Source organism: Mucilaginibacter sp. (genome assembly GCF_039921305.1).
Classification (GTDB): Bacteria; Bacteroidota; Bacteroidia; order Sphingobacteriales; family Sphingobacteriaceae; genus Mucilaginibacter.
Genome location: NZ_JBDSCA010000052.1, coordinates 230,687 through 285,950, shown reverse-complemented (window position 1 = coordinate 285,950; position 55,264 = coordinate 230,687). Strand labels below are relative to the sequence as shown.

64 protein-coding genes and 2 tRNA genes (2 of these 66 cut by a window edge) are annotated in these 55,264 nt (G+C 42.8%); 26 read left to right on the top strand and 40 right to left on the bottom strand.

What is annotated here, in order from left to right:
- The 7 genes from ABIN91_RS16500 to ABIN91_RS16470 form a co-directional block, all read left to right on the top strand.
- Window positions 1-522: the 3' portion of a hypothetical protein gene (locus tag ABIN91_RS16500; protein ID WP_348052330.1), read on the top strand. Its footprint begins 147 nt before the window's first position; the window shows 522 of its 669 coding nt (coding positions 148-669); its start codon lies off the left edge, out of view; the stop codon is at window positions 520-522.
- A complete protein-coding gene (locus ABIN91_RS16495; protein WP_348052329.1) occupies window positions 480-1,268 on the top strand; it encodes an ATP-binding protein in 789 nt (262 codons plus the stop codon). Before ABIN91_RS16500 ends, ABIN91_RS16495 begins: the two co-directional genes overlap by 43 nt.
- A 5-nt stretch (window positions 1,269-1,273) precedes the next feature.
- Complete coding sequence (locus tag ABIN91_RS16490; RefSeq protein ID WP_348052328.1) at window positions 1,274-1,927, top strand: response regulator transcription factor; 654 nt, start codon at window positions 1,274-1,276, stop codon at window positions 1,925-1,927.
- Between the two features lie 83 nt (window positions 1,928-2,010).
- Window positions 2,011-2,520 (top strand): hypothetical protein, encoded by a 510-nt coding sequence (locus tag ABIN91_RS16485; RefSeq protein ID WP_348052327.1) that lies wholly within the window; start codon window positions 2,011-2,013, stop codon window positions 2,518-2,520.
- 124 nt (window positions 2,521-2,644) lie between these two features.
- Window positions 2,645-3,922, top strand: a complete 1,278-nt coding sequence (locus ABIN91_RS16480; RefSeq protein ID WP_348052326.1) for a PQQ-dependent sugar dehydrogenase — start codon at window positions 2,645-2,647, stop codon at window positions 3,920-3,922.
- Window positions 3,923-3,942: 20 nt separating this feature from the next.
- Window positions 3,943-4,383 (top strand): cytochrome c, encoded by a 441-nt coding sequence (locus tag ABIN91_RS16475; protein ID WP_348052325.1) that lies wholly within the window; start codon window positions 3,943-3,945, stop codon window positions 4,381-4,383.
- A gap of 171 nt (window positions 4,384-4,554) precedes the next feature.
- A complete protein-coding gene (locus tag ABIN91_RS16470) occupies window positions 4,555-4,917 on the top strand; it encodes a hypothetical protein (RefSeq protein WP_348052324.1) in 363 nt (120 codons plus the stop codon).
- 49 nt (window positions 4,918-4,966) lie between these two features.
- On the opposite strand, the gene ABIN91_RS16465 is transcribed toward ABIN91_RS16470, so the two are convergent.
- The 7 genes from ABIN91_RS16465 to ABIN91_RS16435 form a co-directional block, all read right to left on the bottom strand.
- Window positions 4,967-5,188 (bottom strand): CDGSH iron-sulfur domain-containing protein, encoded by a 222-nt coding sequence (locus ABIN91_RS16465; protein ID WP_348052323.1) that lies wholly within the window; start codon window positions 5,186-5,188, stop codon window positions 4,967-4,969.
- Window positions 5,189-5,255: 67 nt separating this feature from the next.
- Entirely contained in the window at window positions 5,256-5,705 is a 450-nt protein-coding gene (locus tag ABIN91_RS16460) for a DUF983 domain-containing protein (RefSeq protein ID WP_348052322.1), read from the bottom strand.
- Window positions 5,683-6,585 carry an AraC family transcriptional regulator gene (locus ABIN91_RS16455; RefSeq protein WP_348052321.1) on the bottom strand — a complete coding sequence of 301 codons (903 nt, stop codon included), beginning with the start codon at window positions 6,583-6,585 and terminating at the stop codon, window positions 5,683-5,685. Before ABIN91_RS16455 ends, ABIN91_RS16460 begins: the two co-directional genes overlap by 23 nt.
- Before the next feature lie 121 nt (window positions 6,586-6,706).
- On the bottom strand, window positions 6,707-7,114 hold the full coding sequence (locus ABIN91_RS16450; protein ID WP_348052320.1) for a thioesterase family protein: 408 nt from the start codon (window positions 7,112-7,114) through the stop codon (window positions 6,707-6,709).
- Window positions 7,114-8,169 (bottom strand): endolytic transglycosylase MltG, encoded by a 1,056-nt coding sequence (gene mltG / locus ABIN91_RS16445; protein WP_348052319.1) that lies wholly within the window; start codon window positions 8,167-8,169, stop codon window positions 7,114-7,116. Before mltG ends, ABIN91_RS16450 begins: the two co-directional genes overlap by 1 nt.
- Before the next feature lie 123 nt (window positions 8,170-8,292).
- Window positions 8,293-8,592, bottom strand: a complete 300-nt coding sequence (locus ABIN91_RS16440) for a rhodanese-like domain-containing protein (protein ID WP_348052318.1) — start codon at window positions 8,590-8,592, stop codon at window positions 8,293-8,295.
- Window positions 8,592-9,362, bottom strand: a complete 771-nt coding sequence (locus ABIN91_RS16435; protein WP_348052317.1) for a PASTA domain-containing protein — start codon at window positions 9,360-9,362, stop codon at window positions 8,592-8,594. The genes ABIN91_RS16440 and ABIN91_RS16435 overlap by 1 nt, the downstream gene beginning before the upstream one ends.
- A gap of 245 nt (window positions 9,363-9,607) precedes the next feature.
- Here ABIN91_RS16435 and ABIN91_RS16430 point away from each other — a divergent pair, with 245 nt between their 5' ends.
- The 3 genes from ABIN91_RS16430 to ABIN91_RS16420 are packed head-to-tail and all read left to right on the top strand — an operon-like array spanning window position 9,608 to window position 12,351.
- The gene (locus tag ABIN91_RS16430) at window positions 9,608-10,591 is read left to right on the top strand and encodes a D-alanine--D-alanine ligase (RefSeq protein WP_348052316.1); all 984 of its coding nucleotides are present in this window, start codon (window positions 9,608-9,610) and stop codon (window positions 10,589-10,591) included.
- Window positions 10,592-10,600: 9 nt separating this feature from the next.
- A complete protein-coding gene (locus ABIN91_RS16425; protein WP_348052315.1) occupies window positions 10,601-11,236 on the top strand; it encodes an ABC transporter ATP-binding protein in 636 nt (211 codons plus the stop codon).
- Window positions 11,236-12,351 carry a hypothetical protein gene (locus tag ABIN91_RS16420; RefSeq protein ID WP_348052314.1) on the top strand — a complete coding sequence of 372 codons (1,116 nt, stop codon included), beginning with the start codon at window positions 11,236-11,238 and terminating at the stop codon, window positions 12,349-12,351. The genes ABIN91_RS16425 and ABIN91_RS16420 overlap by 1 nt, the downstream gene beginning before the upstream one ends.
- Here the strand turns inward: ABIN91_RS16420 and ABIN91_RS16415 are convergent.
- Genes ABIN91_RS16415 through ABIN91_RS16405 form a run of 3 tightly spaced genes read right to left on the bottom strand, consistent with a single transcriptional unit; the run spans window position 12,348 to window position 14,300 of the window.
- Window positions 12,348-13,127, bottom strand: a complete 780-nt coding sequence (locus ABIN91_RS16415; RefSeq protein WP_348052313.1) for a DUF817 domain-containing protein — start codon at window positions 13,125-13,127, stop codon at window positions 12,348-12,350. The two genes, ABIN91_RS16420 and ABIN91_RS16415, sit on opposite strands and share 4 nt — an antisense overlap.
- 46 nt (window positions 13,128-13,173) lie before the next feature.
- Entirely contained in the window at window positions 13,174-13,932 is a 759-nt protein-coding gene (locus ABIN91_RS16410) for an oxygenase MpaB family protein (RefSeq protein WP_348052312.1), read from the bottom strand.
- On the bottom strand, window positions 13,929-14,300 hold the full coding sequence (locus ABIN91_RS16405; RefSeq protein WP_348052311.1) for a DUF2809 domain-containing protein: 372 nt from the start codon (window positions 14,298-14,300) through the stop codon (window positions 13,929-13,931). Before ABIN91_RS16405 ends, ABIN91_RS16410 begins: the two co-directional genes overlap by 4 nt.
- Before the next feature lie 122 nt (window positions 14,301-14,422).
- Between ABIN91_RS16405 and ABIN91_RS16400 the strand changes: the two genes are divergently transcribed.
- The 3 genes from ABIN91_RS16400 to ABIN91_RS16390 all read left to right on the top strand — a co-directional run bounded on the left by ABIN91_RS16400 (window position 14,423) and on the right by ABIN91_RS16390 (window position 17,002).
- Window positions 14,423-14,893, top strand: coding sequence for a LuxR C-terminal-related transcriptional regulator (locus ABIN91_RS16400; RefSeq protein ID WP_348052310.1), 471 nt, complete (start codon window positions 14,423-14,425; stop codon window positions 14,891-14,893).
- Window positions 14,894-14,995: 102 nt separating this feature from the next.
- The gene (locus tag ABIN91_RS16395) at window positions 14,996-15,535 is read left to right on the top strand and encodes a DUF4199 domain-containing protein (RefSeq protein WP_348052309.1); all 540 of its coding nucleotides are present in this window, start codon (window positions 14,996-14,998) and stop codon (window positions 15,533-15,535) included.
- 123 nt (window positions 15,536-15,658) lie between these two features.
- The gene (locus tag ABIN91_RS16390; RefSeq protein ID WP_348052308.1) at window positions 15,659-17,002 is read left to right on the top strand and encodes a PhoH family protein; all 1,344 of its coding nucleotides are present in this window, start codon (window positions 15,659-15,661) and stop codon (window positions 17,000-17,002) included.
- Window positions 17,003-17,007: 5 nt separating this feature from the next.
- Here ABIN91_RS16390 and ABIN91_RS16385 read toward each other — a convergent pair whose 3' ends face one another.
- Entirely contained in the window at window positions 17,008-19,071 is a 2,064-nt protein-coding gene (locus ABIN91_RS16385) for a HAMP domain-containing sensor histidine kinase (RefSeq protein WP_348052307.1), read from the bottom strand.
- A gap of 168 nt (window positions 19,072-19,239) precedes the next feature.
- Window positions 19,240-20,277 carry a terminase small subunit gene (locus tag ABIN91_RS16380; protein WP_348052306.1) on the bottom strand — a complete coding sequence of 346 codons (1,038 nt, stop codon included), beginning with the start codon at window positions 20,275-20,277 and terminating at the stop codon, window positions 19,240-19,242.
- Window positions 20,278-20,647: 370 nt separating this feature from the next.
- Between ABIN91_RS16380 and ABIN91_RS16375 the strand changes: the two genes are divergently transcribed.
- Window positions 20,648-21,049 (top strand): hypothetical protein, encoded by a 402-nt coding sequence (locus ABIN91_RS16375; protein ID WP_348052305.1) that lies wholly within the window; start codon window positions 20,648-20,650, stop codon window positions 21,047-21,049.
- Between the two features lie 244 nt (window positions 21,050-21,293).
- On the opposite strand, the gene ABIN91_RS16370 is transcribed toward ABIN91_RS16375, so the two are convergent.
- Complete coding sequence (locus ABIN91_RS16370) at window positions 21,294-22,103, bottom strand: SDR family oxidoreductase (RefSeq protein ID WP_348052304.1); 810 nt, start codon at window positions 22,101-22,103, stop codon at window positions 21,294-21,296.
- A gap of 220 nt (window positions 22,104-22,323) precedes the next feature.
- Here ABIN91_RS16370 and ABIN91_RS16365 point away from each other — a divergent pair, with 220 nt between their 5' ends.
- The 4 genes from ABIN91_RS16365 to ABIN91_RS16350 all read left to right on the top strand — a co-directional run bounded on the left by ABIN91_RS16365 (window position 22,324) and on the right by ABIN91_RS16350 (window position 27,795).
- Window positions 22,324-25,269, top strand: a complete 2,946-nt coding sequence (locus ABIN91_RS16365; protein WP_348052303.1) for an FAD-linked oxidase C-terminal domain-containing protein — start codon at window positions 22,324-22,326, stop codon at window positions 25,267-25,269.
- A gap of 24 nt (window positions 25,270-25,293) precedes the next feature.
- Window positions 25,294-26,190, top strand: a complete 897-nt coding sequence (locus tag ABIN91_RS16360) for a pirin family protein (RefSeq protein WP_348052302.1) — start codon at window positions 25,294-25,296, stop codon at window positions 26,188-26,190.
- Between the two features lie 319 nt (window positions 26,191-26,509).
- Window positions 26,510-27,217, top strand: coding sequence for a DUF4397 domain-containing protein (locus tag ABIN91_RS16355; protein ID WP_348052301.1), 708 nt, complete (start codon window positions 26,510-26,512; stop codon window positions 27,215-27,217).
- A gap of 83 nt (window positions 27,218-27,300) precedes the next feature.
- Window positions 27,301-27,795, top strand: coding sequence for a hypothetical protein (locus tag ABIN91_RS16350; protein ID WP_348052300.1), 495 nt, complete (start codon window positions 27,301-27,303; stop codon window positions 27,793-27,795).
- Here the strand turns inward: ABIN91_RS16350 and ABIN91_RS16345 are convergent.
- Together ABIN91_RS16345 and ABIN91_RS16340 are read right to left on the bottom strand one after the other, a co-directional pair.
- Window positions 27,786-28,631 (bottom strand): transglutaminase family protein, encoded by an 846-nt coding sequence (locus ABIN91_RS16345; protein ID WP_348052299.1) that lies wholly within the window; start codon window positions 28,629-28,631, stop codon window positions 27,786-27,788. The genes ABIN91_RS16350 and ABIN91_RS16345 overlap by 10 nt on opposite strands.
- Window positions 28,628-29,380 (bottom strand): peptidase, encoded by a 753-nt coding sequence (locus ABIN91_RS16340; protein WP_348052298.1) that lies wholly within the window; start codon window positions 29,378-29,380, stop codon window positions 28,628-28,630. Before ABIN91_RS16340 ends, ABIN91_RS16345 begins: the two co-directional genes overlap by 4 nt.
- A gap of 129 nt (window positions 29,381-29,509) precedes the next feature.
- Between ABIN91_RS16340 and ABIN91_RS16335 the strand changes: the two genes are divergently transcribed.
- Together ABIN91_RS16335 and ABIN91_RS16330 are read left to right on the top strand one after the other, a co-directional pair.
- Window positions 29,510-30,460, top strand: coding sequence for a TPM domain-containing protein (locus ABIN91_RS16335; protein ID WP_348052297.1), 951 nt, complete (start codon window positions 29,510-29,512; stop codon window positions 30,458-30,460).
- Window positions 30,461-30,717: 257 nt separating this feature from the next.
- On the top strand, window positions 30,718-31,260 hold the full coding sequence (locus ABIN91_RS16330) for a YceI family protein (protein WP_348052296.1): 543 nt from the start codon (window positions 30,718-30,720) through the stop codon (window positions 31,258-31,260).
- Between the two features lie 75 nt (window positions 31,261-31,335).
- Here ABIN91_RS16330 and ABIN91_RS16325 read toward each other — a convergent pair whose 3' ends face one another.
- Window positions 31,336-31,875, bottom strand: a complete 540-nt coding sequence (locus tag ABIN91_RS16325) for a hypothetical protein (protein WP_348052295.1) — start codon at window positions 31,873-31,875, stop codon at window positions 31,336-31,338.
- A gap of 110 nt (window positions 31,876-31,985) precedes the next feature.
- A complete protein-coding gene (locus ABIN91_RS16320) occupies window positions 31,986-32,222 on the bottom strand; it encodes a hypothetical protein (RefSeq protein ID WP_348052294.1) in 237 nt (78 codons plus the stop codon).
- A gap of 365 nt (window positions 32,223-32,587) precedes the next feature.
- On the opposite strand from ABIN91_RS16320, the gene ABIN91_RS16315 reads away from it, so the two are divergent.
- The 3 genes from ABIN91_RS16315 (at window position 32,588) to ABIN91_RS16305 (ending at window position 33,965) form a co-directional block, all read left to right on the top strand.
- A tRNA-Gly gene (locus tag ABIN91_RS16315) sits at window positions 32,588-32,660 on the top strand.
- A 48-nt stretch (window positions 32,661-32,708) separates the two neighbouring features.
- Window positions 32,709-32,793: transfer RNA gene (locus tag ABIN91_RS16310), tRNA-Leu, on the top strand.
- Between the two features lie 605 nt (window positions 32,794-33,398).
- Complete coding sequence (locus tag ABIN91_RS16305; protein ID WP_348052293.1) at window positions 33,399-33,965, top strand: hypothetical protein; 567 nt, start codon at window positions 33,399-33,401, stop codon at window positions 33,963-33,965.
- A 154-nt stretch (window positions 33,966-34,119) separates the two neighbouring features.
- Here ABIN91_RS16305 and ABIN91_RS16300 read toward each other — a convergent pair whose 3' ends face one another.
- From ABIN91_RS16300 to ABIN91_RS16265, 8 genes are all read right to left on the bottom strand, one after another.
- Complete coding sequence (locus tag ABIN91_RS16300; protein ID WP_348052292.1) at window positions 34,120-34,701, bottom strand: dihydrofolate reductase family protein; 582 nt, start codon at window positions 34,699-34,701, stop codon at window positions 34,120-34,122.
- A 138-nt stretch (window positions 34,702-34,839) separates the two neighbouring features.
- Entirely contained in the window at window positions 34,840-35,934 is a 1,095-nt protein-coding gene (locus tag ABIN91_RS16295) for an MBL fold metallo-hydrolase (protein ID WP_348052291.1), read from the bottom strand.
- A gap of 164 nt (window positions 35,935-36,098) precedes the next feature.
- A complete protein-coding gene (locus ABIN91_RS16290) occupies window positions 36,099-36,635 on the bottom strand; it encodes a DUF1801 domain-containing protein (RefSeq protein ID WP_348052290.1) in 537 nt (178 codons plus the stop codon).
- A gap of 22 nt (window positions 36,636-36,657) precedes the next feature.
- A complete protein-coding gene (locus tag ABIN91_RS16285; RefSeq protein WP_348052289.1) occupies window positions 36,658-37,215 on the bottom strand; it encodes a DUF4256 domain-containing protein in 558 nt (185 codons plus the stop codon).
- A 9-nt stretch (window positions 37,216-37,224) separates the two neighbouring features.
- A complete protein-coding gene (locus tag ABIN91_RS16280) occupies window positions 37,225-37,608 on the bottom strand; it encodes a DoxX family protein (RefSeq protein ID WP_348052288.1) in 384 nt (127 codons plus the stop codon).
- A gap of 6 nt (window positions 37,609-37,614) precedes the next feature.
- Window positions 37,615-38,079, bottom strand: coding sequence for an SRPBCC domain-containing protein (locus ABIN91_RS16275; protein ID WP_348052287.1), 465 nt, complete (start codon window positions 38,077-38,079; stop codon window positions 37,615-37,617).
- 1 nt (window position 38,080) lies between these two features.
- Complete coding sequence (locus tag ABIN91_RS16270; protein ID WP_348052286.1) at window positions 38,081-38,407, bottom strand: metalloregulator ArsR/SmtB family transcription factor; 327 nt, start codon at window positions 38,405-38,407, stop codon at window positions 38,081-38,083.
- A 232-nt stretch (window positions 38,408-38,639) separates the two neighbouring features.
- On the bottom strand, window positions 38,640-39,665 hold the full coding sequence (locus ABIN91_RS16265; RefSeq protein ID WP_348052285.1) for an LD-carboxypeptidase: 1,026 nt from the start codon (window positions 39,663-39,665) through the stop codon (window positions 38,640-38,642).
- Between the two features lie 128 nt (window positions 39,666-39,793).
- On the opposite strand from ABIN91_RS16265, the gene ABIN91_RS16260 reads away from it, so the two are divergent.
- Window positions 39,794-40,225 (top strand): hypothetical protein, encoded by a 432-nt coding sequence (locus ABIN91_RS16260; RefSeq protein ID WP_348052284.1) that lies wholly within the window; start codon window positions 39,794-39,796, stop codon window positions 40,223-40,225.
- 19 nt (window positions 40,226-40,244) lie between these two features.
- On the opposite strand, the gene ABIN91_RS16255 is transcribed toward ABIN91_RS16260, so the two are convergent.
- Window positions 40,245-40,730: a regulatory protein RecX gene (locus tag ABIN91_RS16255; RefSeq protein ID WP_348052283.1), complete on the bottom strand. Its 486-nt coding sequence runs from the start codon at window positions 40,728-40,730 to the stop codon at window positions 40,245-40,247.
- A 42-nt stretch (window positions 40,731-40,772) separates the two neighbouring features.
- On the opposite strand from ABIN91_RS16255, the gene ABIN91_RS16250 reads away from it, so the two are divergent.
- Complete coding sequence (locus ABIN91_RS16250; protein ID WP_348052282.1) at window positions 40,773-43,256, top strand: bifunctional UDP-N-acetylmuramoyl-tripeptide:D-alanyl-D-alanine ligase/alanine racemase; 2,484 nt, start codon at window positions 40,773-40,775, stop codon at window positions 43,254-43,256.
- An 11-nt stretch (window positions 43,257-43,267) separates the two neighbouring features.
- A complete protein-coding gene (locus tag ABIN91_RS16245) occupies window positions 43,268-43,861 on the top strand; it encodes a DUF502 domain-containing protein (protein ID WP_348052281.1) in 594 nt (197 codons plus the stop codon).
- Between the two features lie 108 nt (window positions 43,862-43,969).
- Here the strand turns inward: ABIN91_RS16245 and ABIN91_RS16240 are convergent, their stop codons facing one another.
- From ABIN91_RS16240 to hisG, 14 genes are all read right to left on the bottom strand, one after another.
- Window positions 43,970-44,593: an ATP-binding protein gene (locus ABIN91_RS16240; RefSeq protein WP_348052280.1), complete on the bottom strand. Its 624-nt coding sequence runs from the start codon at window positions 44,591-44,593 to the stop codon at window positions 43,970-43,972.
- Window positions 44,594-44,617: 24 nt separating this feature from the next.
- On the bottom strand, window positions 44,618-45,061 hold the full coding sequence (locus ABIN91_RS16235; RefSeq protein WP_348052279.1) for a GNAT family N-acetyltransferase: 444 nt from the start codon (window positions 45,059-45,061) through the stop codon (window positions 44,618-44,620).
- A 38-nt stretch (window positions 45,062-45,099) separates the two neighbouring features.
- Window positions 45,100-45,585, bottom strand: coding sequence for a DUF4442 domain-containing protein (locus tag ABIN91_RS16230; RefSeq protein WP_348052278.1), 486 nt, complete (start codon window positions 45,583-45,585; stop codon window positions 45,100-45,102).
- 21 nt (window positions 45,586-45,606) lie between these two features.
- Complete coding sequence (locus ABIN91_RS16225; protein WP_348052277.1) at window positions 45,607-46,518, bottom strand: WD40 repeat domain-containing protein; 912 nt, start codon at window positions 46,516-46,518, stop codon at window positions 45,607-45,609.
- A 107-nt stretch (window positions 46,519-46,625) separates the two neighbouring features.
- Window positions 46,626-47,519 carry a class A beta-lactamase, subclass A2 gene (bla, locus tag ABIN91_RS16220; RefSeq protein WP_348052276.1) on the bottom strand — a complete coding sequence of 298 codons (894 nt, stop codon included), beginning with the start codon at window positions 47,517-47,519 and terminating at the stop codon, window positions 46,626-46,628.
- 32 nt (window positions 47,520-47,551) lie between these two features.
- Complete coding sequence (hisIE, locus tag ABIN91_RS16215; protein WP_348052275.1) at window positions 47,552-48,139, bottom strand: bifunctional phosphoribosyl-AMP cyclohydrolase/phosphoribosyl-ATP diphosphatase HisIE; 588 nt, start codon at window positions 48,137-48,139, stop codon at window positions 47,552-47,554.
- Between the two features lie 102 nt (window positions 48,140-48,241).
- Entirely contained in the window at window positions 48,242-49,081 is an 840-nt protein-coding gene (gene hisF / locus ABIN91_RS16210; RefSeq protein ID WP_348052274.1) for an imidazole glycerol phosphate synthase subunit HisF, read from the bottom strand.
- Between the two features lie 49 nt (window positions 49,082-49,130).
- Complete coding sequence (locus ABIN91_RS16205; protein WP_348052273.1) at window positions 49,131-49,880, bottom strand: 1-(5-phosphoribosyl)-5-[(5-phosphoribosylamino)methylideneamino] imidazole-4-carboxamide isomerase; 750 nt, start codon at window positions 49,878-49,880, stop codon at window positions 49,131-49,133.
- A gap of 9 nt (window positions 49,881-49,889) precedes the next feature.
- Window positions 49,890-50,480 (bottom strand): imidazole glycerol phosphate synthase subunit HisH, encoded by a 591-nt coding sequence (hisH, locus tag ABIN91_RS16200; protein ID WP_348052272.1) that lies wholly within the window; start codon window positions 50,478-50,480, stop codon window positions 49,890-49,892.
- Window positions 50,481-50,595: 115 nt separating this feature from the next.
- Window positions 50,596-51,744, bottom strand: coding sequence for a bifunctional histidinol-phosphatase/imidazoleglycerol-phosphate dehydratase HisB (gene hisB / locus ABIN91_RS16195; RefSeq protein WP_348052271.1), 1,149 nt, complete (start codon window positions 51,742-51,744; stop codon window positions 50,596-50,598).
- Between the two features lie 47 nt (window positions 51,745-51,791).
- Window positions 51,792-52,067, bottom strand: a complete 276-nt coding sequence (locus ABIN91_RS16190) for a hypothetical protein (RefSeq protein WP_348052270.1) — start codon at window positions 52,065-52,067, stop codon at window positions 51,792-51,794.
- Between the two features lies 1 nt (window position 52,068).
- Window positions 52,069-53,121, bottom strand: a complete 1,053-nt coding sequence (hisC, locus tag ABIN91_RS16185; RefSeq protein WP_348052269.1) for a histidinol-phosphate transaminase — start codon at window positions 53,119-53,121, stop codon at window positions 52,069-52,071.
- A 116-nt stretch (window positions 53,122-53,237) separates the two neighbouring features.
- Window positions 53,238-54,581 carry a histidinol dehydrogenase gene (hisD, locus tag ABIN91_RS16180; protein WP_348052268.1) on the bottom strand — a complete coding sequence of 448 codons (1,344 nt, stop codon included), beginning with the start codon at window positions 54,579-54,581 and terminating at the stop codon, window positions 53,238-53,240.
- A 74-nt stretch (window positions 54,582-54,655) separates the two neighbouring features.
- A protein-coding gene (gene hisG, locus ABIN91_RS16175) for an ATP phosphoribosyltransferase (protein ID WP_348052267.1) crosses the window boundary here: on the bottom strand, window positions 54,656-55,264 show its 3' portion. It continues 243 nt past the right edge of the window; 609 of the gene's 852 nt are visible here — the last part of the coding sequence; its start codon lies beyond the right edge, outside the window — the gene reads right to left on this strand; the stop codon is at window positions 54,656-54,658.

The following is a 55,264-nucleotide window of genomic DNA, read 5'->3' as shown; positions in this document are numbered from 1 at the left end:
TATATCCGTATTGATCTGCACCGGTCAAACTTTATGCTTTACAATGTTTTTTTGGTGGTTGAGTGTTTATTTGAAAGCTACTTTTTTTATCACCTGTATAAACTCTATTATAACAGGGCAAAGCTGTTAGGTGTTTGGCTGGTTCTGTTTTTGGTGATCTATTTTAGCGAGTTGTGCAGCAATCATTATGGTGGATATGTATTTATCAGTTCGTCGGTAGTATCGGTAGTGATGATATTGGCCAGCGTTTACTATTATTATTTGGTATTAAACGAAGATCAGTTTAGGCAGTTATCGGTTTACGCGCCCTTTTGGTGGGTAAGCGGTACACTTTGTTTTTATTTTGCCAGTACGGCCAGTAACATTTTTTTCAATTACCTCGTACACGATAAAAGCCACATCATGGGCCACTCGGTAAGGTACCTTGTATTTAATGTTCTAAATGTTATACTATATTTAAACTGGTCTTATTCATTTATATGCAGGTATCGTCAACGGATCTCATCTACCTTATCGGATTAACATCCATCGTATTCCTGATAGCTCCGGTTTCGCTTCTCATCTACATCAATTTATACAACCGGCGAAAGAAAAGGCATAAGGAAGAAAAGGAACTGTTACAAAAAAGCTTCGAAAACGAACTTTTGAAAAGCCAGATGGAAGTTCAGGAGCAAACCATGCAAAACATAGCCAGTAACCTGCACGATAATATTGGCCAGTTACTCAGCCTAACCATAGTTACCCTCAGCTCCATTAACCTTGACGAGCCATTGCGCGTGGCCGAAAAAGTAGAATCGGCAGAGCAATTAGCCAAACGCGCTATTAAAGAGCTGCGCCAGCTTTCGCGATTAATTTACGGGCAAGAGTTGATGCGTACCGGCCTGGCCAGTGCTGTAGCATTTGAGTTAGACTATCTGAAAGGCGCTGGCTTGCATACCATAAATTTTAATAGTAATTATGTCACAAAAGAGCAGCAATCTGATAACGAGATCATCCTGTTCCGTATTTTTCAGGAGATCTTAAATAATGTAGTACGGCATGCCTACGCCACTATTATTGATGTTAACATTGAACAAAGTGCGGAGCAGATAAGGCTTGGTATAAAAGATAACGGCAAAAGTTTTGATATAGACGAAATTTTAAAAGAACAACGTGGAATGGGGCTGTTCAATATTCGCAAAAGGGTAAGCCTTATAGGTGGCGATATTGATATCATTGCCATACCCGATGTTGGAACAGAATTTAATATTATTGTGCCCTACCAATAAACTAAATGGAAAATAAAGTAATAAGTATAGCAGTTGTTGACGATCATACCCTGTTCCGCCACGGAATAAGCAGTCTGTTATCGGAGTACAGCGACATTAAAATTGTTTTTGATGCCGCCAATGGCGTAGATATGCAAGAGAAAATAACCAAATACCCGTTGCCTCAGGTTATTTTGATGGATATAACTATGCCCTTAATGAATGGCTACGAAGCCACCCGTTGGGTAAAGCAAAACTATCCGGCAATAAAGGTATTGGCCCTAAGCATGTTTGAAGAAGATGAACCCATCATCAAAATGCTTAAAAGCGGGGCAGGGGGCTATATCCTCAAAGAGTCAAAAGCATCCGACCTGGTGCACGCCATTAAAACCGTTGCCGAGCATGATTTCTTTCTAAATAAATTAGTATCGGGCAAACTACTGCGCTCTGTACAAGATGATACTGTGGCCAAGCAACCCTCAACCGAGCTAACCGCCAACGAAACCCGCTTTTTAGAGTTTTGCTGCACCGAGTTAACTTATAAAGAAATAGCCGATAAAATGTGTCTTAGCCCACATACTATTGATAACTACCGCGAAGCGCTGTTCCAAAAATTCGATATCAAATCGCGGACGGGGTTGGTACTGTTCGCATTAAAAAATCATATCGCCAAGTTTTAATGGGTTGATTACGAGTGCTGTATTTGCATTTAAGGTGTAATTTTACTATTATTAGTGAATATTTACCTTAAACAATTATCGCTATGCCAAATCACTTATCCATCCTCGGAATTATTCATACCGCTATTAGTATACTGGCAATTTTTGCCGCACTTTATGCGCTGTTCAGATCTGGTAAAATCGACCCTGCCAAAAGCGGTAAATTGTATTTGTGGTTAACTATAGTTACCTGTTTAACCGGCTTGCCCATCATGAAAACCGGGCAGCCAACCCCTGGTCATTTTTTGGCTGTGATTATATTACTGATACTGCCTATGGCGGTATTCGCAAAGTCTATCAAGTTCTTCGGTAAAGCTGCCGATTATATCCAGATCGGCAGCATGTCATTCACTCTGCTGCTCTCCATGATCCCGGCAACGGTCGAAACCTTAACCAGGCTACCCATAAGCGCGCCCTTAGCGGCAGATGCCAATGCCAGTATTATAACAACCGTATTAGGTTTTTGGACGGGCCTTTTTGTAATAGGATTAGCGCAACAACTATTCAAACTCAAAGCCAGTAAAAAGGCAGAGGCAGCACAGGCTATCACCTAAGGTAACTTTTCTGTTTAAAATTAGTTACAAATACAGCACATAATAAAATTTAAATATCTTTAGCGTGTGCTAAAACAAGTATGCTCAATTGGCATTTATCTATAAGTAGCTATCTAACCAATACATGAAAAAGAATATTTTGAGATATATACTACCCGCGGCTTTACTTGCGGTAAGTATTTCGCTTTATGCCTTAAAGGCAGATACAGGTGTAACGGCTGATGCTGATAACGCCGGATTAAAACTACCAGCTGGTTTTGGCGCGTTAAAAGTTGCCGATTTGGGTGCGCAAGCCCGCCACATAGCTGTTACTCCGCAAGGTATTATTTATGTTAAACTAGCCCGCCCTAAAGATGGTAAGGGTATTTTAGTATTGAAAGAGGGTACCCAGGGCAAAGCCGAAGTTATAAGCAGCTTTGCCAATTATGGTGGTACAGGCATGTATATTAAAGATGGTTACATGTATGCATCATCAAACAAAGAGGTTTTTAGATATAAACTAAACGACAAAAACGAGGTTATCAACCCCAACGAACCCGAAAAGATCATTACCGGTTTGAAAATGGGGCGCGAACACGAAACAAAATCAATAGTGCTTGATAATGCTGGCAATATATATGTTAATGTTGGCGCTTACTCCAATTCCTGCCAGGAGAAAGATAGGCAATTGGGTTCAATGGGTATTAAAGGTTGCCCTATATTAGATTCTGCCGGTGGTATATGGCAGTTTAAAGCAAATAAATTAAACCAAACGTATAAAGATGGTGTCCGTTACACAACAGGCTTGCGTAACGTAGTAGGTTTGGATTGGAACCAGCAAAACAACCAGCTTTTTGTAATGCAACATGGTCGTGATCAGCTTCACGATATTTTCCCCGCCATGTACACTATTAAAGAATCATCGTTATTGCCGGCCGAATGTATGTACGCCTTAAAAAAAGGTGATAACGCGGGGTGGCCATATATGTATTATGACCAAATTCAGCATAAGAAAATAATGGCGCCCGAGTATGGCGGCGATGGGAAAAAGGAAGCCGTAGGTAACTTTATTGACCCGGCAGCAGCATACCCGGGGCACATGGCTCCAAACGCGCTGTTGTTTTATACGGGGAATATGTTTCCCGAGAAATATAGGAATGGCGCTTTTATCGCTTTCCATGGTTCATGGAACCGTGCTCCTGAGCCACAGGCGGGTTACTTTGTGGTATTCCAGCCGTTTAAAAATGGTAAGCCTTTTGGCGATTGGGAAGTATTTGCCGATAATTTTTCAGGTTCAGCTGCCAAAACCGCAGCCGGACGCGCAGATCACCGCCCATGTGGTTTAGCACAAGGTAGCGATGGCTCTTTGTACATATCCGATGATTCTAAAGGCTCTATTTACCGTATCGTTTATAAAAAATAAAATCACAACCTATAACCTCAATGAAACTTACTTTTATTACTGCCCTTGGCTTGTTTTTAATTAGCTCACTACAAACTTCAGCACAAACAAAAAAAACTGTCGCTAAAACACCGGCTAACTCGGCTTCGTCAATTGCTGCGGGTCAAAAAATATATCTTCAGTATTGCCTGAGCTGCCACATGATAGATGGCGGAGGCGTGCCCAATATGAACCCACCATTAATAAATACAAGCTATGTAAAAGGTGATAAAATAAAGCTTATCAAAATTGTATTGAATGGTTTTGCACAGAATGTAGATATCGATGGACAATCGTATTCAAATACCATGCCTGCTCAAACCGCGCTTACAGATCAGCAGGTTGCCGATGTTTTAACTTACGTGCGCAGCAGTTTTGGCAACAAATATAGCGCCGTTAAGCTTGCCGAAGTTAAGGCCGCAAAGGGTGGTAAGAAGAAATAAACGCTTTCGTCAGGCTTTCTGTTAATTAATTGTTACCTTTATTGCGTCCAATCGCGATAACAAAACTTTATCGGGCAAAACATTACCCCGTCCGGCAAATAGGCAATATCGAATTAAATCTTCCTTAACCGTTCTTCACGGCTTTGTAAGGTAATATCAAAACAGTAAAACATGGAAGAAAGAAAATATTTACAGACCTGGAAAAAATACGCGCCCGTAATTCGTTTACACCTTAAAAAGAGTAATAACGAAGAACAACAATTCTTGCTGAACAAAACTGATTTTGAATCGGCTGGTGACAGGGGGAAATCGGGCTATACGTTTAACATGCTGATTGAGAATGGTAAAGTAGTGAACAATATCAGCGGATCGGCAGTGGCCCGTGATCTGTTCGAAACCATTAAAACAGATGAATACATGAAGGACTTTTTGAAAGAAAAAAGTGTGAAGATAAATGTTGGTAAAGCATTTATGCTTACCATAAAAACCACTAAAATATCTTCGTACAAAGAAGCTGTGGCAGAAGAGGTTTAGTAAAACAAAAAAGTCCTGAATGGTCATCATTCAGGACTTTTTTGTTTTACTAAACCTTGCGCGGCGGTAAATCAAAAGCTTCGGCATTATGCTCAAAATGGCCCTTGTGTGATCCATCGCAAAATGGTTTGTTTGCCGATAATCCGCATCGGCATATAGAAACTACGGTACGGCCTTGTAAACCATAGGCGTTACCCTGCATATCTACAATTTCAAATTCGCCCTCTATTTTCACAGAGCCGTTATTATTAATGGTCAGTTTTGTGCTCATATTTTTTATTTGATGCGAATATAAGCAACAGATGTATTAGAATGATTTTAAACAAGCTTTAACGTACTTAATGCTCGTCAATATGTGGTTTAGCTTTCTCAGGATTAAAGTGTAATCCCTGTGTTAACCAATACAATAAAACCACGCGCGAATACCTGAAGTTAAATGGTGATAAAACCACCGATACACCTAATAAAATGCCAACATACAACCAGGGGTTGTTACTGCCGGTTAAAATATACGTAGCAACGGCCAGTGTAACCATTTGCGCCACATTCATGGCGTAGCTTACAAACATGGCTACATAAAAATAACCAGGTTCGCGCTCAAATTTAAGGTTGCAATGCGGGCAAAATTCGTTCATTTTTTGGCCTTTTAAGCCGTACATGCTGTTACCAAACATATTACCGGTACGGCAGCGCGGGCATTTGCAATGTATAGCGGCCTTAAACTCGCTCATTACTTTATACTCTTGGTTTTTTACTTCGAAATTGTTATTTATAGCTAACGTCGTCATGATGGGTGTTGTTTAAAGTGTTCTTTCTAAATTCTTCTGGAGTTTGGCCGGTATACTTCTTGAAAAACTTGGTGAAGTATGAGTTATCGGCAAAATTTAAATTATAGGCTATTTGTGTGATAGACAGGTCGAGGTTGATCAGCAAGCGTTTAGTTTCCAGTATCACCCGGTTACGTATCACCTCGCCAGCCGATGCGCCCAGCATATCTTTACAAATAGCATTGAGGTGGTTGGGTGTGATATATAATAATTCGGCATAATCTTTTGGGAGCTTCAAATTCGCAAAATTTTGCTCTATCAGTTTCTGAAAACCCCGCAGCAGGGTTTGGTTATAGTTAACGTTGCCTTTTGGCGAACTGTTAACGCTGATGCGGGATATCAAAATGAATATCTGTAACATTAAAGCCTTTACCATATCCAGCCCTAATCTCTCATTGGTTTCACTTTCGTGGATGATAGCTTCAAACAGATGTTTAACCTGTTGCTGTAAACCTTCGGGAATGTTGATCACCGCATGATCTGTAGTCCCATCAAAAAACTGGAAATCGTCTAAATAATCCGGCTTCAATAAAAACGATTGGAAAAACGGTACCGAAAAATTAATGATATAACCATCAACATGGCCCTCAAAGCTCCAGCTATGCGCCTGCCTCGGAACCATAAAGTAAATTTGGTATGGCCTTACCGGGAAGTTAGTAAAATCAACCGCGTGTGTTCCGCCACCTTCGGTAAATAATACCATGTGGTAAAACGTGTGCTTGTGCGGTAACGCCAGGTTTTTATGCGATTGTAAATACGGAGCAAACCTGCTGATCAGGATGTCATCCCGTTTAAACTCCGATATGGCACATATATCATATATTGGGAACTGCTCTTTCATTACACAACAAAGGTAATGCAGAATAATTTATCCCAATGGTATTATTAATGGTTACAATGGTGTTTTTTGTTGAATCGGTAAAAAATACCATTATGGCTGTCTGATGTGAGAGCGAATTATATCATCCGAAGAAGGGTTTCATCTTATCTAAAAAATAAGCGGGGGCAAGGCAGGGGCGTTTGGCTTCCATGTTGACGAATACCAGCAGGGTTTCGCCAACATTGATGAGTTCTTGCTTTTCGTTAAATAGCTCATATTTGAAATGAATTTTTACGCCGGGCATTTTTTCGATGGTGGTTTTGATGGTGATCTCTTCATCGTATAGCGCCGGTTTGATGTATTTGCAGTGCAGTTCTAACACGGGCATCATTATGCCAAATTCTTCCATGCCTTTGTAGGTTAGGCCAAGGGTGCGGAGCATTTCTACACGGGCTACTTCGTAAAACTCGGCATAGTTACCGTAATACATGTAGCCCATCTGGTCGGTTTCGCCGTAACGGACGCGCAGTTTATTGGTATTGGTGAACATTAGCGCTTGATATTCCTTTCGTCTAAAGCTTTACGGAATTTTTGGGCGTTTATCTGGTGTTGGGCCATGTTGTTGGCAAAGTTGTGGTAGCCAGAGAAATCTTCTTTGGCGCACATGTAGATGTAGTCGTTATGCTGATAGTTCAACACGGCATCAATGGCGTTGATGCTCGGCATCATAATAGGGCCCGGGGGTAAACCTGTTACACGATAAGTGTTATATGGCGATACGATGGCCAGTTGTTTGTTCAACACACGGTGGATGGTAAAATCGTTAGCGGCAAAGATCACGGTTGGGTCCGACTCTAATTTCATCCCTTTTTTTAAGCGGTTGAGGTATAAGCCTGCAATGGCCGGCATTTCACCATCGTGCAGGGCCTCGGCATCTACTATGGAGGCTAAGATAGATACTTTGGCAGGAGTGAGGTGTAGTACTTCGGCTTTTTGTTTGCGCTCTGGCGTCCAGAATTTTTTGTAGGCACCGTATAGCTGGGCCATTATTTTTTTAGGAGAAGCGTTCCAGTAAAACTCGTAGGTGTTGGGTATTACCATGGTATAAATATCATCGTTGGTAAAACCTAACTTTTGCTGATATCCGGCAGAATCCAGTAAACTGATAATGGACGTTGAATCGGCTTCGAGTTTTTTGGAGATATAACCTGCGAAGTTCTCTTTCATACGCAGGTTTTTCAATGCTATTTTAACCGGATCCTGGCGGCCGCTGATCAGCATATTGATCAAATCGCGGTTGCTCATTCCGTTTTTTAGTTTATAACGACCGGGTTTTACCTTGTTTACGTATTTTTTGTTGTGAGCGGCCCACATAAAGGTGGTAGAATCTTTTACGATGCCTTGCTCGCGGATGGTTTTGTACACATCCTGGAAGGTTGAACCTGTGCGGATATACAAATATTCCTGCTGGTCGGTAACGTTAGGGCCGTATAAGCGGAGGTAATAGAATATTCCTGTTGCGCCCAAGGCCAATATAATGATAACTATTAACGCTATTATAAATTTGCGGGTTATACCGCCTGATGCTTTCTTTTCAGTAGCCATTTTTTAAAATTAGAATCAAGATGCCAGAATCAAGAGCGAATATACATACAGAATCAAATTTTAATATCTTAGTTTGAGGCCGGATATCTTGATTTCTGCTTCTTGCATCTTAATTCGTTTTAACTAATATTTTAATTTTTGGAGGGCCGTTAAGCCGCCTTCCAGGTTTTTTACATTTTGATAACCGTTTTGCTGTAATATATGTTTGCCTGTTTTACTGCGCAGGCCTATTTTACAAATCACAATGATCTCGTCGTCTTTTTCCCAATCCAGATCATCCAATACCGATGGCAGCTTTCCTAAGGGGATGTTTTGGCCGCCGATGTTGTAGGTATGGTATTCCAGTTCGTCGCGCACATCCAGTATGTTGAGTGTTTCGCCCTGAGTTATGCGCTCATTAAGGTCTGCAGCGTTAATATCCATTAATTTTTTTGTGTAACCGTTAAATTAATGTGTGTACCAATACTCACCTTACTTAGCGAATCGCTCTTCATTGGGCTTTGTGATGTTACGGTAACCTTGGTGGTATCGGTAATAGTACCTTCGTAAGTGATATTGCCGAGAATAAGTCCCGAATTTTTGATTGCGAATTTAGCTTCGTCAAGCTCAAGGTTAACTACTTGTGGGATTTCAACTTCGTTCGCGCCGGCACCATCGCCTAAAACGAGATCTATTTTAGATCCTTTCGGAATCTTGCTTCCTACCTTTAAAACCTGACCAGCAAAACGTACTTCGAGTACACGATCGCGGGCGATATCCGGACGGTAAGTAGTATCGCCTACTTTTAAACCAAAATTTGATAGGTTGGCAACCGCGGTGCGATAATTATCCTGAGTCAGATCGGGCAATGAAACATCGGGAGCCTGGCGTTTTACAACGGTTAGGTATATGGTACGGTTCTCTTTTACGTTTGTACCCGCATCCGGATCCTGAAGGATAACGGTTCCGGGTTCTTTATCGAGCACATAAACGGAATCGATGTGCGGATCGTGAAAACCCTGGGCATCTAAAAGGGCGATGGCTTTATCGGCCTGCATGCCTTCCAAATTTGGAACGGGTACGCCCGAACCGTGGCGTGTATAGTATCCCAGGCTAAAAAAAGCGATCATCACCACTACGATAACTGTGGCAATCGCGGCGCCGAGATTGATGTAGAAGTTCCTGGTTTTTAAGTAATCAGTAAATTTACTCATCTATGTATATATCTTTCTGGAGGTATTTTTAATTTGATGATCAAACATAGGGGAAAATTTCCAAATTTGAGGACTTGAATGGTTTTTTTACCACACAGGGCACTGAGGTTTTCATAACGTTACACAGAGCCTTATAAATTTGAATCTCTGTGAAAACTCTGTGGTTAATTGGTCGGTATCGTTTATATTTGACCGCCTACTGATTTATATAATCAGTAAATTTAGTTTGCATTAAAGTATATACAATGAAAAACATTGCTCTTTTAGCCGGCGGTTACAGCGGCGAATACGAAGTATCTATTAAAAGCGCCAAGTACGTTGCCGCAAATTTAAAGGCTGATAAATATAAGGTGTATACCATTTTGGTAACCCGCGAACGTTGGTTTTACGTTACCGAAAGCAATGAAGAAATAAGCATTGACCGTAACGATTTTAGCCTGACTCTAAACGGCGGGAAGATCAAATTTGATTTCGCGTTTATTACTGTGCATGGTACGCCGGGCGAGGATGGTAAATTGCAGGGCTATTTTGATATGATCGGTATCCCGTACAATACCTGCGATGCTACAACATCGGCCATAACAATGAACAAGGCTTATACCAAGGCTATTGTGAACGGGGTTGATGGTTTGCACACGGCAAAATCAATGCAGTTGTTTCAGCACGATGGGCATGATGTGGCCAGTATCGCCGCAAGGCTAAAATTCCCGTTGTTTATTAAGCCAAATAATGGCGGCAGCAGTGTAGGCATGAGCAAGGTACATAATGTTGCCGGCTTGCCGCAGGCTTTGGAACGGGCTTTTCGTGAAGATCACCAGATATTGGTTGAAGAATTTATTAAGGGGCGTGAGTTTAGCGTAGGCATTGTGCGTTTGCATGGTGAATTAAAGGTTTTACCTGCGACAGAAATTTTGACCACCAAAGATTTTTTTGATTACGAAGCTAAGTATACCGATGGTGTGACTAAGGAGGTTACCCCGGCTGACTTGAGTCCGGAGCAATATAAAACCATTAATCGTATTGTTGCCGACGTTTACCTGCGCCTGAATTGCCATGGCATGACCCGCCTGGACTTTATTTTACAGGAGGAGACGGGTGATTTTTATTTTATAGAGATCAACACAACTCCGGGGCAAACGGCTAACAGTTTGATTCCGCAGCAAGTTAGGGCGGCTGGTATTGATATACAGGAGTTTTATGACGCGCTGGTTGTTGGAGGGATGCGTTAGTAAATACTTATGCTTCAATTTGTAAATTATAAAAAGGCCTATGGCGCTTATCCCGCCTTGCAGGTGCCCGATCTGAATCTTGAAAAAGGTATTTACTGGATAAAAGGCGTAAATGGTTCCGGCAAGAGTACCTTGCTAAAGTCCATCGCCGGGATATTGGCTTTTGATGGGGATATTGTTTTGGATGGCAACATCAGTATTAAAAAACAACCTGTTGGGTTTAGGAAGTTAGTGAACTTTGCCGAGGCTGAACCGCTTTTTCCGGAGTTTTTGACTGGGGCTGAAATGATCCGTCTGTTTGCTGATGCTAAGGACGCGCCGAAAGGGCAGGAGGCTAAATATATTGAAAGTATGGGTATCCAAACCTATATGGATAGGCCCATTGGCAGCTATTCGAGCGGGATGTTGAAGAAGCTATCGTTGGTGCTGGCCTTTTTGGGAAACCCGAAACTGATTTTGTTAGATGAACCTTTGATCACTATTGATACCGCGGCTTTAAAGATATTGTATAGCTGGATAAGTGAGCAAAGTCGTGAAAACGGGGTGAGCTTTATGCTATCATCGCACCAGCCGCTGGATGCGGATGAGTTGCCAAAATCAGAAACATTACTAGTTCAGGATCAGACATTAACGGCTGTTTCCTGATGCGATCTCCATTATCAAATATACTGCTTAAAATATTCTCCAACGCGTTTTACCGGGCACACGCGGGCATGCTATTATTCGCGGCCTTTGTGCTATTTGGGATGGTTGAGCCATCGCAATTGCTGGGTTACCACATAACTTTGATGTTGGCTTTTATTAGCACCCCTTTAATGATGCTGGCCGTGTTCGCGGTATGGCTGCTGTATACTTTTAAATGCTGGCATTTTGTGGCGGGACAGGTGTTTGCGCTGCACCAGCAGTTTTTGTTTTACAGCATCTCATCATACCAAAAAACGAAGCAGTTTGTAGCCTGGTTTATTTTGCAGGCGGCTATTGCTTTGCCGGTGCTGGCTTATGCCTTTATTGCCGTTGGCGTGGGGCTGAAGCATGGCTTTTATTTCGGTCCGCTGGTTATATTGGTTTATTGCGTTTTACTGGTGGCGATAAGCGCCTGGTTTTATATGCGGATGATTAACCAGTTGATAGACGGGAGTTCGCAATCTATCATACTAAAGCTAACTAAAAGTTGGAAGAAGCCGTATTTTAGCCTGTACATTTACTATGTGTTTGATAAGCTGAAGCTAAAATACGTGATCACCAAAGGAATCTCTTACCTCATTATTACCGGGGTGTTTTTAATGTTCGCCGATGTGAGCCATGATCTGCGGGTGGCGGGGATCGCTTTGCTGGCTATAGCGGTATCGCACTCGGTGCTGATATTTGATGAGCGGCAGTTTGAAGAAACCTTTTTGATCTTCTCCAGAACGTTGCCTTATTCGCGCTTGCAGTTATTTCTGTCGTTTTGGGGTGTTTATTTTGCTTTGCTCTTGCCCGAGGCTATTTGGTTATTCGTCCGGTTCTCGCCACTAATGGCTGGTGGATTATTGATCTTCGCGTTAAGCCTTATTTTGCTGTTTCATAGTTTACTTTACCGCTTTGGCCTGAATATGGAAAAGTACATGACCTGGGTTTTGGGTTTATTCATCGTACTATTTTGGGTGGTGATGTTCAGGCAGATATGGGCTTTAGTTTGTATGAATTTGATGGCGGCATATGGCGTGTTTTATTTGAACTATTATAAGAATTTACCTTACGTGCCTCCAGCGGAGGATTAAACCGTCTCGCGTTTATCTTTCAGCATTTTTAATTCGGCAACAATAATAAAACTCACAATTACCAAAAACGCCCACGAACTTAGCTTTTGAAAATTGACCAATTGCCAGGCTTTATGCTGGTAAGCATATTGCCATGCGCCTAAACGGGTGGCAATATTTTCGGCAAGCCAAATGAAGAAACCGATGAGCATGAAGGATAGTATGACCGGGATACGGTAAATGCTGTTTTGAATGCGGAACAACACATTTGCTTTGCGAAACAATAGCACAACGAAGATCCCGATAAGGTACCGCGCATCGTGTATAAAGTGATTGCTAAAAAAATTGATATAAATGCAGCCACCAACAACCCGTGCCCAAACATGGTTTGGCCAGTTGATGATGCTGAGATCTAACCTTCGCCAGGCCTGGCACATGTAGCTGGCTACACTGGCGTACATAAAACCACTGTACAGCGGCACACCGAAAAATTTGGTATGCGCGGCTTCGGGGTAACTCCATGAATGGAAATGAACTTTAAAAAGCTCCATAGCTAAGCCAAGCAAGTGAAAAACGCAAATAACAAACACCTCGTCGCGGGTTTCTATTTTGGTGAAATAGAGCGCTATTTGAATAATGATGCACATCAGGAGCATAAAATCATATCGCGGAAGCACACCAGTAAACAAATGCGATAGCGCCAATGATGCAAAAACCAATACCGGGAACAAACAGCAAAGGGCCTGCTGAATACCGAAAACAATCAAATGACGTACATATGTTTTGACTTTTGCCATATGATAACTTATACCATTACCAGCGTTTAAGTGTATATTTTGCATTTTAAACGATATCTAAATCCATGATCTGTAATTTGTATTGCTGGGGCAGGATGGCGTTTTTGAGCGTGCCCTGTAGCTTGATCAGTCGGCAGAGTTTGTAGATTGATATTATTGGTTTAAGCCATTGTACGTTGTTTAAGCCAAGCATTTGATTTACCTTTTGCGGTACCACCAGTACCTGGGCCTGTTTAAGCAAATTATAGCGCATAAAGCCGAGGTGCTTTTTGTATTGCCGGTACAGATCGGCGGTGAAGTGGCTGTTGATCATGTTATCGCGCAGGTGTTGCTGGCGCATTTGTTGCCAATGGTGGTAGGTTGCAGGTAATCCCGTAAGGTGCATGCGGTAACCTACTTTGTAGAATACATCAAATACTTCCTGCTTTTCATCGGCGGTAAGCTCGCGTTCTAAAACTTCGTATGATCTTATTGAATAATCTATGAGCATGAAAAGCACATCGCGATAAGCCCAGTCTGGTATTTGAGCACCTCTGCTTTGTTCTACGCCTTTATGGATTGCGGTTATGCGATCTATGGCCTGTATGGCTTCGTCGTATTCCGAAAAGATAATTTGCCGCGCATAAGCTACGGTTGAGAACAGACGGCCCAATGGATCAGCCGGGAGTTTACCGGTGTAGTAAAGCCAATCTACAGCCTTATTGAGTGCGAACTCAGCCGATGCTCCGGCGAAGATGAAAAGGATGGTGTCGCCATTGCCCCATATTTGGCGGACTATTGAATGGGGTGCTACAAAGTGTTTCATAATGCGGGTTGGGTTGTTGGGTTTAACATTTCTACGGCCAATACAATGAGCATACCGAGTGTGTAGCAAAGCATATCTACCCAGGTAAAATAGCTGCCTAAAAGGACGTGTGCCAGTCGCGATTGTCGCATACCGAGATGATCGACGAGGTGAAAGTATTGGCTTATCTCGATCAGGTAACAGAATAGCAGTACGTAAATGGCCGTTTTGAGTACCGGGGTATTGATGAAGCTTTTAACGGTACAATAAACCAGTATAGCCGCCAACAGATCGCCAATGTAAGGGCGAATAATAGTATCGTGAACGTAAGTTGCTATGTATACTTCGATGAGGAAGATGGCAATAGCCGCGTATCTGTATTTGTTCATATTAAAAGTACTTTGAGTTACAAAGTAATGGATTTATAATTGGATTTGCAAGAGGGGGTGAATGATGTATTGATAAACCCGGGTGTATTTGCTATGTTTATGATACTGAATGACAATTTTATATGACGTTTAATTATCTGTCGAAGCATAGGTCGGTACTTATTTATGGGGCTTCGCTGGCTGCTTTGTTGTTTTTGATGAAGTGGCTGGAATGGCATTTTATTATTGTGAATTATGCTTTTGAACTTTACGCGGGTTTTATAGCTGTTATTTTTACCGGATTAGGTATTTGGCTTGCGCTAAAACTGAGCAAACCCAAAACCACGATTGTGACGGTAGAAAAGGAACTGCTGATTAGCAGCGATACCTTTATTTTGAATGAAGCCGCGCTAACCGAAACCGGACTGAGCCGACGTGAACTGGAAGTGCTGCAATTGATGGCCGGGGGATTGAGTAACCAGGAGATCGCGGAAAAGTTATTTGTATCGTTAAACACGATTAAAACGCATTCATCTAACGTGTTTGAAAAACTGGAGGTGCAACGCCGTACCCAGGCTGTGGAAAAGGCTAAACGATTAAGCTTAATACCATAGTACTTAAGCATGAAACAGCCATTTATATTCAAAATCACCCTAAAGTATGAGGGTTTACAAATACTAAAACTACAATTTTGAGCCATACTTAAATTTAAAAACATGAAAAGAACTGTACTTGTATTTGGATTGATCTCGGGACTGATCGTTTCGGTATGGATGGTGGCCTCTATGGCCTGGTTTCACTATGTTGAAAATTGCCAGGGCAGTATGGTGCTGGGTTACGCGGGCATGCTTTTGGCGTTCTCGTTTGTATTTGTTGGGGTTAAGAGTTATCGCGATAAGCATAATGGCGGCGTAATTAGTTTTGGCAAGGCTTTTCAAATGGGTCTGTATATCAGCCTGATCGCTTCTACCTTGTATGTAATTAGCTGGCTGGTAGATTACTATGTGTTTATTCCGGATTTTATGGATAAATATGGTGCCCAGATGTTAAAACAGGCACAAAGCAGCGGAGCTTCGGCAGCTGAACTGAGCAAAAAAGCCGCCGAAGTCGCCAGTATGAAAGCGATGTACAAAAGCCCCATAATGGTTGTGCTGTATACTTACATGGAGCCATTCCCGGTTGGGTTGATCGTTTCGCTGGTTACAGCTTTGGTGTTGAAGCGGAAGGCTACGGGTGGAGCGGCTGTCATGGCTTAATAGGTCTGGTTGTTAGGGTACATAGGTAAGTTGATCAAAGGAGGAGGGATGGATATCCCCATATCGTAATCTAATTTCAAACTTGCTTGCTTTATCAAGGGTAAATTATCTAATTTTAGCATTATGACTAAAGAGGGTAAAACCAGGGGTAAGCGTAAAATATTTGTGTTAGATACGTCGGTTATATTGTACGATCATAACGCCTTCCAAAATTTTCAGGAGCATGATGTTGCGGTGCCGATACAGGTACTCGAAGAATTGGATAACATGAAGAACGGGAACGATACCCGTAATTTTGAGGCCCGGAGCTTTATCAGGCTGATAGATGAGTTTTCGAAGAATAACCTCATCAGTCATTGGTTGCCATTGAATGGCATTAATAAAGGGCATTTTAAGATCGTTGTTGATAAAAAGACCGATACCGATGCCGAAGAAATATTTGGCGATGATAAGGTTGACCACCGGATATTGAACGCCGCCCTGAGTTTGCAGCATGAGAACCCGGATAAGAAGGTGATCCTGGTATCTAAGGATATTTGCCTGCGCCTGAAAGCCAAATCGCTTGATCTGCATGCGGAGGATTATGAAACCGGCAAGATCAAAAACCTGGACGAACTTTATACCGGCAAAGCCATTGTAAATAAAGTGCCCGATACAGTGCTTACCCAGTTTTCTAAATCGGGTACGCTGAGTGCTGAGGAATTGGAGCTGGGTAATTTTCAAAACAATCACTTTTATATTTTGCATGGTAAGCGTAAATCTGTCCCGGCGTTTTATAATGGAGAGAGCGGGCAGTTGGAAGAAGTTATTGAACAACCGGTATTCAATATCAGTCCGCGTAATATGGAGCAATCTTTTGCAATACATGCCTTGCTGAACCCTAATATCAAGCTGGTAAGCATACAAGGCAACGCGGGTACAGGTAAAACCCTGCTGGCTTTGGCGAGCGCCTTAGAACAACGGAAAGACTTTAGGCAGATCTTTGTTACCCGGCCAATTATTCCGTTGAGCAATAAGGATATTGGCTTTTTACCGGGCGATGTGAAATCGAAAATAGACCCTTATATGGCGCCTATTTGGGATAACCTCAAATTTATTAAAGACCAGTTTAGCGAGGATGAAAAGATGCAAGCCAAGTTGGACGAGATGGTAGCCAACGATAAAATAGCCATATCGCCTTTAGCCTTTATCCGCGGACGAACTTTAACCAAGATCTTCTTCATTGTTGACGAGGCCCAAAATTTAACGCCACACGAGGTTAAAACCATAATATCCAGAGCGGGCGAAAATACCAAGATCGTTTTTACCGGTGATATTTACCAGATAGATACGCCTTATTTGGATGCGGAAAGTAATGGCTTATCGTACCTGATTGATAAGGCAAAGAATCATCCGCTGTACGCGCATATTACCTTGCAGAAAGGCGAGAGGAGCGAGCTGGCTAATTTGGCTAACGATTTGTTATAAGCGGTTTACTTAACGGCAGGCAACTGAATATAGAACGTAGTTCCCTTGCCGGGCTGGCTCTCGAACCAAATTTTGCCTTTGTGCATCTCCACTATTTTTTTGGAGATAGATAAGCCCAAACCAAAAGGCTGTTCGCCATTGGTGCCTGCCTTTTTTGCCGGGGTAAACATCTCAAACACGGTTTCTTTATCCTTATCGGGGATGCCAATTCCGCTATCGGCTACAGCCATCAAAATATCGCTGCCCTTTGGTTTGATGCTCACGTTTATGATGCTACCGCTATGGCTGAATTTGATGGCGTTAACAATGAGGTTGTTAAATACACGCCACATTTTTTCGTGATTAATGTTAGCCATAAGCGGCGCCTCGTCAAACTCGAAAATGATCTGCTGCTCTTTACTACTGGCCTTAAACTGCAATAACTCTACCGAATCAAACAACAGCGAACGCAGGTTTACCACCTCGGTTTTCATTTGCTCATCATCGTTGGAGAGGCCCGATTTCAGTAACTCGTTTATCATTTCCATAGAATGTAAACCTGTTGATTCTATCAGTTTAAGCATGTGGCGGCTATCCTCCGTAAGGTCATCATCAATCATTAGCATACTGGCAATACCTGTCATCCCCGATAAGGGGTTAATAATATCGTGAGCCATTACACGCATAATGCGGATGTAGTTTTTATTTACCCGTTCAAGTTCGTCCAGCGTAAGCTGCAATTGTTGGTTGCGCAAATTGGCTTCGGCGTGGTTTTTCTTGGTGCGCACCAGGTTGCGGTTAATGAGCAGCATAATAGCGAAAAGCAAAATGAACACTGTACTAATACCCACCAGGTAAATCATCTTCAGCTTATCCTGCTGTTGCAGATCCAATAGCGATTGCCTTTGGGTGATGCTGGAAAACTCGCGGCTAACATCAAGGCGGTATAACTTGTTGGCGCTGTTATCTAAAGAATCTTTGAGGGCAATATATTTGTTGCTGACCAGGTAAGCCTCGGCAGGCTTTTTAACGGCGAACAGGTATTCGGCGTATGATTTGTACCATCTGAGTTGCAATCCCCTGTTGTCTTTAGCGTACTTCTCAAGTAATTGTTTGCTCAGGGCGAAGTATTTGCCAACCTTATTAATTTCGCCCTTTTTTAAATAGAGTTCGGCCAATTTGATGTAGGGCGGTATCATCATGCCATCAATATTAACTATCGGGATACTGGTAGCCTTAAGTAAATAATCTTCGGCTATAGAAAGCTCACCCTTTTTTAAATTTACGCCACCCAAATTATCATAACATACAATGCGCGCGGCATCAATACTGCGTTTGTTAATTAAGTGCTCCTTTTCAGTTTGGTTGATCAGGTTCAGATCGGTTTTGTAATAATACAACGCGCTATCCAAATTGCCTGATAGATGAAAAGCAAAACCCGTATTGTTGAGCCTGGCCTGCTTTTCGAAAAATATTTTTTGAGCCGAATACATTGAATTGCAATTAAGCAATTGCCTGTAACTCAAACTCCAATATTCCGACGCACCCACAAAATTCCGTTGGGAATAATAAATGTCACCTATTCTTTGAGATACAGCACCATTATCACATTCACCACTCGGCGTGGCCTTTTTAGCTTGATAGTAATAATCGAGCGCCAGTATATATTTTTTGGCACGTACACATGCACTTCCTTTAGTAATTAAGCATTGCTGGTATTGAGCCGGGTATTTAGCTTTAATGCCATCGGTTTTAAAAAGGGCCATAGCGCTATCGGCAAACATCATCACGGTGTCGGCACTGTTCTGGTTTAACTCCGATCGTAAACAGTAATAGGTGATTAATGCCGGGTCGGTATTTTTTATTTTATGGCGGGCATCCAGAATTAACCGCTTGCCTTTCTCATAGTCGCGTGCAATAATGGTACTATCGCCAATGTGCAACTGCCGGGCAGTCTCCTTATTTACAGTATCGCTTTTTGAATTACAAGCCGCCAGAAAAGAAATGGCAGCCGCCGTTATAAATAGCCCAAAGTAAGCTTTAAACTGTAGGTGATTGTGATATAATAGAAAAAATTTTATGCGCGACATTCCGAATACCACAAATTTAACTCAAATAGACTAAAGTTATACTTAAAAGTTTAAAATAACCGTGGGGAGGTATGGGGCTATGATAAATATCATACCTGTTCTATCCTTTACATAAATAACCAAAATAACAAATTATGGGTATTTATGGGTGTTTAACAATATAAATCATCAGGCAACCTTCTTCCTCACAACCTCAATAAACTTCATTTTTTCAATCAAACATAAATCACTATAATTTCGTTCCGGTACGCCCAGCCGTTTAAACTCCCCATCCAGTTCCAAATGGATCTGCACCTGATGATCAATCCCATCCTCCACTGCCGCCTCAGCTCTCGCCCTCAAACTCTCAGCCTTACTGTAATCACCCGCCTCATACAAACGCATCCGTGCCATATTCTCCTCCACACTCTCTTCCAAATCAAACCGGAATATCTTCCTCACCGCACCATAAGGTATCCCCGCCCCATCACAAAGCACCTCACCATCCTCACCAACCGGCACATATTCTTCCTGCTTCAAACTACCCTCATCTTGCTTTACGCTTTCAGCTTTATGCGCTAAGCTAACCTCATCCTGATTCTTGCATCCTGATTCTTGAGTCTGTTCCAAACCTCCCTCTTGATTATTGCATCCTGATTCTTGAGTCTCTTTCAAAGTCTTCATCTCCTCATCCTCAAATCCCTCAAACCACTCATTCCTGTTCATCTCATACTCACTCATATATTGGTAAACCACCTCACGCTTCATCACTTCCGGTTTATACATACCAATATGCTTGGCTATCTTATCAAGCGCCGCCAGCTTATTATACATCCTGAATTTTACCATTCCACCCGTCGCCGTCGATCCACTGCCCGCGTCGCCCACACTAACACTCCAAAGTGCAGCCTTGGCATCATCGGCAATTTCATGCATTGCTTTCATATCTCCGTTGCTATCAAAATAATCCGCCATATTGCCAAAAGCTATTTTGCCCAGTTCCTCCAAAACCCGGTCTGCGCTAAACTTAGCTTTGGCGCTCCTGTCCTCCATCCGGCTCTTCAAATACATCTGTATTTTAGGCATCAGCATCACCTGCCCGTTCAGGGCTACGCTTCGCGCATAGCCAGCCACCAGCGCCGCCCGCGTAGCGTTCATATCTGTTAAATATTCATCACAAAAAACTTGCTGTTTCGGAGTTAAAAACTCCTGTAAATAAGTACTCATATCATTATTGGTTTAAAAATTTACGAAAAGAAAAACGTGGCGATTAGCACAAAGCGAAAAGCAAAAGCGCGCAGGGTGTCATACTGAGGCACTCGAAGTACGGAGCGCAAACGCAATCTACGCGCGACTAACCAACCAAAAGCGTTGGCCAAAGGGGCTATTCCCCAAACTCAATCGGTTTGAGTTTAATACAAATATACGTAAATGTCTAATTATAAACAAGTTAATAACAAAAATTACCACAGTAACCAAGTTAATTTTTGATTCTACATGTTAATAATATAGATTAGTGGCAACTCATCCCAAAGTTGCTCAAATCCCAAAATAACAATAGTGTTATGCTGGTTTACAGGTAATTCAATTAATAACGATGATGAATATAACAGAAACTATAAAAAAAGCAATTTCAACAGAAATTCTATGGAGTAATAGTGAGTTTTATGGTTTTATAGAATGTCTTGAAAAAGGTAATTTAAAAATCGATTTTTCTAAAGAGGATGATGAGATGTGGGCACAGGTAACTTTTAAGAATGCAATAATCGCGTATGTATGGAAAAAAAGTCCTTTAGTGTTTATAAGAACAGATCATTTTAAATCAATGGGAATCCTCGTAGAAAAGGAGTTTAGTTATATTCAGATAATAGTAATTGACGATCTAAATGCCAATATTCTATCTTTGGATCCAGACAAAAGTCTTACGGATCGAATTCGGTTTGTATTTGATTCTAAATTATTTTCCGCAAACGATTTCTGGTTTTATAATCTAACATAAACATTTACAGCAATATTTGGGAGATATTTCGCTATCCCCCCACGCTCCCCCGCTACCGCAAGCGTCTCGCTTGTGCGTACATAGGCAGATCAAACAACATTCACAGACCCCGCCCGTTCAGGCGTCCACGTCTAAACACCAACAGTTGTAAGCGTCCACGCTTACAACGCAAAAAGCCCAACATAAAATGCCAGACTCTTAAATATGCTAATCAAAAACTCCCCCTTCAGGGGGCAGGGGGGCTCTACTTTATCCCGTAATGATCGTTCATCAATTTCTCAAACAAGCCACCCGGTAAAATAGCTTTAAGCGTAGGCACAATAGTTTGGCCAACCTGCCCAACCAAATACCTGTGTTTAGGGCTCGACGCGTCAACTATCTTACACAAAGCCTTAGCTAACGAAGCCGGATCTGGCGCAATGCTTTCATCCTTTTCCATAGCGGCAACGGCGGCGTTGTATTCGGTTTCTAAGGCGTCGTTCTTTATCCCGAAAGGTATTTTGCTACGGTTAGCGCTAAAGTCCGATTTAAAATCACCGGGGTTGATCAGCGTGATCTTCACACCCGTGTTGCGCAGCTCCATCCGCAAACTTTGCGAATAACCCTCAATAGCGTATTTCGATGCGCTGTACATACTTTGATAAGGCAAACCAAACAAACCCGCTAACGAACTGATATTAACAATAAGGCCTTGTTTCTTTTCTATCATGCCGGGCAATACCGCGCCGCACATCCGTACCACACCGAAGAAGTTAACCTCAAATTGTTGCTTGGCACTTTCAACAGGCATAGCATAAGCCGGGCCCGCAACCCCATTACCGGCATTGTTAACCAGCACATCCAGTTTGCCTTCGACCTTAATAATGGTATCAATGGCCGCTTTTACCGATGCATCGTCGGTAACATCTAATTGTATGGGTTTAAAGGCTACACCGCTCAGGCGTTTCAAATCGCGCGCCGAACCGTATACCGTGTGCCCTTTAGCTTGTAACGCGTTAGCGCAAGCCAATCCTATACCAGATGAAGCGCCCGTTACCAATATTACTTTTTTCATGTGTTTACTTGAGATACTTAAATTGTTGATCAGTGGTTAGATGTAATTCGAAGCGTAAAGATGCAAATTAATCAATAAGCTAAAAATTTGTTTTGCTAATTTGTGAATCAGGTAATTGTAATACAATACTCAGCCGTTAATTTTAATCCGTATTTAATAATATATCCATTTTATTCACCCAAATATTCGCCCTTTACACTCATCTGTTTAAATTTGACTTATGATACCTCTGGCAGATTCCTTTTCCGCGCTAAGCAAGCAGTTTACAGGTGAGTTGTTTTTTGATGATTCTACCCTTCACGAAGCTCAAAAGCGTGTTTACTCAACCGATGCTTCTGTTTACCAGGAAAAGCCCGTAGCAGTTGCCCTGCCCAAAACAGAGGCCGATATCAGTCTGCTCATCAAATTTGCCAACCAGCACAAAATAACCCTGATACCCCGCGCCGCCGGAACATCATTAGCCGGACAAGTTGTAGGCAACGGCATCGTGGTCGATATCTCCAAATACTTCAAACAAGTACTCCAAATAAACGCCGAAGAAAAGTGGGTAAGGGTACAACCCGGCATCGTGCGCGATGACCTAAACGCCATCCTCCGCCCATACAAATTGATGTTCGGCCCCGAAACCTCAACATCAAGCCGCGCCATGGTAGGCGGTATGATAGGCAATAACTCATCGGGCCTCCACTCCATATCCTGGGGCGATACCCGCGATCATTTGCTTGAAGCTAAGGTGTTTTTAAGTGATGGCGAAACGGTAGAATTGAAAGCCCTAACCAGCGATGAACTTCAGCAAAAGCTACAACTCAATACTTTAGAAGGTAATATTTATCGCGAAGTTAATCAGTTAGTTAACAACGAGGATAACGTAGCGCTCATCAATCAAAACTATCCTAAAAAATCGCTTACCCGCCGCAACACAGGTTACGCCTTAGATTTTTTGATTGACGATAAACCTGGCAGGCCATTCAACTTTTGCAAGCTCCTTGCGGGATCAGAAGGTACACTCGCTTTTGTAACCGAAGCCAAGCTGAACCTGCTACCGCTGCCACCAGCAATTGATAAACTGGTTTGCATCCATTTCACAACTTTGCAGGAAGCCCTCCACGCCAATCTCATCATCCTCAAACACAAACCGCTCGCTTCCGAACTGGTAGATAAATACATAATGGACTTTACCAAAGGCCATCCAACCTATCAGCACAATCGCTTTTTTATCGAGGGTGAACCCGAAGCCTTACTCATGGCCGAGTTTATGGGCGATGATGTTAACGAGCTCAACCAGCGCGCCGAAGCCTTAATTGCCGACCTGAAAGCCGCCGGTTTAGGGTATGCCTACCCCGTACTCAGCGGCCACGAAGCCAAATTAGCCTGGGATGTGCGCAAGGCAGGTTTAGGATTGATCCGCAACCTTCCCGGCGATAAGCAACCCGTAAACCTGATAGAAGATTGCGCCGTATCGCCCGAAGATCTGCCCGCTTACATAGCCGATGTTCAGGCGCTTTTAAAGCGACATGATCTGCATGCCTCATACTACGCCCATGCCGGCGCAGGGGAGTTGCACGTAGAGCCGATGATCGATCTTAAAACTACCGATGGCGTGGCCCTTTTCCGCACTGTGCTTAAAGAAACCGCCGTGCTGGTTAAAAAGTACAATGGCTCCTTAAGCGGTGAGCATGGCGATGGCCGCCTGCGTGGCGAGTTTATCCCCTTTATGATGGGCGAGGAGGTATACGGCCTTTTCAAACAGATCAAAAATTGCTTTGATCCTAACCACATCTTCAACGCTGGCAAAATTGTAGATACCCCGGCCATGAACACCCATCTGCGATACGAGCCGCGGCACAAAGGCAAAATCATCCCCACCATCTTCGATTTCTCCAAACAGGAAGGTATCCTGCGCCTTACCGAAAAATGCTCCGGCTCCGGCGATTGCCGCAAAACCGAAGTAACAGGCGGTACCATGTGCCCATCCTACATGGCTACTTTGCAGGAGAAGGATACCACCCGCGCCCGTGCCAACATCCTGCGCCAGTTCCTCAGCACATCCGAAAAGGAAAACCCTTACGATGAGCAGGAAATTAAAGAGGTAATGGATCTGTGCCTGAGCTGCAAAGGCTGCAAATCCGAATGCCCATCAAGCGTAGATGTAGCCAAAATGAAAGCCGAATTTCTGCAACATTATTACGATGCCAACGGCGTGCCGCTCCGCACCCGCATGATAGGCAATTTTACCAAAATGCAGCAACTGGCATCTTACATGCCGCTAATATATAACGCCGTCATCACAACGCCGTTCACAGGCAACATCATCAAAAAAATAGCCGGTTTCGCGCCCAAGCGTTCATTACCACAAGTAGGCAAACAAACCCTGCGCAGTTGGAAAAAAGCCTGGGACAAGCAACAAACACCAAACACCACATCGCCAATAGTCTATCTATTTTGCGACGAGTTTACCAACTACAACGATGTTGAAATAGGTAAAACCACCATCAGGCTCTTAACCGCGTTGGGTTACCAGGTTCGTATTCCTCAACATCAGGAAAGTGGCCGTACCTACCTGTCTAAAGGCATGCTCCGCAAAGCCAAACAAATAGCAGAGCAAAACATCAGCCTTCTCGCCGAAATCATCACACCCGAAACCCCCTTAATCGGCATCGAGCCATCCGCCATATTAACCTTCCGGGATGAATACCCCGATCTGGCCCCGCCCGAATTACAAGCCAGAGCCTTAGCGTTAGCCAAAAACTCCTTCATGCTCGAAGAGTTTATCCTGCGCGAAATGGGTCAAAAACGTATCATCGAGCAGCAGTTCACAACAGAGGCTCAAACCATTAAGCTGCATGGCCATTGCTATCAAAAAGCGCTTAATGCTTTACAGCCAACCCAAACGGTATTAACCCTGCCCAAAAACTACACCGTAGAAACCATCCCATCCGGCTGTTGCGGAATGGCAGGTTCTTTCGGTTACGAGCAGGAACATTACGATGTATCCATGAAGATAGGAGAGTTGGTGCTTTTCCCACATGTACGCGCCGCCGCTCAAAACACCATCATAGCCGCCGCCGGTACCAGTTGCCGCCATCAGATCAAAGACGGCACAGCCGTAAAAGCCCTGCACCCCGCCGAAATTTTATGGGATGCCCTGTTAAATAAGAATATCTAACCGCTACATTATATATAAAAGCCCATGTCAAACATCAGCCTCATCATCGAAGAACGTCCGCGTAATATTGGTAATTTTATGGTAGGCAGGCTGTTGCCCTTTAAGGATAAGCGCATGGTTGGCCCCTTCATCTTTATCGATCACATGGGTCCCGCGCAAATGAAACCCGGCCAAAACATGGATATCCCGCCGCACCCACATATCGGCCTCTCAACACTAACCTACCTGTTCGAGGGTAACATCGTCCACAAAGACAGCCTCGGCACCGAGGTAGAGATCAAACCCGGACAAGTCAACTGGATGACCGCCGGCAAAGGCATAGCCCACTCCGAACGTACCCCCGCATACCTGCGCCAAGCCGAAAAAAGCCTTCACGGCTTACAGATCTGGGTGGCCCTGCCAAAACATCTCGAAGAAATAGAACCAACCTTCCACCACTCCGATACCGCCGATCTGCCAACCTGGGATCAGGATGGGATAGCCTACACGCTCATCGCGGGCAGCATTATGGGCAAAACATCGCCCGTACCGGTTTACAGCCCATTATACTTTCTGCAACTCAAAAATACCTCCCGCCAAACGGTAAAAATAGGAGCGGAGCTATACGGCGAAGCAGGCTTGTACATTTTAGATGGCAGCATTGAAAGCGAAGGCGAAATCTTCCAACCCAAAGAGCTACTGGTAGCCAAAAACAATCAACTCTGCGAGTTCACCATGAACGAGAACACCACCATCTACTTCTTCGGCGGCGAGCCTTTCCCCGAAGAGCGTTTCATCTACTGGAATTTCGTAGCATCCGATTACCAGCGCATAGAGCAAGCCAAACAACAATGGCTCGACCAAAAATTCGCCCCCGTTCCCGGCGAAACCGACTTTGTACCCTTACCGGGAGAAAGCGATCATTTGAAGCACCGCACATAAACAATAAATTAAAAAGGTATTGGCCTCGTGCGATTCCCTCCCAACGGGAGGGTGTAGGGAGGGGTTTATACGTGCTGCAAACGTTTATTAAAAAGATTTTAATTTTCTTTAATAATGCCAACTTGCCCCATCGGGGCTACCCCTCAACTGAAGATACTTACTTGTATTAAAATCAACACGTTAACGCCATAACTCATATACGAATTTTTTAAATATTTCGTTAATGATATGTTAATTTATAAAAAAATTGATGTAACTGTAGCAAACACATCATCACTTACGTATTCGTAATATATCTAACATTAACATTTATAAAAACATGAAAAACTTACAACAAATTAGGACAGGGCGGGCAGGCATTATCGGGATGATTTGTTTGCTGGCCGCAGCATTCTCTTCGTGCAGCAAGGTACACAATGATGATATTGTAGTAACGCCATCAGCTTTAATATCCGTAGTTGATGCATGCCCCGATGCCGGTTCTCTTGATTTCTTTTTGGATAACAACATGGCCAACACTAATCCCATAGTTTATGGTAACGGCCTTGATTACCTGCGTGCCTACACCGGCAAACGCACCGCCACATTTTATGTAAGCGGCACATCGCAAAAAATTAAAACAGATACCATGACATTAAAAGACGGTAAATTCTACACCCTCTTCCTGTCAAACGTAGCCAGTAAGGCCGATTATTTATTAACTATCGATACCCTCACAAACCCAGGTACAACCAACACACAAATCAGATTGGTAAACTTGAGCCCCGATGCCCCGGCGGTTGATCTGGCTATTCAGGGTGGTGCAACTGTAGCAACCAACAGGGCTTACAGAACCATTTCATCATTTAGCACCATTACACCAAACACCTACACGCTCGAGGTTAGGCAAAAAGGTACTACCACAGTTTTGGCCAGCATACCCGGAGTAAAATTGTATGGCGCATCACTTTATACCGTATGGTTGCAGGGTTCGGCTGCCTCATCTACATTGGCCGCTAAACTACAGCTTAACGCATACTATTATTAAGCAAATATAGCGCTCGTAAAAAGCTACTAATACCCTTTAATAACATTGAGCATAATTGTAATTTTATGCTCAATGTTATTATTATGGAAGATTCCCAATTATCAGGTAATATAAACCAGCAGCCCACCCAAAAGCCCGTGATCCTGGGGGCAGGGCAACGCATCAGTGATCAGGATTACAAGGCGGCTATTGCCGATTTAGCTTATGCCGACCAACTCCTCCAAGATCCATCCCCTGAAAATACGGATAATACAGCCCCAGTGAGTACAGTCACATTGATCAAAGAAGTTGCAAACTCGCTCTTAAAATGGACCAAAACTGGTTTCAATGCCGTTACCGAAGAGATTTACCATATCAGGATAGCTGCCTGCAAAACATGCCCTCACTTTGTAAACCCGCCCCATGATAAAGGCCTGCTCTACAAAATTGCCGGTGCCGATGTGCACCACAAATCAACATGCAATTTATGTGGTTGTGTGATCAAAACTAAGGCCCGTTTGCCGCATGATACCTGCCCGGATGCTGATGCTAATAAACCCGGTTTTAACCGTTGGGGAGAGTTGGTTCCTTACAAATAACTCAAACCTCTAGGTTTCTTCCTGTCGTAAGTATAAGGCTTGAATTTTTCTTCGGCCAGTTCACAACTTGCCGATATTGCCGTACAAATAACATTGCCAAATATGGTAGCAATGGCTGTATCAGCCGCGTCTCGCCCGGTTGCTATTTTAACCATCCCGTTAAGCGGGGCTAATTTAGTAGCATCAAATAATATCCATTGATCGCCCAAAAAAGCCTCAAAGCAAGCGTGGAAATCAGGCGGATTTAATTGGTACGAGTAACCCGTAAAATACCTTGCCGGGATAGATAATGCCCTGCATAAAGCGATACCCAAATGTGCAAAATCGCGGCAAACGCCCGCTTGCTCAGTAACAGTATCATAAGCCGATGTTTCCGAATTGGTCGATCCGCTTAAATATTCAACATTATCATATATCCAGTTGGTAAGCGCCAGCACCTTTTCAAACGAGTTCTCTATCTTGCCAAAACGGCTGTTGGCAAAACGGAATAACTTGTCCGACTGGCAATACCTGCTTGGCGATAAATAGGGCAGTACCGATGGCTGTAACTGCATCACCGGCACGTCATTAAGTGAATGTCCCGCTATCTTTTTAAACGAAGTATCTATCAGCGCGTTATAATCAATATTTACAATACAAGGCTCCGTAACTTCAAAACGCACATAGCGGTTTTCGCCCTGCACAGGTATTAATTCTTCAGCTTTAAAATAAGGCTCCATCATAAAACTCTCCTGCAACACAGTTTGTGCCGCCGAGCGTATCGCATGAATATTCAGAATAATGGTTGATGCCTCTCTTACATCATAGGTCAGCTTTCCTGATACGTTGAACTTCATGCTTTTTTGCGTTTTTTAACCGGTTTCCCAAGTTTATCAAACGCAGAATTCATCCAGGTGTTTGAAATGCTTTTCAACGCCGTTTTCAACTGCTTATCCCATTGCGCCGAAACTTTCTCCAAATCTTCTTCCTCGTAATGTTGCTCAACCATGTTAAAGCTATCAGCCTTATAAAGTGCCACATCTATCGGGAAATCAACATCCGCCGCGCTTATCCGGGTAGAGTCAAAAGATAAAAAACCCGCCTTTAACGCCAGCTTTAAACTGGTTTCGTTATTCAAAATGCGGTTCAAAATAGCCTTGCCCTGCGCCGCGTTACCAATAATTACATACGGTGCGCCGTGCCCTAGTTCAACCCAGTTACCTTCCGGATAAAGCAAAAATAACTTATGTTCTTCATCTTCGCGTAATTGGCCGCCGATGATTGTGTTCAGATTAAACTTAAAGCCACCTTTCTCTAATGCCTCCTTATCCTCATCAGCCGCGCGTTTCACCTGTTCGCCAAAGGCATTAACGGCCTGGTATAGCTTGGTAAAATCATCAAAGTTATCATCCATCACCTCGTTAAAGTAAACAATGGCCTTATCCCTTACAGATCGTAACCCGCTCGTCATAATAAACATCGAGCAATTATCTTTTTGGTAGGTGAATATCTTTTTCTTGGTAGTAACATCATTGCCCGATGTGATGCGTGTATCAGCAACAGCAACCAACCCTTTTTTTACCTTGATGCCTAAACAGTAAGTCATAATAAATCCGTATTCGTAAAGCTAAATTAAGCGCTGCAAAGTAAATTAATAAAATGGATTTTGCGGCTAAGTAGCATCCTGTTTATAAAAATATTCTATACCTTTAATATCAATCACATACACCAAACCATGAAAACCATTCTATCGCTTGCGCTGATCTTCATATCCACCTTCGCTTTCTCACAGATCCCCGAGCCGCTCAAAGATACCTACGTAAACGATTTTGCACACGTACTAAGCCCCGCTCAGGTAAGTTCGTTAAACCAAAGCATAGCCGGTATTGAAAAAGCGAGCGGCGTACAGTTCGCCATTATATTGATCAATAACCTGCCGAAAGATAATACGATTGAAGATTACACCTTGCTCATATCCCGCAAATGGCACGTAGGTAACAATAAAAACGGATTGGTTTACGTAGCCGCCATTCAGCAACACAAGCAACGCCTCGAAAAAGCATCCGGCTTAGATACCATATTCACTTCGCAAAAAAGTGACGAGATTCTGTCGGCCATCAAGCCATCCTTCAAAAGCAAAGATTACTATGGCGGCCTGCAAGTACTGATAGGGCAGGTAGGCACCACCTTAAGCGGGGTATCCACCCAGCCCGAACAGCAAACGCAAGCTGTACAAACCCAACAACAGCAACCCGAACAGGCAGGCCAGCCAAATGATAGCAGCGATGCCATAACCATTTTTGGATTCATAGCAGCCTCAGTATTGATCCTGATCATTTGGGTAGCCATCAGGTCATCCATCCGTCGTAACCGCCGGAATAATTATAATAACAGCCAGGGGCCCAACAATATCCACATTCACCAAAACCATTCCAGCTCCGATGGATTTGTTAACGGAGCTTTATTAGGAGCCATGGGCGCATTGGTAGTTAACGAAATTCTCGACGATTCCTCCGGTCAGCAGGTATATGATGATGATAATGATGACGTCGATCCCCACACCATTAACACTAACGATAATGACTCGGGCGGTAGCTGGGGCGATTGGGGTTCGGGCGGCGATTCATCATCAGACAGTGGCTTTTCCAGCGACGATTCAAGCAGCGGCAGCTCGTCCGACTGGTAGATCCCAATTCCCATTGTCATTTGGAAAAATAAAACTTCCCGGCCTATAAATGCGTATTAACAAGTAAAAAAAAGCGGCGGCTTTGCGCGATTCCCTCCCAACGGGAGGGTGTAGGGAGGGGTTTCTGCGATATGCACATAACAATAACAGAAAATCTTTTAATTTATTTCCTTCCGGATAACGCCTGCTTTGGCAACCCCTTTGCTAAACCCAACGTAATTTAACATGGAGACTCTGCCTAACCAGAGCTTATAACAATGAATTATCTAAAGCATCCATCTATTAAAAACATTAGCTACCTGCTCATCTGTTTACTTGCCGTAAGCCTGTTGGCCTTTGCCGCCGCCGCAAACTGGAAAGTAAAAGGCAATTACGAGGTAAAGTTTGAAAACGGCGCCATACACGGCACATTCACCGGCTTAAAAACCGACATAGAATTTGATAAGGCTCATCCCGAACAAGCCAAAATTTCGGCCACAATTGATGCCAGCAGTTTAAGTACCGGCTTCTTCATCAAAACCAGCCATGCCAAAGATGCAATTGATGCCGAAAAGTATCCAACCATCTCGTTCACGTCAACATCGGTAAGCAAAAGCGGAAACGCCTTTCAGGCAGCCGGTAAACTAACCTTAAAAGGCGTAACCAAACCTGTAACCATCCATTTTACCTTTGATGATAAAGGCAACGAAGGCACCTTTAAAGGCGACTTTAAGATCATCCCGAAAGACTTCAACATCACCAGAAACGGCACCCCCGATAACCTCACCATAACCCTAACCGTTCCGGTATCAAAATCCTGATCCAAATATGGAATACAAAAATGCCCGGCACTTCAAAAAGTACCGGGCATTTTTATTTTATTTTTTTATTTCGGCTTATAGTTTAAACCCATAAGCCACCCGTAATGCAACAATACCATAATTGTTTCCATCTCCGGTTAAACTCTCGTAATGCAGCGCGTAATCCCAATGCTCAGTAGCATAACCTATCGCCGGGGATAACAACAGTTTCTTTTGGCCGCCATCAAAACCATGCTCAGTAACCTCAACACCAATACCGCCTTCGGCGCCAAAATATATATTGGGTACAAAAAAGTATTTAATACCAGCCTTAACCGGGCCAACACCATAACTATTGTAGGGCGTGCTGGTTCCAGGAATGTTTTCCATAAAAAAGTGGTAACCGCCGGTAGTAAAGGTAAGTGCCAAATCGTTGGTTAGGCCATATTGCAGGCGCACTGTACCGCCTAAATTAAATACGGCATAAGGTGTTGCTCCACCGGTTGGCTTACCGGCTTCGATCCCTAAGCTTAACGCGAATTTTTGTGCCGTAATAGTTTGGGCATTAGCCTGCGTTGTAAAAAACAGGGCCGCGCCGGCAAACGTTGCAGTTATCAGTTTTGATAAAGTCTTCATTGTGTTGTGTGGTTTTTTAGTTAAACAATAATTAATTGTTATTACCGTCACACAATCAAAATGGTTGCCTGTGATATTATTTTAAGCTAATATTATAAACTAAAGCACATTTACAAACTCATCGCCTCAATTTTATCAGCAATTAAATACAGCACTTCTTCATCCAGTATCCCGGGGTTTTTACAAACGTGTAAATAACGCTGGTTATCAGGCTCAAAGCCAACAACAAATTCCCCGTCTCTAAATGCCTCAAATTTGCAATGCTCACTTTCGTGATGAACATAGTCGGTTACCTCAAAAGTGAGTATTTGCTTATCCTTCTCAATACTGATCTTGATATTATCCATCTCGCTAAATTTTATTAATATTAATCAAACCAACACCTGCGCGTATTGTTGATTAAAATGAATTAATTATTAATTACCCTGTACACTTGGGCCAGTGATGATCCGCATGGCTTAAGCCATGCGGATATCCAGAGCATAGGCGAACAAATCAATAACACCTAGGCCCAAATACAGGCATATCACCACCCGATTGAAAATTTCTCGTTTTGAAACACAACCACTTATAAATTTCTTTAATTTTTTTGAAATAATTACTTGCAGGTAATCCAATTCTGTCTATATTTGCACTCCCAACAACGAAAGAGGCGTTAAACACTTCAAACTTGAAAGGAAATTGAGATCAATACCAACATCTCAAAACATATGCGAAAGTAGCTCAGTTGGTAGAGCACGACCTTGCCAAGGTCGGGGTCGCGAGTTCGAATCTCGTCTTTCGCTCTAAATTCCCTTTCAAAAGAAGGGTTTTTTTTTACAGGTGAATAACCTGCCCAGATGGTGGAACTGGTAGACACGCAGGACTTAAAATCCTGTTCCCGTAAACGGAGTGCGGGTTCGATTCCCGCTCTGGGTACTCAGAAGAATCGAACATAAAAAGGCTAACATGAAAATGTTGGCCTTTTTTGTTTATTTTAAACCATGTTTTACACATACATCCTGAAATCGAGTAAAAGTGGACGATACTATGTTGGCCACACATCTAACATTGAAGAAAGATTGCATCGGCACAATACTGGCAAAGTAATCGCAACAAAAAATAAAGGCCCATGGGTAGTTGTATACCACGAGAAATATATAACTAAAGCCGAAGCAAATTCCAGAGAACTTTACATTAAATCAATGAAGAGTAGGGCTTTATTGAAAAACTTATTTCTTCCAATATTTATAAATCGGACTTAAAATCCTGTTCCCGTAAACGGAGTGCCCCGATGCGTCGGGGCTCTGGGTACAAAGCCTCGATAGAAGTATCGGGGCTTTGTTGCTTTTACAGCACCAACCATACCGCGTTTAATTTATTTACAAAATTTACATTTTTATTTACAATCCAAATTCGTCTTGCCGAAAAATATCAAAGTAGTTTTGCTGAATAAATTTGACAGACTATCAAAAGTAAAAGAATGCCTTAACGGATCTGATTTATCAGGAGATAGATCTATGTTAATTAAACCTACAAAAAGTATGAAAAAAATCATTTATGTGCTGATCTTACCTCTGGTTGTAGTAAGCGGACTAGTATTTGCTAATCGTGAAATGAAAAATGAAACTTTTAAAAAGTCAACCCCAAAGCCACTCTCTGCTGCTGAAAGGGAAACCGAATTGAAAAAATGGGAGGCTACCCCTGATGGTATAAAGTACAAAAAATGGGAAGCGTCTCCCGAAGGTAAAAAAGTGTATGCCGGTGCTGCTAAAATAAGGAAGCACATTAAGGACTATACCAATATGGAGGGCGTTATAACCTCTCTTTCTCTTCCGTCAGGCTCATTATTAGGTTTCGGAGTGATGGTCAGGATTAATGGTGACGATTATATTCTTAATTTTGGGCCGGAAAAGTCTGACAAGTTTTTTTTGAACTTTAACAATGAATTTCAGCAATTGCATAGCCTGAAAGTTAACGACAAAATAATTATAAGAAGCCGTAGCGTATCGCACGCGCCCAAGTATTCATATCCAATCGTATCGGGCGACTATGTAGAACGAGATAGTAAAATAATTTATGAACGTGGCCCTAGCAAAGGCGGTTGCTAAGATTACCGTCTTCGCGATGCTGATACCAGGGATATATAGGACAACCAAGGTAGATAACGCTCTGGAATACTATTCATTTAAAAGGGCTGTCAGTGGTATCAGTTTTTATTCAATAAACAATTGGATATTTTCCCCGCCGCCTTTTTCGTATAGGCTAAGATTCAGATCTCAGCGGCCCCACGTATCTATAAGTATTAAGAAGCACTCCCGTAGGTGTAGTCTTCGTGCTCACAAAAGCCAGTTCGCATGCGGAGGCTTTGTCCGAAAAGAAGCGTTTGCCCCGGCCCAGTAATACCGGGTATACGATCATGATAACCTCGTCTACCAATCCCTGCTCAAGCAGCACAGACGTTAGCGTCGAACTTCCGCAAACAAGAAGGTCAGGGCCGTCCGTTAACTTAACATCGCGAATACCCGCTACAATGTCCGCGCCTAAGTCCCCAACCGGGCCCCATTCAAGACTGTCCGGCCTGTGAGTTGCAACGTATTTCGTCGCGGCGTTCAAACCGTTCGCCATCGCATTATCCCCAGCCTTTGGCCAAAAGATGGACCAGGCATCGTAGGTAATTCGGCCAAGCAAAAGATCAAAGCCCGTTCCGTATGCTTCGATCAGGCTTTGCAGCCCAGCCGGAGTTCGGTACGGTATCGTCCATCCGGCATGGGCAAAGTTGTCGTCGTTTTCGTGCTGGATCACGCCGTCCAGCGAAATATGCTCAAATATTCTGATCTTTCTCATTTTGTTCTATTGGCTTAATGTTTATACAAAGCTAAAGGAAACGGGGTACGCGCATGAGGGGAAACGTGACAAGTTAAGGGGCAATTTGCGACAATTTGCATTTGTCAAAAGGCGAGGGGAACAATTTAGATAACTTAATCACTCAAAATTCCACCATACATCTTTTTTGGGCGGGTCACCCAAAGTATAAGGCTCCCCGATACGCGGAACGTTTACCTGGATACCTAACTTTTCGGCAGCGGGCAGTAGCTTTTTAATAGGCTCGTTCCAGGGGTGGTCGGCCTCCTCAAATTTGGCCCAGTGGATAGGCTGCAACAAACGGGCCTGCAAATCTACGGCCGCTTGGGCAGCTTGTCCGAGCCACAAATGTGTCCAGGGCCAATTGGGGCTGTATTGGCCACATTCCAGCAACGCCAGGTCAAACGGGCCGTATTGCTCACCTATTTGTTTAAAGTGTGGCCCATAACCACTATCGCCACTGTAAAACAGCCGGTAGCGCTCTGTTTGTATTACGTAAGATGCCCAAAGTGTTTTATTTTCTTCGGTATACCCGCGATTGCTGCGGTGCTGCGCGGGAGTAGCGGTAACCCGGAGGCCACCAGGCAGCGTGACCGATTGGTTCCAATTGAGTTCGATGATCTTTTTAGGATCAAATCCCCAGTACACCAGATCCGAACCTACACCCATCGGTACTACCGCCATTTTGATCTGATTTTTTAATTTTTTTAGCGTGCGGTAATCCAAATGATCATAGTGATCATGCGAAATGATCAGTACATCTATTGGCGGCATATCCATCGCGTGATAATGTGTAGTGCCCGAAAATGCTGTAACTACCCCGGGTACCGGCCCGGCATGGTTGCTAAAAATAGGATCTATAAGTATATTACCCTGCCCGGTTTTGATCAATAATGACGAATGACCAAACCAAACGATGGTTGGTGCCGGCGCAGTCAGGGTTTTCAGATCTGTTTTAACCCATGGCAGGTTATAAGAAGGCCTGATGGTTTCGGGGTGGCTGTGTAACATAAAAAGGAACCGGTTGGGCTTCACTGTTGAGTCAGACCGTTCAGCCAAATTTTCGAACCCACCATTTTTGTAATTAGGCAGGGCCTCCAACCGTACAAGCTCTTCGCCATTCGGGTCTTTACCCAATGATCTTACCAAACCACAACCAGCAATCGCCATCAGCAAAAGCGCGGCCGTCCCCACGCCCAAACAACTCCTTTTCATCCCCTAAAAATGTAAATAACGCTAAGGTTCGCCAATTATTTCACCCATAACGCCGGATGATCGGTCTTTTAATGCTTCGCATTTTGTAATCCGTGCCATTTCATCCTCAAACTTTCCAACGCCTAATCATCCAGCCCCTTGCCGCCCAAAATTTGCGGCATCCATTACTCAACCCTTGCTTCACGTGTTTTAGCCTGTTTAGGTGTCGAAAAATGAAGTAGGTATGCCCTTTGCCTTCCCGGCGTTAATCCTTCAAAAGCAGTTTTCAAAGCAGGTATCGCATCTAATTTAATTTGAAACTCCTCAGCAATGGCAAATTCTGCAGGCTTTTTCAGTGCCACTTTTAAACCCGCTTTTTCTACTTCAATAGCTTCATAAATATAAGCCTTCAGAATGGGGGAGAGCTCGGCTATTTGCTCAATATTAGTAAATCTGATCTGGCGCGCCGCCTGCACATTCTCAGTTTGTTGTATCAGGATACCATGAGTGTTATTTAACAAAGCGCCCTTAAAAAACAAAACCGCGCAGTATTCCTTAAAATCATGTATCAAAACGATGTTGCTTTTCCCAAGCGTGTAGCAGGGGCAGCCCCACTTTAATTCTTCGTTTAATCCACAATCAAGAGCAATCGTTCTCAATCGCTTTAACTCATCCTGCCACTTATTGTCATTATTGAAGTAAAAATCAACTTTCGGATTCATGCGTATGTTATTTAATATCAATTCACACCCTTAACGAGCCACGGAAACCCCTGGCGGCATAGTAAGATTCTGCTCCGTTGTGATAAACAAACACAGTATCGTACCGGCGGTCGCAAAATATGGCCCCGCCCAATTTTCTGATATCAGCAGGCGTTTTTACCCAGCTCGAAGTCTTTGTATCAAAGTTTCCCGTTTGCTGCAAGTCCCGGTATTGTTCTTCAGTTAAAAGCTCAATGCCCATATCTTTTGCCATTTCAATGGCGCTGTTTTCCGGTTTATGTTCTTTTCTCGCCTCCAGCGCTTCGTGATCATAACAAACACTTCTACGCCCCTTAGGGCTTTCTGCCGAACAATCATAAAAAATATATTCGTCAGTCTTTTCGTCATATCCAATAACATCCGGTTCACCTCCGGTGCGTTCCATTTCGTTAAGCGACCATAATTTTTCGCTATTGGCCTCCAGCTTTGTCTGTAGTTTGGCCCATTCAACACTTTGATGGCGTTTCATGTTTTTCTCAAAACGGATTTTCAATGTGCTGAGTAACTGCCCACGTTGATCTGATGCTAATTTCTTTTCCATGATATTATACTAATTAACCGAAATGATCTTTCTATCCACAGGCCTAAAATACCACGACAAAATAATAAAAACAGTTTGCATTAACGGACCTATAAGTTCTTTCACACCATAATCTCCGCTTGCTAAATGCGAAACCAACGCGCCCGTCATAGCAAAAAACAAACCTGCATAGGCCCATTCTTTAGCTAACTTAAATCCTGGAATTAAAATAACAATAACTCCAAGCACTTTCCAAACGCCAATTATATTCATAAAGTAAAGCGGATAACCCAAATGCGCAAGCATATCAGCCATCGCTTTAGCGCGAAATATTTGCTGTAAACCACTTACCAGCATCCCAAAAGCCATTAAACCTGTGGCAATCCAATAAATAATTGTATTTCTCTTTTCCATAATATGTTATTTTAATTTGCTTACAATATCTTGCAATCTGTTATGTGCCATGTTAATGCCCGGCGCCATCCCCATTTTGATCACCTGGTCTCTTTGCCCTGCCGATTCATATAGTACATGCATGCTCAGTTTGCTGGTATCATCAGTAACATGTTCAAATGCTAACAGTTCCAACTGAACGCCAAAAGGCATATTTTCAAATTCAAATGTCCGGGTTATCTTCTGGTTCAGTACAAAATCGTGTATGGCGCCGTTAAACCTGTATTTGTTTCCCTTAGCATCGCTGGTTTCAAATTGGTAACTGCCATGCTTTTTATTTTCAAGTTTCAGCACTTTGGTTCCCATCCATTGCTCAACTATTTCGGGCTCCGTATAAGCTTTAAAAAGTAATGCTAATGGTAAATCAAATTCCCGGGTAATTACTAATTCTTGTCTGCCATCTTCGGCAACAATCTTTGTTTTTTGCTCCATATTATTTGTCTTTGTCTTTGTATTTTTTCATAATGGTTTCTAAGGCATTGAACCGGTCTTCCCACATCTGGCGGAAAGGCTCAATAAAATCGGCTACTTGTTTCATGTTTTTGGCATTAATGTGATAATAGATCTCCCTGCCATTTTGCTCTTGTTTAAGCAATTCGCATTCGGTAAGTATTTGTAAGTGCTTTGAAACCGTTGGCCGGGCCGTGTCAAAGTTTGAGGCTATTACACCCGCTGTCATAGCCTGCGAAGCTACCAGCAGCAGTATGGCCCTTCTGGTAGGGTCTGCTATGGCTTGAAATACATCTCGTCTTAAATTCATTGCGTAGTTATTTGACTACAAATATAAATGTAGTTATTTAACTACGCAAATTATTATGCGATTTTTTTCACATCACCAAAACGAATTAATTAGCGATACTGTTGATATAAACCGACTTAAGCGAAAAGTTTGATTTTTTAATACAGAAGCAGATGAAACAATTACATACTTTCAAAACATCATGCAGCATTATTATTGTTTTGCTTAGGGCGATCAGCAAGTATCTTCCCCTTTAAACCGATTTAAGCGTACTGCCTGCTGCACCAACCTCAAGCACATGCTTAACCCCGCATTTTAGCGCGAAATTAGCCCGTTGGTGCCCCACTGGGAAGTCAAAGCAAACGGGGTAATCGTATTCTTTTACCTTTTCAAGTACAATATCATAAATGGTTTTGCCAAACTCTTCGCCCGGGGTATCTGGTTTCATTTTAAAACCACCAATAATTAACCCGGCCAGTTTATCTAATTTTCCGGTACGTTTCAGGTTCCAAAACATGCGGTCAATACTGTAAGCGTATTCGTCCACATCTTCCACAAATAGTATTTTGCCTTTAGTTTCGATGTCCGATTTGGTAGCAGCCACATTTTGAATGATACTCAAATTACCACCTATCAATTGCCCCCCAGCCTTACCCAAACGGTTTGATGCAGATGCCAAAGCCGTATAATTCATTTCTTCTCCCAGTAAAGCCTGTTTGATCGATTCGATGGTTGTGATCTGTATCGGCTCGGCCTTGGTCCAATCACTTGGGAAACTGTTACACATTTTTGAATGCAGTGTAGTAATACCAAAATTGCTGTTAATATGGCAATGTAGCACCGTAATATCGCTAAAACCGATGATCCATTTAGGTTGTTTGGTAAACCGCTTAAAATCGATCCGGTCAATTATCCGCACCATACCATAACCGCCACGTGCGCACATAATAGCCTTAATATTAGGGTTATCCAGCATTTGTTGCAGTTCGGTAATCCGTTCATCATCGGTACCACCATACGTGAAATCCTTTTTACCTACCGTGCCGCCTACCTCAACTTTAAATCCCCAGCTCTCCATCAACTGTACAGCTGGCTGCACCTCTGCCAAGCTAATATAACTTGCCGAACTGGTTACCCCGATAGTATCGCCAGCCTTTAAATAAGGTGGGATTTTTGATTTTGGCTTGCTCTCTTTTTCAACAGGCCTTGCCCAGCTATCCAAAGTTGATAACACGGCACCAGTTGTAGCTAACGATGAGATAAAAAGTTTACGGTTCATTACTATAAAGTTATAACATCTGGATAAAGCAGTAATATCTAATTTAATGTTAAATAAAATGATGGTAATTCAAAATATTTTTCTGTAGTTTTACAATAATCATTTATAAGTTATTGACTTTAAGCCTAATGAAACCACCAATCTGGATTTTGTTGATTTTAATATTGACTACGGTTTGCTGTAAAAATCAGGGAGAGGCCGACCCAAACCCTGCATCACTACTAACAGCTAAAAATTGGAAACCCTATTACATAACACCTGATAAGGTAACCACAGGAGTTGCATCATCGTCGTCGTTTCACCCATGCGAAGTAAACGATACCTATAACTTCAATAATAATTTATTAACAATTACCAGGGACCCAATCCCATGTCAAGCCGGTTCGTGGTACTTTGGTAAAAATCCGGCAAGTTATATTGTTGATTTTACTGAGAATAAAATATTGATAGAAGGTATACCATTTTATATAACCAAACTCACATCCGATACGCTAAAAGTTTACGCTAAAACGTCTTACCTGGCAGGTATGGTAAATGTTCCTTATATATTTATACATTAACCATTATAATGTATAAATATTAGTCTTTCCCCTTCAAAATATCCCCAATCAAATCACTCTCATAACCACGGCTCATGGCATATTGCTGTAATTTATACCGGCGTTTATAAGCATCCTTTTCAACTAAAACAGCGCTTTTCTTTTCTATTATTTTAGCAAGGGTAGTCAAATAGTCATCGCCATCAATCTCTTTCAGTGCTTTCTGTATCAACTTATCGGGTATCTTTTTAAACTTGAGGCCTTGTTTTATTTTAACGCGGCCCCAGCCTTTTTGGTTAAACTTACTACGCGTGTAGGTTTTGGCAAAGCGCTCCTCATTTAAAAAGTTGTTTTCAATCAGGTTGGAGATGATCTGCTCAACATCCTTCGGGTACAAACCCCAATCGTATAACTTATTGCGTACCTCTTGCTGGGCGCGTTCCTGGTAGGCGCAGTATTGTTCGGCTTTGGTTAAACCAATTTTGGGGTCGGTTATTTTTTTAGGTGCCGAATTTTCAAATTCCATCAAACCAAAATTCGTTAAAATTCTTCTATTCGTATAAATATCTTGAAATTAGCGCCCATGCTTGCCAATCAGTATTCCATAAGCAATATCTTACAAATTATTGGTGCCACAGGTACAATTGTGAACAATGCATCCATCTCCAATTTATTGACCGATAGCCGCAAAATCAACAATCCTCCCGCTTCATTATTCTTCGCCTTAAACGGCCGGAGGGATGGTCACGATTTTATTGCCGATGTATATAAATTGGGCGTACGCAACTTCGTTGTATCCAAACCATTTGAGCAAAGCTTATTTCCGGATGCTAATTTTCTGCTTGTCGCCGATGTATTAAAAGCTTTACAGCAACTGGCCATACATCATCGCAGCCAATTCGGACTGGATGTAATAGGTATTACCGGCAGCAACGGCAAAACCATTGTGAAAGAGTGGCTGTACCAATTGCTCTGTCTTGATAAAAAGATAGTGCGTAACCCTAAAAGTTTTAACTCTCAAATAGGTGTGGCGCTATCGGTTTGGCAAATAGAAGAGCAGCACAACCTGGGCATATTTGAAGCCGGCATATCCACCGTTGGCGAAATGGACAAGCTTGAGCCGATGATCAAACCAACCATCGGTGTACTAACCCACATCGGTTCGGCTCATAACGAAGGTTTTACCGATGCCGATCAAAAGCTCGAAGAAAAACTGAAGCTTTTTACCAATTGCGAAAAGGTAATATATCATTACGATGCGCTACTAAAATATAAAGGCGAAATCCCCGGCAAAAACCAATTCACCTGGAGCCGTAAGCTTGAAGATGTCGACCTGTACGTATTCAGCGAAACCATCATCAAAGGCAAGTACTACTTACGCGCCTATTATAAAAGTAAAGAAATAGAATGCCTGGTGCCTTTTATTGACGAGGCATCGGTAGAGAACGCCATTGTATGCTGGGCAACCATGCTGGCGCTGGATTATGATGCCACGGTATGTGATGATCGCTTAGAGAAGCTTGTACCCGTATCTATGCGTATGGAATTAAAGCAGGGCGTAAACGATTGCTCCATCATCGATGATTCTTATAATTCGGATATTCAATCTTTAGAGATCGCGCTTAACTTCCTCAATCAGCAAAATCAACACCAAACCCGAACGCTCATCCTGTCGGATATTTTCCAATCAGGGTTAGAGCAAAAGGAATTGTATAAACAGGTTGCCGATCTTATCGCGCAAAAAAAAGTAGATAAATTTATTGGTGTAGGCAAAGCCATATCCGATCATCACGATCTGTTCAATACGCCACAAAAACATTTTTTTGCCGATACCGAAGCTTTACTGCTGGCTTTAACCGATCTGGGTTTTGAAGATGAAACCATCCTGATCAAAGGCTCACGTAGTTTTGAGTTTGAACGTGTGAGCCGCGCATTGGTACAAAAGGCCCACGAAACCGTGATGGAGATCAACCTCAACGCGCTCCAAAATAACCTCAATTTTTACAAATCAAAGCTTGGTGCCAATGTGAAAATCATGGCTATGGTCAAAGCGTTCTCGTACGGAAGTGGCAGCTTTGAGGTAGCCAATATGCTGCAATTCAACAAGGTTGATTACCTGGCCGTAGCCTATATTGACGAAGGTATAGCCCTGCGTAATGCAGGCATCACACTACCCATCATCGTACTCAATCCCGAAGTATCGGCATTTGATAAAATGACCGAATTTACCCTGCAACCCGAAATTTATAGTTTTACACTGTTTGATGAGTTTGTGAAATTCGCGCAAGCCAAAAACATATTTGAATACCCCATCCATATCAAAATAGATACAGGTATGCACCGCCTGGGTTTCGAAGATTTTGAAATAGAAACTTTATGCGATTTGTTGGAAGACAACAAATATGTGCACATTCAATCCATATTTTCACACTTAGCGGCCAGTGATGCCGAAATTCACGATGCATTTACCTTAAAGCAAATTCGAGCTTTCGAAAAAGCCTATCACCAGATAGAAAAGGCATTAAGCTACAAACCCATGCGCCATATGGCCAATACATCGGCGATAACCCGCTGGCCCGTTGCCCAGTTTGATATGGTACGCTTAGGCATTGGTTTATATGGGATAGATGGCGCGATAAAAGATGAGGTGAGCCTCTTGCACCCGGTAGCAACTTTACGCACCAGTGTATCGCAGGTTAAAAAAATAAAAGCCGGCGAAACCGTAGGTTACAACCGCAACGGCAGTTTAACTAAAGATGGCGCCATAGCCACCGTACGTATAGGCTACGCCGATGGTTATTTACGTGCCTTTGGCAATGGAGTAGGCAAAATGCTTGTAAAAGGAGTATTGGTGCCCACCGTAGGCAATGTATCCATGGATATGTGCATGCTCGATGTTAGCCAAGTACCCGAAGTAAAAGAAGGCGACGAGGTGATCGTTTTTAACGAAGAATACAAAATTGAAGAACTGGCCAAACAAATTAATACCATACCTTACGAGATACTCACCAATGTATCGCAACGCGTTAAACGCGTTTATTTTTACGAATAGGAGACCGATAAATGAACAGATTAGCCCGTGCTTTATTAAATTACTTTGCCAAAGGATTATTGATCGTTGTGCCATTGGGTGCAGCCTTCTTCCTCATATTCTGGGCCATATCCAGTATTGATAACGCGCTTAACATCAGTAGCTTTTTTTTGGTTGACAGTACCGGTAAACACATTTACATACCGGGCCTGGGCATATTATCTGTAGTGATCATAATTTTAATAGCGGGCGTATTGGTAACCAGCATCATAACGCAACCCATCAAAAACTGGTTTAACCGTTGGATAAACCGCATACCACTATTTAAATTCCTCTATTCATCCATCAAAGACCTCACCGAAGCCTTTGTTGGCGACGAAAAAAAATTTAACGAACCCGTACTGGTTGAAGTAAACGAGTTCGGCCTGAAAAAGATAGGTTTTCTTACCCAAAAAGATCTCAGCTCAATTGGCCTTCCGGGAGAGGTAGCCGTATATTTTCCATATTCATATTCCTTCGCCGGGCAGGTTGTTATCGTAGCTAAAGATAAAGTGAAACCTATAGAAAAAAGCGCAGGCGATATGATGAAGTTTGTGATATCTGGTGGTGTGAGCGGGTTAGAATAAATCCAATAAATAATAATGTCATTTCGAACGAGGTACGAGAGAGAAATCTTCTGCTCAGTTCATCTATCTATACTAAAGATTTCTCCTACAGTTGAAATGATGGAGTAATCAACAAGCCGTATACCACTCTTCCTTCTCCGTAGTATGTATCCTGATCACCCCAGACAAGGCCAGGTTCACAACGATCTTCTGCGCGCCGCGGCGGCTCATCTTTGATAACTCGCAATACTCCTTAATGTTGATGCGCGGGTTAGTATCCAGGTATTTAAGCAGGGCTTGTTCCTTATCCGAGTATTCTATCAAAACCCCATCGTTTTTGGTAGATCGTTTAAGCACATCAACCACAATTTTGCTGGCCAGTATGCTTTTATCTTTCACGCGGATGTAAACCCACCATTTGCCATCTTCGGCCAGTGCATAGTGCGGCTTATCCTCGCTGGCTTTGATCTCTACAACCAATACCAGTTTATCATCAAAATAAACCTCTTCAAAAACAGGGTCGAGGGCGGGTTTGGCAAACAGATGAGCGGCACGGGTTATCATATAACGCTCCTCATCGTCGCTTTTTACACCTTTTATAGAGCCATCATCGGCAACACCAATCAGCAAGCGCCCGCCCTTATTATTGGCAAACGACACCATAGTACGGGCAATTTTCTCGCAACTGGTAATGGTTTTCTTAAAATCGAGAGATACACCTTCTCCTTCAAAAATCAATTTCCTGATATTCATTTTAGTGTGCCTCTCCGTATTCTTTTATTGTGTCTTATAGGGCGAAAATATCTGCATCCACCTTTCGGGATTGCTGATAGGGCCAAAACCAAACTGTGTATACAAGCCATGTGCATCGGCCGTACCCAGCATCCACCGGCGTAAGCCCTGCAAATCCGGGTGCTCCTTAATCGTTTGCATCAGCCACTTGGATAACCCTAAACCCCTGTATTGTTCTAAAATAAACACATCAGCAAGGTAAGCAAAAGTTGCTTTATCTGTAACTACTTTTGCATAACCAATTTGTTTTTTATCGTGATAAACGCCAAAGTTCATCGCGTTGTCAATCCCTTTGCGTAACACCTCGGCTTTGATGCCTTTGCTCCAATATGATTCCTCGCTCAGGTAATTGAACATCATATCAAAATCAAGCAAATCTTTATCTGTAGATATGTGGTAACCTTGTTGTATCAGTTCGTCGTAATTCATAAATATAAAATCAGTTCCCCCTTTAAGGGCTTAGGAGGTTAATACGCTATTTTCCCTTCTTCGCCAATATGTAAGTTGCGTACATATACTTCGTTGATGACCGATACGCAGAGTTGCCCGCTTTTATCATACATCTCTATCGGGAAGGCTTTAACAAATTTGCCAACGGTATTCAAAATCTCCTCTGCTTCCGCGATCTCTTCTTCGGTGATAACGATCTTAAAATACAAATTGGTGCGCCCCGGTTTTAAATACTGTATCTGTGCCGATTTTAGCCATACCCGTACCTTAAAACCACGTCGCTGCAATATCTGGTCGAACAGTAAGGCATAAAACGGATCGGCCCCGGCAAAAATTGTCCCGCCAAAAATAGAATCGTTGTAATTTTTGTTGAATACGCTTTTGTTGATCTTCACCTCGGCGCTGGTAAAACCTTTGCCAAATTTTTGTACCCATATACGCTGAAAAAACAATGGAGGATAAAAGCGCATTGCCCATTTAAGGGTTGTTTCGGATATTACCATAGTACTAATTTAATAAATAATCTAAAAGCTAATGTTCCAAAGCATCACGGCTTTGTCATCACTTACCGAAGCCAGTTTGCTGCCATTATCAAACCATGCAAGCTTGTTAATAGAGAGCGGATGTGCCGGATATCCTTTTTCGCGACTGATCGTTTTATAGAGCTTAAAATCATCCGACCCCCATATCTTAATACTTTTATCCATACTGGCCGTGGCAAAATAAGGTTCGGTAGGGTGAAAGGCGATATGGTTAACCGCGAATAAGTGCGCCGGAATGTTCTTGATCAGATCAAAGGTTGCGCTATCCCATATCTTAACCTGCGCATCGCGTGAGCCTGATACAAAATAAGCACCATTGGGCGAGTAAGCAATAGCAAAAACAGCCATAGTATGGCCGGGGATGGTTTTGACCAAGGTATAATCTTCCAAGTCATACACCCGGATCATGTTATCCCGGCAGGCAAAAGCAAGCTGTTTTTCATCTGGAGAGATAGCTATAGCGCGGATAGTATCGCCCGAAACTTTAATAGTATGCACCAGGGCCAATGTATCCAAACTCCAAACCGAAACCGTACCATCTTCGGATGCCACTAACAATTCTTTTTTGCTGTTGACGGATTTAATATCGAATATAGGTTTGATATGGTGTTTTAAGCCTGGGAGCAAGGCCTGCTTAATAAAGTCAAACACCATCACCACTCCATTACGTAATCCGGTGAACATCAAGGGATAATCTTCCGGACAATGAATAGCATAAACGGAAGCCGGCACCGGGAACATAACTTTAATGAACGAATTGGTATTTAAGCTCCATTCCACCACGCCCTTATCGTTGCCCCCGGTAAACAATATACCCGGTTTCTGCGAAAGCTCAAGGGTGAAAATAGGGTTAGAGTGGCCGGTAAGCTCAGTTATTTTTTCGACGGTGATCATTTGATTGTCTTTATGTCATTGCGAGGTACGAAGCAATCGCGAACTATGCAAGGCCTCCGTGCGATTGCTTCGTACCTCGCAATAAAAAATTTAAATAAAGGTAATAACTACTTTGCTACTTCATAATCATAAACCGCTTTCGCTATGCGGGCTATAATAGATTCGCGGGCGGGCAGATCAACGCTTGAGTTGGTAACAAACACAGTTAAAGCTAAATGTTTGCCATTAGCTAGCGTGATAATGCCAACATCATTAGTAGCAGCGCTTATACCTTTGGCGTTAGTGCCCGAACGGCCTGTTTTATGCGCTACAATGCTACCAGCAGGCAATAAGCCTTTAATTTGATTGGGGCCGGTAGAAGTAGCCTCCATAATATTCCACAACTCATCACGGCTTGCCTTTGATAAAAAATTGGGCTTGGTAGCAATATCCAACAACCGGATCATCTCTTTAGGCTGAACCCAATTGCTAAACTGAACATCCCAGGCCTGCGCCATTTCAAATTCAGACGCTTTAACGGCTATTTGCTTAATACCGAAACTGTGCATATAAGTATCAACCACATCCGTCCCGCCAAGGGTTTTGAGCAAAATATCGCAGGCGTTATTATCACTCAACGACACCATATAGCTCAACAAATCTTTGATGGAAACATTAACATTGCCTTCCGGGAATTTATCGCGCAGCGGGCTGTAAGTAGGAGGTAGGTCGCTTTTGCCGATATGGATCAATTGATCTAATTTGAATATGCCTTCGTCAATTTGGTGCAGTACGGTGATGGCTATCGGGAATTTCATTACGCTTTGCATAGGTAAATGCAGGCGGCCGTTGTACGACATCGTATCCCGATTCTCAATGCCCAGCATAGCGAAACCAACTGTGCCTTTAGCATCCTTAGCAATTTCTTGAACTTGAATTCTTAGGGTGCTATCAGGTGACTGGCCTTTAGCAACAGATGCGATCAGAAAACAACAAATTATAAAACCTATGGCTCTAAACATTCCTCAATAATTACTCACCAATACCCTAATAACTATTGATGCCTCGATTCCAGATTTTTGGCTATCGTTTCCAAATTTAAGTTCTTCTCACGAAGCAAAACCAATAGGTGAAATACCAGGTCGGATGCTTCGTTGATCAGGTCTGTTTCAGTTTCGGCCAAAGCGGCTATCACAGTTTCCACACCCTCTTCGCCAACCTTCTGGGCTATCTTGTTTAAGCCCTTATTACGCAATTTATTTACATACGAACCTTCTGACGGATTGTCATACCGTTCATTTATAATGTTCTGTAATTCAAATATAAAGTTATGATTATATGAAGTGTTAAAGCAGCTCCTGTCGCCTGTGTGGCAGGTTGGGCCATCGGCCTTAACTTTGATCAAAAGTGTATCATTATCGCAATCTAAAGCGATGCTTTTCACATGCAAAAAGTTGTTACTGGTTTCGCCTTTTGTCCACAAACGGTTTTTGGTGCGCGAGAAGAAAGTGACAATATTTTCGGCCACGGTTTTGTCGTAAGCCTCTTGGTTCATGTAACCCAACATCAGCACTTCCAAAGTTTGATCGTCCTGAATTACTACCGGTACTAAGCCGTCACTTTTGTTAAAATCTATATTCATGTTCTCTATATTTTCTATGTCATTGCGAGGAACGAAGCAATCGCGAACTATGCAGAGCGGTTATGCCTCCGCGCGGTTGCTTCGTACTCGCAATAACAATTGTTAAATCGTTGTTCTCACTTCAATACCATTACTCTTCAAAATAGCTTTCAAATCTGGTATCAAAATCTCACCATAATGAAACACCGACGCCGCCAAAGCCGCGTCAACATTGGCCTGCTCAAATACATCCACAAAATGCTGTACCGAACCTGCACCGCCCGAAGCGATAACCGGGATATGCACGGCATCATTTATTGTTTTTAAAAAATTACAGTCAAAACCCGCTTTTGTACCATCATGATCCATCGAGGTTAATAATATCTCACCTGCGCCCCTGCTTTCAGCTTCTTTGATCCAATCAAAGGTTTCTTTCTCTGTAGGGATACGGCCACCATTCAGGTAAACAATGTTTTTACCTTCAGTGTGGCGGGTATCAACCGCTACCACTACAAACTGCACACCAAAGGCTTTAGCCAGATCATCAATTAAGCCGGGTGTACGCACCGCAGCCGAGTTAATGGATATTTTATCGGCACCGGCATTTAAAAGCGCGTCAGCATCTTCAATAGCGTTTATACCGCCACCTATGGTGAATGGGATATTGATATTACGGGCAACGGCTTTCACCAGCTCAACCATGGTTTTGCGGCGCTCGTGCGTTGCAGTGATATCAAGGAACACCAATTCATCAGCGCCTTGCTGCGAGTAGTTCCAGGCCAGTTCAACCGGATCGCCCGCGTCGCGCAAGTCAACAAAATTCACACCTTTTACGGTGCGGCCGTCTTTAACATCAAGGCAGGGGATAATTCGCTTGGCGAGCCCCCCCCGCCCCCTAAAGGGGGAGCCAGATGGCTTGGTGGTATTTGCCACGTCGTTATAGTTATCGTTATTTTCAGTCATTGCAATCAACGTGCTAATCAAAAGTTCCCCCTTTAGGGGGCGGAGGGGGCTATATGGTAATCAACGATTCCAAGTTCCACTCCTTAATTTCTTCAATACTGATGCGGTTTTCATAAATAGCTTTACCCACTACACATGATTCTACCTTGATCTTGTTCAGCTTCTCAATATCAGCCATCGAGCTTACACCACCAGAGGCGATGAGTTTGATGAAAGGAGAGTGGTCAAGCAGTTTTTCGTATAATTCAATACCTGCGCCGCCTAGCTTACCGTCTTTACTAATATCGGTACACAAAAAGCGGAAGAAGCCCAAATTCAAGCATTTATCAACATAATCCATCAGTTTGATAGGTGAACTTTCCATCCAGCCGGAATATTTGATCACCTCGTCCAAAACATCGATCGCAACAACGATCTGGTCGGAATGGCCATCTTTCATGGCTACTTCCTTGCTTAACTCGGCTAAAAAGTTAGGGTTGGTGATGGCCTGTGTACCTACGATAACACGGTGGATACCTGCCGCCAATAGTTCTTTAACCTTTTCAATACTGCGCACGCCGCCGCCATATTGCACCTTCATATCTGTTTTTTTGATGATATCAAACAGGTATTGCTGGTTACTAAAATCGCCTTTAGCGCCGTTCAAGTCAATAATGTGGATGAACTGGGTACCATTTGAGCGGTAAGTTTCGATCATCTCTTCCAACGAAACTTCGTAGCGGGTTACCTGATCGTAATCACCTTCGCGAAGGCGCACTACCTTTTGGTCTAAAATATCTATAGCGGGGATAATGTACATGATTGTAAGTTAGATGTTTGCAAAGTTAGTTAATAATTGCTCGCCAAATTTGCCCGACTTTTCGGGGTGAAACTGGACACCGAAAAAATTATCCTTATGGATTGATGCCGAAAACGGCAGGGTATAATTGGTTGATGCTAATGTATATACGTTATTATGCTCGATATAGTACGAGTGCACAAAGTAAAAGTGCGAACCTTCGGGGATATCTTTGAACAGTGGGTTTTCCTTTTCGGGATAAACCTGGTTCCAACCGGTATGTGGTACTTTAAACTCGGCGCTATCCTTAAAGCGTAAAGTTTTTACCGGGATGATATCCAACAAATTAGAATCGCCTTCTTCGGAATAAGCCGTTAGCAGTTGCATACCCACACAAATACCCAAAGTTGGTTTATTCAGCTTTTTGATAACAGGCACCAAACCAGTTGATTCCAGTTTGCTCATCGCCGCGCCCGCATGCCCAACGCCGGGTATGATATAGCGGTCGTATTGCTCAAAATCATCTTCCGAGTGGATCATACCGTAAGTGATACCCAACCTGTCGAGAGCAGAGGTTAGTGAGAAAATATTTCCGGCGCCGTAGTAAACTATACCTACCATTTTAAATTAGAATCAAGAATCAAGAGTCAGGAATCAAGATGCCTTTCTATATCAATTCGTTTTAATATTTAATTGCTAAGAGTCTTGATTCTTGCATCTTGACTCTTGCTTCTTTTTAAAGTACTCCCTTCGTACTCGGCAAAACCATATTGTTCACATCCCGGCGTACAGCCATTTTAATGGCTTTGGCGAAGGCTTTAAATATGGCTTCTATTTTGTGATGCTCATTTTGGCCCTCGGCTTTAATGTTGAGGTTGCATTTTGAAGCATCAGAAAAAGATTTGAAGAAATGGTAGAACATTTCAGTTGGCATTTCGCCTATTTTTTCCCGCTTAAATTCTGCATCCCAAACTATCCAGTTACGGCCGCCAAAATCAATGGCTACCTGTGCCAGGCAATCATCCATAGGCAAACAAAATCCGTACCGTTCTATACCACGTTTATCGCCTAATACGGTGGCGAAGGCTTCGCCTAAAGCTATGCCGGTATCTTCAATGGTATGATGCTCATCAATGTGCAGGTCGCCTTTGGCAATGATATCTAAGTCGATACTGCCGTGGCGGGCTATCTGATCCAACATATGATCAAAAAAGTGTAACCCGGTTGATACTTTGGCGTCGCCTTTACCATCAAGGTTTATCTTGATGCTGATATCGGTTTCTTTGGTTTTACGCACATGCTCGGTAACACGCTCGCCAAGTTTTAAAAACTCGTATATATTTTCCCAATCGGTGGTTTCGAGTGAAACAGTTTCTTTAATGGCTGCTAATTGCTCTTCGGTAAACTCGTTGCCACCTAAATTGCTGTGATTGTTTAGCCAGATAGCTTTAGCACCTAAGTTTTTGCCTAATAAAACATCGTTTAACCTATCGCCAATGGTAAATGAGTTTTTTAGGTCGTAAACTTTGGTATCCAAATATTTGGTTAATAACCCTGTAGCAGGTTTGCGGGTAGGAGCGTTGTCTTTAGCGAAAGTACGGTCGATAGCGAAATCAGAAAAAGTAACGCCTTCGTTCTCAAATGTTTTTAATATGAAATTATGTACCGGCCAAAAAGTATCTTCGGGATAAACAGAAGTACCTAAGCCGTCTTGATTGGTAACCATTACCAGTTCAAAATCAAATTCGGCGGCTATTTTAGGCAGGTATTGTAACGCGCCGGGATAAAATTCCAGTTTGGCGAACGAATCGATCTGCTCGTCGGCTGTTTCTTTGATCAGTGTACCGTCGCGGTCAATAAAAAGTATTCTTTTCAGCTTATTCATTCGGGTTAAAGGTAGTGTTATTAAAGTTTAGATATTAAATAGTGTGTTTATGCATCGTGAATTGCATACTCAAGAACTCTTAAGGCTATAGTTTTTGAGTTTGGCTTAACTGGTAAACTGGCAACCCAATCATTTATAAATTCTTTAGCTATCTCAACTTCTAAAAAATATACATATTTTACATTGTCTTTAATTCTTATTATATCATCGTTCTTTCTGTCAAAAAGAACTACTTCAGAATTAATTGATAACTGATCTTTTTGAAAAATAACCAGATCTTCATCGATTTCATTGAGGTTATCAATTAAGTTTTCCAAAGTCATATTATCCTAAATTAATGGTTTCAAGCGATTCTAACATAGTCAAATTCTCTTCCGGAGTACCAACGGTAATGCGTAAACAACCCTCACAAAGCTCAACTTTTGATCGGTCACGAACAATAATGCCTTGCCCAACCAGATGATTGTATATTCCCTTGGCATTGGTAGTTTTAACCAAAATAAAGTTCGCGTCGGATGGGTAGATATCCTGTACAAAATCAAACTGTTTTAAGTTTAAAACCAGCTTATCGCGCTCAAGCAAAGTTTGTTTTATCCAGTGATTAACCTGATCCACATTTTGTAATGCCTGTAAAACCAGTTGCTGAGTAGCCTCATTAATGTTATAAGGCGGTTTAACGCGGTTCATCACCTCAATGATCTCTTCGCTGGCAAAGGCCATGCCCAGGCGTAACCCGGCTAAACCCCACGCTTTAGAGAGCGTTTGCAGCACTACCAGATTAGCATATTCGGTAAGTTCCTGTATAAAACTTTTTTGGCGACTAAAATTGATATAAGCCTCATCAACAATCACCAAACCGTTAAAATTAGCCAGTAATGTTTCAACATCTGTACGGTTAATAGAATTGCCGGTGGGGTTATTGGGCGAGCAAATGAATATCATTTTGGTGCGCTCATCAATAGCCTCGGCAATGCCTTCCATATCGAGTTGAAAATCGGGCGTCAGGTTAACCTTACGCGCCTCAACATCATTAATATTGGCCGATACCTGGTACATGCCATAAGTTGGCGGTACTATAATTACGTTATCAACCGCCGGGTTACAAAAGCTGCGGAACAGGATATCGATAGCCTCATCGCTGCCGTTACCTAAAAATATATTGCGTATCGGAACGCCTTTGATCTCCATTAAACGCTTTTTAACGGCGTATTGCATAGGATCTGGGTAGCGGTTGTATTGGGTTTCTAAAGGTGAGCCGAACGCGTTTTCGTTGGCATCAAGGTAAACACTCGCCTCGCCCTGGAACTCATCACGCGCGGATGAGTAGGGTGTGAGGTTTTTGATGTTATCTCTTAATATATTTTGTACACTAAACATATCTATCTTATTTGGAAGCGTCATTGCGAGGTACGAAGCAATCGCGAACTATGCAAGGCCGCTCTGCCTCCGTGCGATTGCTTCGTACCTCGCAATGACGCGTGGGTATGTATTTATTATTTCTTATTCATTCTCAAAGTTACCGCGTTTTTATGAGCATGCAGCCCTTCTAACTCGGCTAAAATTTCTACGGTTGGCCCGATGTTCTGGATGCCATCGGGCGTGATATGCTGGAAAGTTATCTTCTTAACAAAAGAATCAACCGATACACCAGAATACGCTCTGGCATAGGCACTTGTAGGTAAAGTATGATTGGTTCCGGATGCATAATCGCCAACACTTTCGGGGGTTAGGTTTCCTAAAAATACCGAACCAGCGTTGATGATACTGTTGGTAATCGACTGCCAGTTTTCTGTCGCTAAAATTAAGTGCTCGGGAGCATACAGGTTACTGAATTGCATGGCCTGTTGCAGATCGTTAACCAAAACGGAATAAGAGTTGGCTATGGCCTTTCCGGCGATCTCTGCTCTTGGTAAGGTTGGCAATTGTTTATCTAAAGCCGCCTGCGTGGCATCAATGATAGTTTGTGATGTAGCTACTAAAATAGATTGGCTATCGGCGCCGTGTTCGGCTTGAGCTAATAAATCGGCAGCTACAAACTCCGGGTTTGCTGTTTCGTCGGCAATTACCAAAACTTCCGACGGTCCGGCTGGCATATCAATGGCGCAGGTTGTGGTAGACTGGATAATCGTTTTGGCCTTGGTAACAAACTGGTTCCCCGGCCCGAAAATTTTATCAACCGCGGGGATGGTTTGGGTGCCGTAAGCCATAGCGGCCACGGCTTGCGAACCTCCCGCAAGGTAAATTTTATCAATTCCAAGTAATTGGCAAACGTAGGCTATAAAAGAGTTTACTTTACCGTTTTTTTGTGGCGGTGAGCAAACTACTATTTGATGGCAGCCAGCAATTTGCGCCGGAATACCCAACATTAATAAGGTGCTCGGCAAAACCGCCGTACCACCGGGTATATATAAACCCACACGCTCAATAGGGCGAAGCTCGCGCCAGCAGGTTACGCCGGGCATAGTTTCTACCTTATCCTCGGCTTTTAATTGCGTTTGGTGAAACTTTTTGATGTTTTGATAGGCTGTTTGTAAGGCTTGCTTTTGCTCTGGTAACAGGGCCGAGGCTAGTTCTTCCAACTCAGTTTTATCTAAATACAGTTTTTTTAATTCAACCTTGTCAAATTTGTGAGCATAGTCAATCAATGCGGCATCGCCACGTTCGCGCACGTTGGCAATCACTTCTTCAACTATGGCACGGATCTCGTTAGCCGGATCAACATTGCGCTGAACAAGCTTTTTTAACTCCTCAAACGAAAGTTCGCTATACCTATAGCTGCCCCCCAACCCCCTGAAGGGGAAGCTATTGTCCTCAATTTCTTTGTTTATATCCTTCATTGTTTGAAATCAAATTTATATCCGCCTCAATAATTCCTCCCCCTTTAGGGGGGCGGGGGGCCCGGCTGCGTTCTCTACGCTATAATCTTTTCAATAGGCATCACTATAATGCCTTGCGCTCCGGCTTGTTTAAGCTGGCTTATTTTATCCCAAAAATCACGTTCGGGTACAACGGTGTGTACTGCTACCCAATCGGCTTCGGCCAACGGTATTACCGATGGGCTTTTTACGCCTGGCAATAGCGCCAATACCTTTTCTAAGTTATCGCGGTTAACGTTTAATACCACGTATTTGGTTTCTTTAGCGCGAAGTACGGATTGGATACGTGCTATGAGCTCTTCGATCAACTCCGGACGTTCAACGTTTTTATTACCGATCAGGATAGCTTCTGACGACATGACATCGGTAAAAGGTTTTAAGCCATTACTTTTTAAAGTGCCGCCTGTTGATACGATATCGAAAATGGCATCGCTTAAACCTAAACCCGGCGAAATCTCAACCGAGCCGGATATCATGCGTACATCAGCCTTGATATCGTTTTTAGCCAGGAATTTCTCAAGAATAGCAGGGTAGGATGTGGCTATGGCTTTTCCGTTAAAATCAGATAGTTGCTGAATATCGCTGTTATTCGGGATAGCGATCTTCAAGGTACATTTACCAAAGCCTAAGCGTTGCAGGTAATT

Excerpts from the sequence above, each read along its gene's own strand:
- ABIN91_RS16280 (WP_348052288.1), bottom strand. The coding sequence starts at position 37,608 with ATGGAAAAGAGAAATACAATTATTTATTGGATTGCCACAGGTTTAATG.
- ABIN91_RS16465 (WP_348052323.1), bottom strand. The coding sequence starts at position 5,188 with ATGAGCACAAAACTGACCATTAATAATAACGGCTCTGTGAAAATAGAG.
- ABIN91_RS16290 (WP_348052290.1), bottom strand. The coding sequence starts at position 36,635 with ATGAATCCGAAAGTTGATTTTTACTTCAATAATGACAATAAGTGGCAG.
- ABIN91_RS16240 (WP_348052280.1), bottom strand. The coding sequence starts at position 44,593 with ATGAATATCAGGAAATTGATTTTTGAAGGAGAAGGTGTATCTCTCGAT.
- ABIN91_RS16265 (WP_348052285.1), bottom strand. The coding sequence starts at position 39,665 with ATGAACCGTAAACTTTTTATCTCATCGTTAGCTACAACTGGTGCCGTG.
- hisIE (WP_348052275.1), bottom strand. The coding sequence starts at position 48,139 with ATGAATATAGATTTTAACAAAAGTGACGGCTTAGTACCGGTAGTAATT.
- ABIN91_RS16375 (WP_348052305.1), top strand. The coding sequence starts at position 20,648 with ATGATGAATATAACAGAAACTATAAAAAAAGCAATTTCAACAGAAATT.
- ABIN91_RS16420 (WP_348052314.1), top strand. The coding sequence starts at position 11,236 with ATGCGATCTCCATTATCAAATATACTGCTTAAAATATTCTCCAACGCG.
- ABIN91_RS16230 (WP_348052278.1), bottom strand. The coding sequence starts at position 45,585 with ATGGTAATATCCGAAACAACCCTTAAATGGGCAATGCGCTTTTATCCT.
- ABIN91_RS16415 (WP_348052313.1), bottom strand. The coding sequence starts at position 13,127 with ATGGCAAAAGTCAAAACATATGTACGTCATTTGATTGTTTTCGGTATT.
- bla (WP_348052276.1), bottom strand. The coding sequence starts at position 47,519 with ATGTTTAGAGCCATAGGTTTTATAATTTGTTGTTTTCTGATCGCATCT.
- ABIN91_RS16355 (WP_348052301.1), top strand. The coding sequence starts at position 26,510 with ATGAAAAACTTACAACAAATTAGGACAGGGCGGGCAGGCATTATCGGG.
- ABIN91_RS16410 (WP_348052312.1), bottom strand. The coding sequence starts at position 13,932 with ATGAAACACTTTGTAGCACCCCATTCAATAGTCCGCCAAATATGGGGC.
- ABIN91_RS16245 (WP_348052281.1), top strand. The coding sequence starts at position 43,268 with ATGAACAGATTAGCCCGTGCTTTATTAAATTACTTTGCCAAAGGATTA.
- ABIN91_RS16400 (WP_348052310.1), top strand. The coding sequence starts at position 14,423 with ATGACGTTTAATTATCTGTCGAAGCATAGGTCGGTACTTATTTATGGG.
- hisF (WP_348052274.1), bottom strand. The coding sequence starts at position 49,081 with ATGACTGAAAATAACGATAACTATAACGACGTGGCAAATACCACCAAG.
- ABIN91_RS16325 (WP_348052295.1), bottom strand. The coding sequence starts at position 31,875 with ATGAAGACTTTATCAAAACTGATAACTGCAACGTTTGCCGGCGCGGCC.
- ABIN91_RS16430 (WP_348052316.1), top strand. The coding sequence starts at position 9,608 with ATGAAAAACATTGCTCTTTTAGCCGGCGGTTACAGCGGCGAATACGAA.
- ABIN91_RS16435 (WP_348052317.1), bottom strand. The coding sequence starts at position 9,362 with ATGAGTAAATTTACTGATTACTTAAAAACCAGGAACTTCTACATCAAT.
- ABIN91_RS16275 (WP_348052287.1), bottom strand. The coding sequence starts at position 38,079 with ATGGAGCAAAAAACAAAGATTGTTGCCGAAGATGGCAGACAAGAATTA.
- ABIN91_RS16480 (WP_348052326.1), top strand. The coding sequence starts at position 2,645 with ATGAAAAAGAATATTTTGAGATATATACTACCCGCGGCTTTACTTGCG.
- ABIN91_RS16320 (WP_348052294.1), bottom strand. The coding sequence starts at position 32,222 with ATGGATAATATCAAGATCAGTATTGAGAAGGATAAGCAAATACTCACT.
- ABIN91_RS16450 (WP_348052320.1), bottom strand. The coding sequence starts at position 7,114 with ATGTTCACCAATACCAATAAACTGCGCGTCCGTTACGGCGAAACCGAC.
- ABIN91_RS16370 (WP_348052304.1), bottom strand. The coding sequence starts at position 22,103 with ATGAAAAAAGTAATATTGGTAACGGGCGCTTCATCTGGTATAGGATTG.
- ABIN91_RS16485 (WP_348052327.1), top strand. The coding sequence starts at position 2,011 with ATGCCAAATCACTTATCCATCCTCGGAATTATTCATACCGCTATTAGT.
- ABIN91_RS16385 (WP_348052307.1), bottom strand. The coding sequence starts at position 19,071 with ATGTCGCGCATAAAATTTTTTCTATTATATCACAATCACCTACAGTTT.
- ABIN91_RS16335 (WP_348052297.1), top strand. The coding sequence starts at position 29,510 with ATGAAAACCATTCTATCGCTTGCGCTGATCTTCATATCCACCTTCGCT.
- ABIN91_RS16455 (WP_348052321.1), bottom strand. The coding sequence starts at position 6,585 with ATGAAAGAGCAGTTCCCAATATATGATATATGTGCCATATCGGAGTTT.
- ABIN91_RS16270 (WP_348052286.1), bottom strand. The coding sequence starts at position 38,407 with ATGAATTTAAGACGAGATGTATTTCAAGCCATAGCAGACCCTACCAGA.
- ABIN91_RS16425 (WP_348052315.1), top strand. The coding sequence starts at position 10,601 with ATGCTTCAATTTGTAAATTATAAAAAGGCCTATGGCGCTTATCCCGCC.
- hisH (WP_348052272.1), bottom strand. The coding sequence starts at position 50,480 with ATGGTAGGTATAGTTTACTACGGCGCCGGAAATATTTTCTCACTAACC.
- ABIN91_RS16405 (WP_348052311.1), bottom strand. The coding sequence starts at position 14,300 with ATGAACAAATACAGATACGCGGCTATTGCCATCTTCCTCATCGAAGTA.
- ABIN91_RS16260 (WP_348052284.1), top strand. The coding sequence starts at position 39,794 with ATGAAACCACCAATCTGGATTTTGTTGATTTTAATATTGACTACGGTT.
- ABIN91_RS16395 (WP_348052309.1), top strand. The coding sequence starts at position 14,996 with ATGAAAAGAACTGTACTTGTATTTGGATTGATCTCGGGACTGATCGTT.
- ABIN91_RS16305 (WP_348052293.1), top strand. The coding sequence starts at position 33,399 with ATGAAAAAAATCATTTATGTGCTGATCTTACCTCTGGTTGTAGTAAGC.
- ABIN91_RS16340 (WP_348052298.1), bottom strand. The coding sequence starts at position 29,380 with ATGACTTACTGTTTAGGCATCAAGGTAAAAAAAGGGTTGGTTGCTGTT.
- ABIN91_RS16440 (WP_348052318.1), bottom strand. The coding sequence starts at position 8,592 with ATGGATATTAACGCTGCAGACCTTAATGAGCGCATAACTCAGGGCGAA.
- ABIN91_RS16295 (WP_348052291.1), bottom strand. The coding sequence starts at position 35,934 with ATGAAAAGGAGTTGTTTGGGCGTGGGGACGGCCGCGCTTTTGCTGATG.
- ABIN91_RS16330 (WP_348052296.1), top strand. The coding sequence starts at position 30,718 with ATGAATTATCTAAAGCATCCATCTATTAAAAACATTAGCTACCTGCTC.
- ABIN91_RS16460 (WP_348052322.1), bottom strand. The coding sequence starts at position 5,705 with ATGACGACGTTAGCTATAAATAACAATTTCGAAGTAAAAAACCAAGAG.
- ABIN91_RS16345 (WP_348052299.1), bottom strand. The coding sequence starts at position 28,631 with ATGAAGTTCAACGTATCAGGAAAGCTGACCTATGATGTAAGAGAGGCA.
- hisB (WP_348052271.1), bottom strand. The coding sequence starts at position 51,744 with ATGAATAAGCTGAAAAGAATACTTTTTATTGACCGCGACGGTACACTG.
- ABIN91_RS16475 (WP_348052325.1), top strand. The coding sequence starts at position 3,943 with ATGAAACTTACTTTTATTACTGCCCTTGGCTTGTTTTTAATTAGCTCA.
- ABIN91_RS16190 (WP_348052270.1), bottom strand. The coding sequence starts at position 52,067 with ATGACTTTGGAAAACTTAATTGATAACCTCAATGAAATCGATGAAGAT.
- ABIN91_RS16235 (WP_348052279.1), bottom strand. The coding sequence starts at position 45,061 with ATGAATTACGACGAACTGATACAACAAGGTTACCACATATCTACAGAT.
- ABIN91_RS16205 (WP_348052273.1), bottom strand. The coding sequence starts at position 49,880 with ATGTACATTATCCCCGCTATAGATATTTTAGACCAAAAGGTAGTGCGC.
- ABIN91_RS16225 (WP_348052277.1), bottom strand. The coding sequence starts at position 46,518 with ATGATCACCGTCGAAAAAATAACTGAGCTTACCGGCCACTCTAACCCT.
- ABIN91_RS16490 (WP_348052328.1), top strand. The coding sequence starts at position 1,274 with ATGGAAAATAAAGTAATAAGTATAGCAGTTGTTGACGATCATACCCTG.
- ABIN91_RS16360 (WP_348052302.1), top strand. The coding sequence starts at position 25,294 with ATGTCAAACATCAGCCTCATCATCGAAGAACGTCCGCGTAATATTGGT.
- ABIN91_RS16350 (WP_348052300.1), top strand. The coding sequence starts at position 27,301 with ATGGAAGATTCCCAATTATCAGGTAATATAAACCAGCAGCCCACCCAA.
- ABIN91_RS16365 (WP_348052303.1), top strand. The coding sequence starts at position 22,324 with ATGATACCTCTGGCAGATTCCTTTTCCGCGCTAAGCAAGCAGTTTACA.
- hisC (WP_348052269.1), bottom strand. The coding sequence starts at position 53,121 with ATGTTTAGTGTACAAAATATATTAAGAGATAACATCAAAAACCTCACA.
- ABIN91_RS16300 (WP_348052292.1), bottom strand. The coding sequence starts at position 34,701 with ATGAGAAAGATCAGAATATTTGAGCATATTTCGCTGGACGGCGTGATC.
- ABIN91_RS16380 (WP_348052306.1), bottom strand. The coding sequence starts at position 20,277 with ATGAGTACTTATTTACAGGAGTTTTTAACTCCGAAACAGCAAGTTTTT.
- mltG (WP_348052319.1), bottom strand. The coding sequence starts at position 8,169 with ATGGCTACTGAAAAGAAAGCATCAGGCGGTATAACCCGCAAATTTATA.
- ABIN91_RS16495 (WP_348052329.1), top strand. The coding sequence starts at position 480 with ATGCAGGTATCGTCAACGGATCTCATCTACCTTATCGGATTAACATCC.
- ABIN91_RS16390 (WP_348052308.1), top strand. The coding sequence starts at position 15,659 with ATGACTAAAGAGGGTAAAACCAGGGGTAAGCGTAAAATATTTGTGTTA.
- hisD (WP_348052268.1), bottom strand. The coding sequence starts at position 54,581 with ATGAAGGATATAAACAAAGAAATTGAGGACAATAGCTTCCCCTTCAGG.
- ABIN91_RS16470 (WP_348052324.1), top strand. The coding sequence starts at position 4,555 with ATGGAAGAAAGAAAATATTTACAGACCTGGAAAAAATACGCGCCCGTA.
- ABIN91_RS16285 (WP_348052289.1), bottom strand. The coding sequence starts at position 37,215 with ATGGAAAAGAAATTAGCATCAGATCAACGTGGGCAGTTACTCAGCACA.
- ABIN91_RS16255 (WP_348052283.1), bottom strand. The coding sequence starts at position 40,730 with ATGGAATTTGAAAATTCGGCACCTAAAAAAATAACCGACCCCAAAATT.